Source organism: Dyadobacter sp. HNCC25DJ185, assembly GCF_056895195.1.
This window is the reverse complement of the sequence record NZ_JBXHAR010000014.1, coordinates 115,343-155,948: the sequence shown is the minus strand read 5'-3', so window position 1 is coordinate 155,948 and position 40,606 is coordinate 115,343. Positions and strand designations below refer to the sequence as shown.

Sequence of the window (40,606 nt, the reverse complement as noted above, 5' to 3'; positions counted from 1 at the left end):
CTCTGATAAAGAATTTTAAAGACGGGACTATTAACTTAATGCAATTGATCGACGCCGTTTAAAAACTCTATTGGCCTATGAATAATCTAAATTCATAAGTAAAGAGATTCACGTCATATTCGGATTAGAAATGTAACTCGATAGTAATGAAAGAAACTCTCGAACAAATTGCTCTTAGCTTATCCGTTCGTGAAAGAAAAACAAAATTAAATACATTAAGGCGTCTTATCAAGGAAGGTGATCCAGACATCATGTTATTCGTGCTCAATTTGCTGGAAACTGTCGCGATACCAAACGGATACCCACTAATTATCCAAGCGATGGGAAAGTCACGTAATCCGATCTACATCAAGCCGTTGCTATCTGTCAATTATAAAAATTATAGATTAACAATTGATGCATTAGTAAACTTGGGTGCTTTCGATCAATATGCCTGCTTTTATTTATCAAAAAAGGACATGAAAATAAGGTTGCGCTATGCAGCGAAATTTATGAGACCATACATGATATTGGAACTTTGCGAACTGGGAGTCCTTGATCAAACTCTGAAAGCGAAGTGGTTTTATGGCCCGTTGATTAAAGCTAAGGCTGCCAGAGATAATTTTTACAAGCGCGTCTGGGGCTAACTTGTTAACCCTCTTGTTTCCCCTTTAGGACATCCTCTTGAATGAATCACTATCAAACAATTCGATTATCCCGGATTGGTCCATAATCAGGCTTCCCACCTTTTCAAATGCAATGCCAGGTTCAATTTGATATGAATTTTCAAACCGCTGACCTATTATCTTGGTTTTAAAGCATTTGAACGAGATCCTGGGTGATAGCATCTGATCCTCAACCAATTTCAGCAAGTGTGTGGATACAATGAACAATGAGTCCGGGTATAGGGAGAAGCCGTCCAGTACTTTTTGGGAACAGTAAAGAGAATCGTCCTGATTGGTACCTCTGAACAATTCATCGATCATAATGAAGCATTTGTTGCCTTCGTGAAGCGCCTGGACCATTTGTCTGATAAGCATCACTTCATAGTAAAAGTGGCTGAAGCCTAGGCCCAGATCGTCGGAAAGGTGAATCGACGTAAATAACCTGTCGAAAAAGGACATTCGTATATTTTTCGCAGGGACCGGCCAGCCCAGGTGAGCAAGATAAACGATAATGCCGCAGGTTTTCAAAAACGTGGTTTTTCCACTCGTATTGGCACCGGTAAGAATGCATACCGGGTTAGACTTTTGCAAATTGAAGCAATTCGAAACAGGATTGGCAATCAGCGGATGCCGAATTGAATCGGCGTGGAATTCGCCGATGCTTGGATCAATCAGAGGAAATGTGAGATCACTAACGGCAGCTGTTTTTACAATGGAAAGATAGGCGTCTAAACTGTAAAAGAAATCGAGCAGCTGTCTCAGGCTATCCTTATGCTGAACCCTGAAAAAGTAATCGAGATAAAAGACTGCGCGATTGGACAGGTTCTTGCTATCTTTTTTCAAATGGTTCTTGATTGTACCCCGAGAGAAAAATTTGCGTATCGCGGTTACTTCCGAGGCAATCTCTTTCGGGATTTTAATGTGTTCGACAGCGCTAAGCATTTGATGTGTTGCTCCGACCAACCGCAAGACTGCCATAAGACCGCTTTGAATGCGATAAAACTCTTCCGGATTTCTGAGTGAGAAAATGAAGGTATCAATCCAATGCTTAAAGATATCCTGCGACATGGAATGGGCCACATTTAACGCATAGTAGCTTTCCGCAGCCATGATGTAGGTTCTTGGGATATCTATTTCCCAGCGTTCAGGTTCCGAAGCCATCGCTTTCAGCATATCCTGAAATGCCAGCAACCCCGTTATTGTGTCCTTTGGTTTAGAGATCAGCGTTTTCAGGTAATCCCTGCCGCCGTGGGTTTTCGTTTTATCAAAATAATCGAGGATGCTGGCAGAACTGCCATGCCCCGCGAGAATTTGCAACTCCAACAATGTTCGTTGATCAACCGGCAGCATTCATGAAGGCGTTGGTATATCCTCAAATGTATGAAGCGGCGCTAAAGATTGGGCGTTAAATAAAGTTAAACAGTACGCCTTTTTGGGAAGGCGAGCCAGATGAAGTAAGCCGTCAGTACTACAATTGCAACTTGCATGGAATAATCCAGCAGTAAGTCGGACGAAGCCCAGGTATCCGAGGGCGTCATGTAGCACGGCATACCCAGCCTCCACCAGAAGGAGGGGTGAAGTACACAAAGCAGGTTGAAGACAAAAAGGAGGATAACCTGCTGACGGCTTCGCCAGTTGATAACCTCAAAAACGAGCGGGATCAGAAACAGAAAGATATAATTGCTGTATGCGCTCTGTTGCACGACCATCATCGTGGCATACAGGACAACCCAGACCCTGGAAAGCATAACCCGGAAATCGGCGTTCCTTAACCGCCATGCGGCCAGGCAGGACAATCCAACGGAGCTCACGAGGCCAATCCAGTTCCAGAATTTTTCGCCGACGCCAATGTGATTGAAAAACAAAGGATTGAGAACGGATGGTAGGTTTGGCGCCCTGAGGGTTTTGGCCTCATCCAGGGGCTGCATAAATTCCCAGCCGACAATCGGGTATAAAATAGCAAGAGAAATGATTCCAATAATTGCTATGGGTATGAGAAAACGGATTTTTTCCTTTTCAAGAATAAATAGTGGTACGAAAATGAGGATGAAGATCGCTTTCGTCATTAATAACCCGATTGCAAGAACAATTGCATACCATTCAACGCGCAAAGTCCGCTCTCTTAATAAATAAGCCAGGATCATGAACAGCCACATCCATATATCTTCTTGCGCACCAATTACGCAAAGCACCAGCGACCCGGGTAACAGCAGATATATAATAGCCTTAACCAGAAATGTTCCCCGCGATTGAAAAGACCGGAAAAAATGATAGGATACCAGCAGTGCGATTCCATCCATGACCGTCATTGTCAGCACGATCATTTTGGGATCATACCATAATTTGAGCCATATACCGAGAAAATAAGCATATAATGGAGAATATGGAGACCAAAAATCACGGTAGACCACCTGACCTTGTGAGGCTTTGCTGGCTTCATCCCAAAAGCCATTTACATCCGACGTGGGTTCCTGACCTGCAATGAGGTAGATGGCAATAAATGGAAGCAAACGCAGGGCCATCCAGCTTACTGAAAGAACGGCAGCCACAGACTTGTCTTCCAGCCATTTTGAAATTGTTTTTTGAAATAAAACAATCATCGCTGTACACAATAAGCAAAGCAGACTGATGCCCATTTTGGCCAGAACAATGCTCATGCTGGTCTCAGGTTTTCGGAAAGGGATACTTTCCGGTATGTTTCTCTTAATATCCAGGCAAAGCAGAGTACGTTCAGTATTTCGAGCAGGTACTCAAAAAGAAAAGACGGGTTGGCAAACATGTCAAACGATGCGTACGCAGGCTGCTTGATATAAACCCAAACAAAGGGTTGTACCACCGTGAGCCAGTTGAGCGCCAGGAGAACCACTATGTGCAGCGTTTTACGGATATCGATTATTTCAAAAAGCGCAGCCATCAAATAAGCGATCACATAAGCGCCCATTGCGCTGGCTTGGAAAATCATCATGCAGACAAAGCAGGCAATAAAAAGGCCCGGCAAAGTTTGATTGATATGTTTGTGGCGCCCTTTGAATGCAATGTATGCGGGAACAAACACTGTAAAAAGAAGGCCTACCCAGTTAATCATCGTTGACTTTTTAACGTCAATCTTAAAAAACAACTCTACGAACGGCCGACTGACGGAAAAAAGGTTGGGCGTCATTAATTGCTCTGTATGCTGGATGGGCATTAGAAAGAGATCACCGATTTGCCAATATAGGAAGCCGATCGCGGGTAACCCCACAGCCGCCATAACAAGAAGCATTTTCAATGGTTTTTTAACGCTTATCAGAAATGCGGGCAATAAAAAAATGAAGGTAACCTTGATCGTCAGCAGAGCAAGCGCATAAAGCAGCCCGGCACCGACTTCGTAATCCACTGTTTTTTTAAGTGTATAACGCCATATCAGCAATGCCGCACCCCAGAACCATACTTCCTCCTGTCCGTCGACCAGGATGTACATAAAACCTGCGGGAAGTAACAGGTAAATCATCGCCAGCTGAAGTGCACGTGCGGACCGGTTCTTGTAGGTTTGATAGGTAAACCATAGAATCATGCTTTCCATTAAAACCATGAAAAGAACAATTGCCCGGGAATTATGCCAGAGCCAGATAGGCAGGCTGATGATATAGGCATATAGCGGCGCATGGTACGACCAGAAGTCACGATATACGAACCCTCCTGCTTTGGCTGCTTCGGCTTTATAAAAAAAGAAAGGGATATCTCCTCTTGGATCTTCATTAACGATAAGGAAAATCCCGATCCATGGAATGAGGCGAAGTAAGACAAAACCAAGCCCGAAGATCAGCTTTTCATTTTCCCGCTGCCATTTGGAAAAAAGTTCGGTCTTGCTGATTGTCCAGACAATTCCCAGCGTTAATCCAAGGTTAATGAACAGCTTAATATAAAAGATAGTGAGTATGGGCATGGACAATCTGTCGTAATCAGGGCGCAAACTTAAGACAAGTTTTCTTGAAAATGAGCAGCAAAACCCAAAGTTTTAATTGGTTAGAAGAAAGTATGCTTGCATACCTTTTGTCAAAATTATATTTTTGGTATACATCGTCAACGATAATTAACGCTATTTATGTCATCTTCCACACAATTGGCAGGAATGGATTTCAATCTCAGCGAGGAACACCAGTCGGTGCGGGAAGCTGCACGCGATTTTGCACAAAACCAACTTTTGCCCAAAGTGATTGAGCGGGATAGCGCTCAAAAATTTGATGCCGATCTTACCAGAAAGATGGGCGAACAGGGATTTATGGGAATGATGGTGTCCCCGGAATATGGCGGAGGCGGCATGGATACGCTTGCTTATGCGATTGCCATGGAAGAAATTTCCAAAATTGACGCTTCTGCAGGCGTCATTATGTCGGTTAACAATTCCCTTGTTTGTTGGGGGTTGGAAATGTACGGTAGTGAAGAACTAAAACAAAAGTACCTGACCAGACTTACTACCGGGGAAATGATCGGGGCTTTCTGCTTGTCAGAACCTGAAGCGGGTTCAGATGCTACTTCCCAGCATTCGACAGCCGTCGACAAGGGCGACTATTATTTATTAAACGGTACAAAAAACTGGATTACCAGCGGTAATACTTCATCGGTTTGCCTGGTTATCGCTCAGACCAACCCTGAAAAGAGGCACAAGGGGATCAATGCATTTATGGTGGAGAAAGGATGGGCGGGATTTGTTGTTGGGAAGAAGGAGGACAAAATGGGTATCAGGGCTTCCGACACGCATACCCTGATGTTTACGGATGTGAAAGTACCTAAGGAAAACAGGATTGGAGAAGATGGTTTTGGCTTCAAGTTCGCGATGAGTACATTAAATGGCGGACGGATCGGAATTGCGGCGCAGGCCCTGGGTATTGCGGCCGGCGCATTCGAGCTATCCTTAAAATATTCCAAAGAGAGAAAAACATTTGGCAAGCCCATCAGCGAACACCAGGCTATCCAGTTCAAGCTTTCGGAAATGGCTACAAAAATTGAAGCAGCCCGGCTTCTGGTATACAAAGCGGCGAGGTTAAAAGATGAAAGTAAAGACTATATCCAGGCTGCCGCGATGGCCAAATTGTATGCATCTGATGTTGCGATGTGGGTTACAACAGAAGCCGTTCAGATTCACGGAGGCTATGGTTATGTGAAGGAATACCACGTTGAGCGGCTGATGAGGGATGCAAAAATTACCCAGATTTATGAGGGTACCTCGGAAATACAAAAACTCGTAATAGCACGGGAACTTCTAAAATGACCTGCTTTTTATCAATAGAATCTATTTTATTCTAAATCTAGGATTAAAATGATATGAAAATATCACTTTTTTTCATTTTTTTGTCAATCTATTCTTGTATTAGTTTTGTACAATTTATTAGATTTGTACAAAAATAGAAACATAGGTCTAGCGGACCCTTAAATATATCAGTTATGGAAGATTATAATAAGATTATCGAGTCGCTGGGGGTGAAATTTGTGAAGGCCCGTCATATCAGGATTTTACAACCCATTACCATCAAGAATTTTTACGACGTTCAGAATTCACTTACAATTCTCTATGATGGTGAAGTTTCCTTCGGAGCTGAGGAATCGCATAAGGTTGAGGAAGGGGATATGCTTTTTATTCCGGGCGGAAAGCATGCAACAGTGACTTACGGAAACACGCAAACTGCAAAAACCGTATCCAATGAGGAGTTCATGACCAATCGCGACAACTATATAGATGCCGGTCATGATCCGGCATTAATTGGAAAATTGCCTAACTCGTTTGGCCTGATATCATTTGAAGCCAAAGTTTTTGATACTGTTAACTTTTTCACTTCCCTTGACGTTCCTCCATTCCTGATTAAAAGAGACGATCAGATTGCCGCGACAATCAATCAGATCCTGACTGAAGATATGCTGGATACGCCTGGGAAAGGACGGATCATTAAGATCAAAACTGAGGAGGTTGTTATCGAGATCATACGTTACATCTTAAAAAACAAACTGTTTGTTGAACAGCTTGTTACCAATAGCACTTATTTCAAAGACCCTCGTCTGATCGACATATTTGCTTATATCAAAGATAACCTGGGTGGCGATCTGTCCAATAAGGTCCTGGCGAACGTGGCGAATGTTTCAGAAGATTATGTGGGACAGTATTTCAAAATGCTGACAGGCATCAACCCGCAGGATTATATCGAATATCAACGTATGGAGAAGGCAGTTGACTTGCTGCGTACATCTAAGAAAAGTATCCGTGCAATCGGCTCTGACGTTGGTTATAAGGATACCGCTTATTTCTGTCGCCGCTTCAAAATGATGTTCGGGATTCCCGCAGGCAAAATGCGTCGTCGCGAGTCATTGATGAATGTGTAAAAATTCTGATTTGAAATATAAGGAGAGCTCGCAAGGGTTCTCTTTTTTGCTTCAGAGCGGTTTTATTGGTTTGGGGTAAATTGCACTGCCACGACCCTCCACGTCCCTCCCGCTCTTACGCATACCGTCATATACGATACTTCACCGCGGTAACTGTTATTTTCAATTCTGGCGCTTACATCCCATTGACCTGTTGTGACCGCCACATCACCGTAGTTGCGCGTGCTTGAGCCACTGAGCATGCCGGATTCAACTGTAATGTGGCCTTGGGAGACAGCCTGTTGTAGAAAGACTCCGTTAATTGACTTTCCTTGAAAACCGACCAACATAAAATCGCTGGAGATAAGATTTGCAAGACTGTTTATGTCTTCTTCTAATAACGCCCTGAAAAAGAGATTGGAGCAGTCCGTCCCGTCAACAGGCTGGGTAAGGCTGCCCTGAGCAGCTGAAAAACCGAGGGAGCCGATCAGGCATATAAAAGAGAGGATAAACTTCATAAGAGATAGGTTAAGAACCAGGGCTAAATTATTGAATCATTTTTATCTCATAAAATTATATACTTAGATTCGCCTTACGATTGAAATCAATATCCTCTTTCCAAAATGATCCGGATTAGTCCAAAGACCTCGTTCGCAATACTTGTATCGGCTTTAATATCCTGCTCTTCGCCTCCGGATAAAATCGGTAGCCTTGATCTAAAAAAATGGCGCTCAGACCGTGGCGGATGTAACGAAGTGCGTACTGGGCTTCAAAAGGATTTTAAAGCCGTTCAGGATCAGTTAAAAGGTAAGTTTGCAGATGAGGTTGGGGAATTGCTGGGCCGCCCCGACATTCACCAATTGGGCGAGCGAAACCTGAAATATTATGTTTACTTCCTGGAAAAAGGGCCCCAATGCGATGACATGAAATCCAAATCGGATGCGGCGAAGGTTATATTAAAGTTTAATGCAGTGGGGCTGCTTTCTGAGATTACCTATCAGGACCGACCTTTGTCCAACATGTGAACATGCTGTTTGCCGTTAGCGGTTATTGTTATTCAACTCATGAACCTTCAAGATTTCGAACAAAATGTACCCGCTACGATCCGGCGAAGAGGAAAGCAGGTTTATGAAAAGGGAAACGTTCTGCATGTGGAAGAGAACCACCCTGGATTATGGACCGCCGAAGTTGACGGGACCGAGGTTTATTCAATTGAGGTGATGGTGGAGGAGGATGGAGAAATAACCAGCCTGTTTTGCGATTGTCCATTTGAGGGCAATGTTTGCAAGCACGGCGTCGCGGTTATTTTTGCGTTGATTGAACAATTAAGCGCACCCAGAAAAAAGTCCTCGGAAAAGGCTAAAAAGCTGACATTTTCGGAACTTATTAACCGGGCGAGCAAAACGGAATTACAGGCGTTCCTTGAAGAGTACTCAAAGATTAACAAGGATTTCCGTGGGCATTTTGAACTTCACTTTGCATATAAAGACGATAAGGCCAACATTGAGCATAGCTATATCGATCTGGTCAAAAAGACAATCCGGACTTATTCTAACCGCGGTTTTTTCGACTATCATTCCACGAAAGCATTGGCTAAAGAAATGGATTTGATTCAGGCCAGATCACGTGAATTGAAAGAGAATTGCTTTAGTTTTCTCAACGCAGAACTGGTAAAGAAGAATTATTTCGAATATGGTGATTTTGGCTACGATCTTTTCGAAATATACAGTAGGCTAGCTGTTTTTTTGGGAAGGGAACAGGATTTTTTAAGCTTCGCCGAAGCCCAAATTTCGAATGAACAGAGGAAGTCGACCGGCTCATACCAACTGGAGTATTTTATCAGAAAGAAAATTCAATTCTTTCAGGAAACCGGCGATTTCCAGCGTGCGGATGAGATCGCTCTCCAAAATATGGATATCGCCGGAATTAGGCAAATTGTAGTTGATCGGGCAATCCTGAACCGCGACTTTGCTTCAGCCAAAAAATGGGTTAAAGAGGGGATTGAGATTTCGGAAAAAGAGCGCCGTCCCGGAACAGCTTCCCAATGGAAGCGCGTACTTCTGAAAATCGCTGAATTGGAGCATGATCTGAATACCGTAAGACAGTACACATTATATTTCGCCTTCGACGGTAGTTTCAATGCAGACTATTACCGGCAATGGAAAAAGACATTCAGTTCTCAGGAGTGGGGACAAGAATACGCAGGCCTGATCATTCGAATAACCAATGGGATAAATAAAGATGCCGAAAAACACAAGGGTCAGAATTGGTGGTCTAAGGAATACAATTTACTGCTTGTCCTTGGTCCGATTTACGTGGAAGAGAAACAGTGGGACCAATTATTTGACTTGCTGAAAGCTTATCCAGCATTGCATTTGCTTTTACACTATATGCAATACCTGGCGACTGGTTATGGGCCTCAAATGACCGATTTGATTGTTCCCGCCCTGATACATTCAGGCGAAAAGGCAAATGGCAGGTCACACTACGCACAGCTGGTTTCGGAAATGAGAAAGGTATTGAAGACAATTCCGGAGAGCCGAAGCAAAATTCTCGAAGCTGTTGAGTTACTCAAATTAAAATATCCCCGCAGACCTGCTATGATCGATGAATTCAGAAAGTTAAAGTAGCCTTCGGATTTAGCAATAGAACTTCTTGATTTTAATAAGCTGCTCTACGGGTTCAGGCACCAAATAACGTATAGAAATACCTTTCTTAAGCTGGGCCCTCAAAAAGGTAGCAGAAATGTCAAGCAGTGGTGCTTCCACGAATTTTACAGCAGCGTGACTCGCAAATGCATGTGGTTTGGAATTTGGGCGGGGGTAAACATACAGCCCGGTATATTCAAGGATCTTTTCATAGTTTTTCCAATTCGGAAATTGGGCCAGATTATCTTCTCCCATAATCAGTCTGAACTCATGTTGCGGAAATTTCTCCTGCATTCTGACTATTGTGTCGATCGTGAAGGAGGGTCTCGGCATATGGAATTCCACATCCGTTACTTTCAGAAGCGGATTATCAGATATGGCCCGCTGCACGAGATCGTATCTGTCAAACTCATGCAACAAACTGCTGTTCTTTTTAAAAGGATTTTGGGGACTAACGACGAACCATACCTGTTCAAGGTCAGTGGTTGTCGCCATTGTATGGGCAATGATCAGATGTCCAATATGTATGGGATTAAACGATCCAAAAAAAAGGCCGATTTTCATAAGATCAGGAGGTGATGAAGTTCATCACGATTTCTTCGGCCTTGCTGAGTGTGACGTCGAGGTCGTCATTCACCAGCGTAATATCAAATTTATCTTCGAAGCTTAATTCATAGCGCACTTTTCCAAGTCGCGTTTCAAGAGACTGCGCTGTTTCGGTACCACGTTCGCTCAGTCTCCTGATTATTTCTTCTTCTGAGGAAACTTTAACAAAAATGGCTAATGCTTTTTCGCGATAGATTTCTTTTAGTTTTAAACCTCCTTTGACGTCGACATCGAAGAGGACATGCCTGCCTTCTGCCCAGAGCCGTTCAATTTCTGTTTTGAGGGTGCCATAATAATTTCCGGCATACACCTCTTCCCATTCAGCAAATTCGTTATTGGCAATGCGTTCTCGGAAATCCTTTTTTGCCAGGAAATAATAATCTTTTCCGTCGATCTCATGTTCCCGGCGTTCCCGCGTTGAAGCAGACACAGAGAATGCCAGGAGATCGGGAAATTTCTTTAATAAATGTCTTACTATGGTCGTTTTTCCGGAACCGGAGGGGGCAGAGAATATGATAAGCTTACCTTTCACACGAACAGATTAACTGTTGATTTTTGATATAATCTTATCCAAAATACTTTGGGGGCAGGGTTTTTTCTCGATTTTCAGATTAAGTGAATCCTTAATGCATTTTTCTAATCGATATGCTTCGATACAGGGAATGCATTTGTCCATGTTTTCGCGGAAGTGGTCCTTTTCCGCCTCGCTCGCCTCGTCGTCCAGAATAGCCTGGATAATCTTCATACACTGGGCATGGTGCTCACAAGTATGCTTCATGATAGGTTGTTGCGCTCCTTCCGTTACAGAAGGCGTCGAAATTGATGCATTCATTACTTAAAATGAAAATAAGAATAGTGGAAATAAGTACAGTTGTACCCTATAACCGAATAGGTTGCAAAAAAAGTTTCACAACCTATGAATCATATCCCATGGAACTCGCATAACTCTTGAGTTTTTCTTTCAATAAGTTACGTGCACGGTGTAACCGCGACCTTACAGTACCAATTGGTATGTCCAGAATTTTGGCCATTTCCTCATAGGTAAATCCTTCAATATCGCAAAGAATGATGACGGTACGGAAGTCAACAGGCAATGCATTCAACGCATTGGCAACCTCGTCGCCGATCAATTCCTGAACCGCATCGGCACGCAAGTCAACCGTATAAGTAGTGTCAGAAGCTTCTTCGGAATTATAAGTTGTTTCTACTTCCTGATAATCGACTTTAGAAGGTTCTTTGCTTTTTTTACGATAATCGTTGATGAAGCTGTTTTTAAGGATCCTGAAAAGCCAGGCCTTTGCATTTGTTCCCTGCTCAAAGGAAGAAATAAACCGGAAAGCTTTTAAGTACGTGTCTTGAACCAGATCATTTGCATCGTCTTCGTCCATGGTAAGGCGAAAGGCGAAGTTATACATGGAGTCAATGTGTGGCATGAACTCACGGTTAAATACCTCATAACGAAGATCATCCGTGTATTCATTAGTCGTGAGCGTTTCTGACATGGCAACTAACATAGGAATGCTGAATTTACAAAGATTAACAACAGCTCCAAATGGTACAAATTAAAAATTGATGAATGGCTCTTTGAAGCTATTTGGCAGCCATTGCGTCAGGAAAAAATTAAAATTAGCCTACCTCCTGAACTGTGTTACGGGCTGAAGCATCAAGGTAATTTTAGTGTATCAACATCAAATTCCGAGCCAAAAATTGGTTTCGGTCAAAATGTCATACTAACGTTTGGAAAATAGTTCCAGCAGGACAATCAGCAGTGTAGTGAATAAGGTACTTGCCCCGATGCGGGTCAAGGTATAGAGGATCATTCCAAAATGATTTATTTCCATCAAAAACAGCATGGAATGATGTATAAGGATTAATGGAAATATGTAGGCCAGGAATGCGCCCAGCCCCTGCGCCCTGATGCCGACCTCGGCCCGCTCAGCTCCCCTGGATTTCATTTGGTAATGGATGAGAAAGGGGCGCAGGTAAGCGATGAGGACTGTCGCAGAGGCATGCATGCCAAAAGTATTGGAAAAAACATCGACCGTGAAGCCAATTCCAAAAGCAATGAGCAAAAGGTACATCCTGTCTATATCCGCAGGAAGTAACAGGATGCCCGCGACATAAATGAAACAAAAAGCATAGTTGAAAAGGACAATATTCCGCATGAAGAAAATCTGCAAAAACAGGTAGAGCAGGATCATCAGGGAGTATTGTATTGCTTCGCGTAAACTCATCGGGTTTCTATGGTACGGGATTTAAGATTTTCCTGCTCCACAAGTTGTTGATTTTGTACCACATAAACGTAGGAGAGATTTCGGAAATCCGTCGCAAGATGCAGGGTAATGTTATAAAAAGTCTGGTTGGGGTGGACGGTAACACTTTCGACTTTTCCAACCATAATACCCGGAGGAAATACAGAGTTCTGGTCGGAGGTTACCGCCGAGTCGCCTTTGAAGATCTTGGTATACTTGGACACGTCAATCAGATCGATAAAATTGGGATCCTTTCCCGACCATTTGGCATATCCGATTTCCTTACTTCTAATCAATTTCGTGGACACCATAAACTGGGAATGTAGTATGGATGTGATCACAGAATAATTTGCAGAGCAAAACCGGACCTTCCCCACAACACCGGTAGCCGAAATAACACCCATTCCAGGTTTAATCCCGTCTGAAGTCCCCTTGTCGATGGTAAGGACATTGTTAGCCTTGTTCGTTTCATTGTCCACTACTTTCGCAACAGTATAGGTAAAGCGAGATGCAAAAGCCGAGTCAGGTACATAGCCAGCAGGGGAATCAACAGGTTTCTTTTGGTTTAGTGTCGTTACAAGTGCATGCAGACGCGCGTTTTCGGCTGCCAGGTCGGAATTGATTTCGTCCAGCTTGGTGTACTCCCTGGCTGAATTAGAAAACGCGAGTGTTTTAGCGACGTAGTAATTGGAAGTATTGAAATAAGTAGCGCCCCAATATGTATTACTGCGCACAATAAGCCATACACTGAGCACTTCCAGCAGTACAAAAACCAGAAAGAAACGATTCCGGACAACGAAATCAACTAATTGGAGCATGGGCTACAATGTTCATGCGCAGTTACACCAATCAAAATATAATTTTTTCGGGCGCCTGGCACCATTGATGAACTGTGAACGATCCTACTATGAAATCAGTACCGGCTTATATAGTTCAAGATTTTTGAGAACCTCGCCTGTACCTTTTACAACCGCCTTTAATGGATCATCGGCAATGTGAACGGGTAGTTTTGTTTTCTGGGCAATGCGCCTGTCTAATCCATGGATGAGCGCTCCGCCGCCGGTAAGGTAAATACCGTTCTTGAAAATATCGGCCGAAAGCTCCGGAGGGGAGATTTCCAATGCCTTCATCACACCCTCTTCAATTTTTGAAATAGACTTGTCAAGAGAGTACGCTATCTCACTATACGTCACACGAATTTCTTTTGGAATACCGGTCATCAAGTCGCGGCCCCGGATTTGGTAGTCGTCAAGCGGCACCTCAAGTTCGGGAGAAGCAGAGCCGATAGCCATCTTAATCAGCTCAGCAGAACGCTCGCCAATCAATAAATTATGTTCACGGCGCATATAATCCACGATATCTCTTGTAAAAACGTCACCTGCAATCCTCACAGACTGCTCGCAGACAATACCTGAGAGCGCTATAACGGCAATTTCGGTAGTACCACCGCCAATATCTACGATCATGACGCCATTTGGCTGGGTGATATCAATGCCAATACCAATTGCGGCCGCAATCGGTTCATGTACCATATATACCTCTTTTGCACCCGCGTGCTCGCAGGAATCCTTCACTGCACGTTTTTCTACCTCGGTGATTCCGGAAGGGATACATACTACCATGCGGTGCGAAGGCGTAAAAAAGCGGCTGCCGGTATCGATCATTTTGATCATGCCGCGGATCATCATTTCAGCGGCTGTAAAGTCAGCAATTACTCCGTCTTTTAATGGTCGTATCGTCTTAATATTCTCGTTTGTCTTCTCGTGCATTTGCATCGCCGTGTGGCCTATGGCTAAAACTTTGCCAGTGGTTTTGTCCATGGCAATGATCGAAGGCTCGTCAACAACTACTGTATCTTTATGAATGATCAGGGTATTTGCAGTACCCAAATCAATTGCTATATCGCTAGTCAAAAAATCAAACAATCCCATATAATTTGTTAAAATTTGCGCTCCCTTTGATTTCAGGTTGGCAAAATTACAGATTATTACCCACAAACAAAGGCATTTAAAAAATTTCGGCTTATGGCTGCGCAGAGGCCTAAAAGGCTGTTGGAGCGCCCGAAAAGAGCGGAATTTCTAAAACCTGTGTACCTTTGTTTTACTATGGGAATCAGAGCGCTTTTGAGCCAGCCGCTGGCTCGGTACATTGTAGAACGGCAAAAAGAATGGATCGCGAACAGCCTGGAAGTGCAGGAGAAATGGAGGGTTGAGCTGATAGAAAGAGCTAAAAATACAGAGTTTGGGAAAGACCATTTTTTCAGGGACATCCATACTTATGCCGACTTCCGGGAGGCCATTCCCGTGAGCGATTACGAAGACCTGAAAGGCTACATTTCAAAAATAAAAGAGGGCCGCAACGATATACTCTGGCCGGGGAAGCCACTCTATTTTGCCAAGACTTCGGGCACAACCTCGGGAACCAAGTATATCCCGATTTCGGAAGATTCTATCTCCAACCACATCAACTCGGCACGCAATGCCATTTTGACGTATATCGACGAAACTAAAAAGTCGGCCTTTTTAGATAAAAAACTCATTTTTCTGTCTGGTAGCCCCGAACTGACAGAGACTGGCGGGGTACTGACAGGGCGCCTGTCAGGTATTTCCAATCACCACGTACCCGGTTACCTCCGCTCCAACCAAATGCCGAGCTACGAAACCAATTGCATCGAAGACTGGGAAACGAAGCTGGAAAAGATCATTGATGAAACGCTTAACCAGCCTATGTCGCTTATTTCGGGGATTCCACCCTGGGTCCAGATGTATTTTGACAGAATTACGGAACGTACGGGAAAGAAAATCAAGGACGTTTTCCCGGAGTTCTCCCTTTTCATCTATGGCGGGGTGAACTTTGAGCCATACAAAGCCAAGCTTTTCGAATCTATTGGCAAACGCATCGATTCCATTGAGTTATATCCCGCCTCTGAGGGGTTTTTTGCATATCAGGATTCTCAGGATGACGAAGGCCTTCTGCTGCTTTTGGACACTGGGATATTCTACGAATTTATTCCGGCGGAGCATTTTTTTGATGAAAACCCAAAAAGGTTATCTATAGGTGAGGTGGAGTTGGGGCAGAATTATGCGGTTATTGTCAACAACAATGCCGGATTGTGGGGCTATTCGCTAGGAGATACCGTGAAGTTTGTTTCCACAAATCCTTATAAAATACTGGTAACAGGGCGCATTAAGCACTTTATCTCTGCTTTTGGCGAACACGTGATTGGCGAGGAAATAGAAAAAGCGTTAAGATATGCGATGGAGCGTCATCCGGAAGTGGAGGTCGTTGAATTTACAGTTGCCCCAATGGTAAACTCAGCCGACGGCGGACTTCCCTATCACGAATGGTTGGTGGAATTTGCCACATTGCCTTACAATCCCGGGCAGTTTACGGCAGACATAGACAGAAGATTGACAGAACTGAATATTTACTACCTTGATCTTATAGAAGGAAATATCCTGCGTCAATTGCAAATAGTGCCGCTACGCAGGAATTCTTTTATTGATTACATGCGGGCAAGCGGAAAATTAGGCGGGCAAAATAAAGTACCGAGGTTATCGAATGATCGTAAAATCGCGGACGAACTAGTCAAAATGAACCGGCACTGAGTCGGAACCTAACTAAGATGAAAAAGAATATAGCGATTTTAGGGTCAACGGGTTCCATTGGGACACAAGCTCTTGAAGTGATAGATGCAAACCCGGAAGTTTTCTCGGTGTCTGTTCTGACAGCCGGCGATAATGCTGATCTGCTGATCGAGCAGGCCGTCAAATTTCTTCCCAAGGAAGTGGTGATTTGCAATAAAAGTCATTTTGAAAAAGTACGATCTGCGCTTTCGTCTTTACCAATAAGAGTTCATCAAGGGGCCGAGGCCTTGGCTTCGGTTGTGGAAACGGCTTCTGTTGACACTGTTTTGACCGCTATGGTTGGTTATGCTGGCCTTTTGCCGACCATTCATGCGATTAAGGCAGGAAAGAATATCGCCCTAGCGAATAAGGAGACATTGGTTGTAGCCGGCGAGCTGATTACCGCCCTCGCAAAAGAGTATCATGTCGAGATTTATCCCGTTGATTCCGAACACTCTGCCATCTTTCAATGTCTGGTAGGTGAGGAAAACAATCCAATCGAGAAAATAATCCTTACTGCTTCCGGCGGACCTTTTCGTGGAAAGGACAGGGCGTTCCTGGCGGAGGTAACTAAGCAACAAGCCCTGAAGCATCCCAATTGGAGCATGGGTGCCAAGATTACTATTGATTCGGCAACCTTGATGAATAAAGGACTGGAAGTGATCGAAGCAAAATGGCTCTTTGATCTAAGTGCTTCGCAAATTGAGGTGATTGTACATCCGCAGAGCATTGTTCACTCCCTGGTACAGTTTGAAGACGGAAGCCTGAAAGCCCAAATGGGCCTGCCGGACATGAAACTTCCCATACAGTATGCTTTACACTATCCTTTTCGCCTGAAATCTACATTTCCCCGGTTCAATTTTACAGATTACCCTTCACTAACCTTCGAAAAGCCGGATCTTGACACCTTCCGAAACCTGGCGATTGCTTATGAAGTTCTGAAAAAGGGAGGCAATTCAGCCTGTATCGTGAATGCTGCCAATGAAATTGCCGTTGCGGCATTCCTTCGCGATAAGATTGGATTTTTGGATATTTCGGACGTTATTGTCGAGAGCCTCGCCAAAATCGCATATGTCGGGAATCCTTCATATTTCGATTATGTTGACACCGATGAGGCCACGAGGCAGTTTGCTTCGGAATTGATCCAGGTAAAAGTATAATGAAAACCACCTTTCTTAAATACTTGTCGGTTGCCCTTGCCAGTACGCTTAAGTTTTTCGGAGGACCGATTACAGGAGTTATTCTCAAACTGACTTGGATAGAAACCGCCATCTGCTCCGCCATTGGCATGATGTTCACAGTATTGCTTTTGACGTATATAGGTGGCGGGATTCAGGCGCTGGTTAAAAAATACAGGAAGTCCAAGCCGAAGAAATTCACCAGGACCAATCGGCTTGCAGTGAACATTTGGAAAAAGTTTGGCATCATTGGGATCGCATTTTTGACGCCTCCATTGTTCACTCCTATCTTTGGGCCGATTCTGGCGGTCGCTTTTAAAGTACCGCGGCCCGCAATTTTCTTATGGATGTCAATTAGTGCGATTATGTGGGGGCTAGGAATTTCCTACATCGCGCACAAAGTGCATTTTATCCAGGATTGGATCAAATAGCCGGGCAAATTACCTGCTTACTTCTTTTTTCGGGGCGATCGTTTTCTTCATAAAATCGCCCTGAGAGAAATATTTCTCGATCAGGCAATACATCAAAATAAAAAAATAGCGGCTCCCCATTTCCTTGATTTTGAGTTTAGAAACCCCGTATTTCCGATTCGTCCAGCTATTGGGAACGACCGCGTAGTTGTAGCCCCGCACCATTGCTTTCAGAGGCAGTTCGATGGTAAGATTAAAGTGCGGGGCAAGAAAGGGTTTTATGCCTTCAATAGTTTCGCGTTTGTAAAGCTTGAATGCATTGGTGGTATCATTGTATTTGATCCCCATTAAAATACGTACAATCAAGTTGGCTATTCGGTTGATGAGTTTTTTAAGCGCCGGGTAGTCGATCACTTTCCCGCCCTTTTCCCATCTGGACCCGAAAACGCAGTCATAATCGCCTTCCAGCATTTTGAAATAATACTTGACAAGATCTTCCGGATCGTCGGACATATCAGCCATAAATACGGCAACACAGTCCCCTTTGAACCTTTCGAGACCATATCTTACTGCGTACCCAAATCCATTTGGTCCGGGATTGGTATAATAAACCAGCGTAGGAATTTGTAGTGAAAGCTCATCCAATACCCGCAATGTACCATCCTTTGAATTATCATTGGTAACACAAATTTCGTGCGGGATATTGTACTTATTTAATGTGCTATGGAGTGATAATAATGTGTCTGAAATTGATTCTTCCTCGTTATAGGCTGGTATGACGACGCTTAACTTCATATAGTGTAAATGTTGAAACAGTACAAATTAAAGATTATTAATTTGAACGGCCAATTTTTTCAAAAGCAGCCAAGCGTTGATTGTAGGCATCAATGGTTTTTTCTATAATGTCATGATATCGAAAATCCAGCCATTGATCTACATTTTGAAACATTTCTTTCCTGTTTAGCAGGAACTTCTGGTTGGCATGTGAATGCACATTACTTAATCCTGCGCTATGTTTTCGGTATACCCCCATGGTGTCGGATAGGTATCGAATTTTTCCTTTGGCTGCAAGCTGGATCATAACAGCCCAATCCCCGGCAGCTGCTTTTGCGTGCCAGTCTGCAAAATCCTGAGTCAGAAAGTGATTACGGTACATCCAGCTGGCCGTTGCCATAAACCAGTTGTCTTCCAGGATATCAGCAATGGTTGAAATCGCTTTCTGTTCAGGTTTATTGAAGGTATGTTCTTCTGAGCCATCCTCGTAGGTAACCAGCATATTGTGATGACAGATTGCGAAATCGGGGTTTTGATCCAGAAAGTCAACCTGTTTCTGGAGCTTCAGGGGATCGGTCCAATAGTCGTCGCCTTCGCACATGGCGACATATTCGCCCCTGCAGGCTTTCAATAACTGCAGAACATTATTCCTTCCCGCAAATTCGCGAGGCTCCTTCGGACCCTGATTTTCTTTATGCAGAAATGCCCTGATCTTCCCGGGATTGTTATCGGAGTATTGCTGAATGATTATCGGCGACGAGTCTGTAGAAGCGTCGTCGCCGATTACAATTTCGAATGGGAAATTTGTCTGCTGCATCAATGCCCCCTCCAGCATTTGGGCAATGTATTTTTCATGATTATAAGTGGGGACGCAGACAGAAACCTTCATTAATTTAACTAAAGACTTCTTTTAATTGCGCCACACTTGGAAAATCAGGAGTTACCAGCTCTGTCTCCGGTTTATAAATATAAGCCATCGGGTAGCCTCTTTCAATAAAAGTAGGCTCGTCCAGGTTGTTATAGCGTAACTGCACAGACCAACGGATGTTGCGTGTAATGTTGTTGCCTGACTGATGTATCAGGAAAGCGGAGAAAATAAGGACATCCCCAACCTGAAACTCAGTCTGAATAAAATCTTCTTCCTTAATGGCAGACGTAATTCCTCCCTGATAGCCAGAGGTTGAGGATTGTTGTAAACCGATTTTATGGCTGCCCGGAATCACCTGCAATGCTCCTATATCAGCACCAGCATCCACCATTGGGAACCAGATCACGGCACTGTCCAACGAGCCCTGTCCTGTCCGCCAGTCCTGGTGAGCATCTAATTTCCAGTGCTTGCTGCCGTCTTTCGATAAGAAACGGCTATTGAATTGCATTGCTGCACGGGCTCCGATGATTGGATTGGAAAGGCCAACTTCTTTAAGCAAGTTCTCAATCTTCGGATCCAGACCCAGCCTATGCAGTGAAAATGTATGCTGGACCGTTTTGCCGGTATTTACAAACGAATTAAAATCCTTTTCGAAAAAGTCGAACATGGCATTTTCAAAAGCGTCACGGTCATCAATATCCACGGATTTTCCGGTAACACGTTTGATCTGTACGTTGAAGATTTCCCTTGCGTCGCGGTATATCGTGTGGACGACCTCCTTATCAAGAAAACCTCTCAAAAGAACATATCCGTCATTATTAAATTGTTCCTGAAGTGTACTCATTTTAAGATCAATTTTTGATGTTTATTCTCAAAATTACAGCCCTTCCAAAATGAAAAGCATGATATAAATCAGCGTTTTTCAGGATATTAATCTTCCCAAACAGCGTATGCAAACCCCGCAGCGCCAAATCCATTACCATTATAAAGCAGATACTTCTTACCATTATGTTGGTAAAAGTTAGCATAATCGATCATTTGGTAGTCAAAATCTTCCGGATTTTCAGATTTAGCGATGCCCACCAAATGGTCCTTCCGTTGCCAATTGGTCCCGTCGGTAGATTCCGCATAACCCAGGCGGTAGCTCTGATTCCGGTCTGTACGATAGTCCCTGGTATGGCGGTAAGAATAATACATTTTATAGATACCATCTTCCCTGAAAACACTTGGACGGCCTACAGCATGGAGAAAATCGTCAAAATCAAGCGTTGGAATATCGCTGATCTCCCAATGGATACCGTCTTTGGAAGTAGCAGACTGTCCGCGATAATAAGGTTCGGGATAGCCATGAATGTATTCACATTTTTGTCCGGAAATATACCACATCCGCCAGGTCCCGTCGTCATCAATCAATACCGAAGGCTGCGCTGCCCAGATCGGGTTCTGGATGCTGCGGTCCATGATCGGGCCCGTAAACATTTTTTTGAATGACAATCCGCCATCGTGACTTACAGCCAGCCCCATTGAAAGCCGGTAGGAATTCCAGGTACGGTTCCAGCCGGTATAATAGAGCCAGATATCACCATTAGGCCTGTCGACAAACCAGGAAGGCATTGCACCGGTCTCGTCATATTCTCCCGGCCCGCCCAGTTCTAAAATAGGCTTGTCGTGTATGTAAAGGATTTTTTTTGGATCGTCGTAATCCACATCCAGAAATGTCGGGCGCGATTGACCTTTTTCGTCCCTCGAAGAAAAATAGATCCTAAGGAAGTCTTTGTGTTTGTAAGCGAACGGTACCTGTGCGTGAGAAAGGCTGTGGGACAGGCTTCCGTCAGGTTTATATATTACTCCTTTTTTAACCCACATGAATCATTGAAATTAATCGTTGGACAAGCTTGAATTAGTCGACCGCCTTTTCGGCACGCAGGCGCCAGTTATCGACAAAATCTTTCCCAGGGATCGGCAGGTCAATGTCTACCTCCGGCGCTTTGGCAGTAACCCGATACTCCATCACGTAAAATGCATTTCCGAAAACATAATGCAGTTTAAAGTTTTCAATATTGGCCGGAACATCTTCCAGCGGCACTTCGGCACGGAACAATGGATTTGCTTTTAATAAAGTAGCATAGGTAGGCGTATTTCGCAACCACGGAGCAACACTTTCGTCACCTACCACTACTTTTCCTCCCGGGCGAACCACGCGGGTCAGTTCATCAAATGCCCTTTTTCTCTCTGAAAATGTATTGATTCCACCGAAATGAAATACGGCATCGAAAGTATCATCAGCAAAAGGAAGATAGGAACCGTTGCCAAGAAAATAGTGGACATTCACATCTTCTGCGGCCAATTTTTCCTGTGCTCTTTTAAGCATATTGGGGGACAGATCGGACAATACCGCAGTGCCGCCAGGCCTTACCCTATCTAAAATCAATGCGGAATCTTTACCGGTACCGGCACCCACTTCTAAGGCGGTCATACCTGGTTTTAGCTCCATTAAATCAATAAAGAATTGTCTTGTAGTAGCTTCGTCGGAGTGGTTAAGGGTTTCAAAAACCCAGGAAACGCCTCTATCGTATCTCAAAAACGCCTGATCATAAAGATATTGCTCGCGGGCGTCTTCGGGTAGTAATTCTTTGGGGTACAGCATATTAACAATGCCTGTATCACCAATTTCATAAATGGTACCGTCCTGGCTAGTGAGTGTATTGCCGTCTGAGGCCAATGTTAGCGGGGTTCCAGTAAGTGGACAAACCAACGATTCTAAAAACTCCTTTTGATCCATTTTGTGCTATAATGATTGATTCATATCTGGTCAAAATTACCCTTTTTCTTTGGAACAATATCCAATGGATCATGTCTTCTTAGCAAAAGGAGCGCGAAATTGTGTTTACAGGATCATCCGGGAAGCGATTCTATTTATTGTTACCTTTGGAGGATTTGAATCGTCAAATGATTGTCAGAGTAAGATTTAGTTTGTTATGTCTCAGCTTCAGGAAAAAATAAAGGCACTAGCCAAAGAGCAGTCCGCAGATATTATTGCCCACCGTCGTCATCTTCACAGCAATCCGGAATTGTCTTTTGAGGAATTCAAAACCGCAAAGTACGTAGCTGCCGAGCTGACTGCGATTGGGTTAACACCAGAGGAAGGAATCGCGGGGACGGGAGTGGTAGCATTAATTGAAGGCCGCAATCCGGGCACAAGGATTGTCGGCTTGCGGGCAGATATGGACGCTTTGCCGATTCTCGAAGCAAATGACGTTCCTTATAAATCCACGGTTCCGGGTGTGATGCATGCCTGTGGACATGATGTTCATACTTCTTCGTTACTGGGAACAGCACGTATCCTGCATCAGTTGAGGGATGAATTTGAGGGAACAGTGAAGTTGGTTTTTCAACCAGCAGAAGAAAAAGCGCCCGGCGGCGCCTCGCTGATGATCCGTGAGGGAGTATTGGAGAACCCCCGGCCGGCGAGTATGGTCGGCCAGCACGTTGCTCCGAATATTCCGGTGGGTAAAATTGGTTTTCGGGAGGGAATGTACATGGCGAGCACCGACGAGCTGTACCTGACTGTTAAAGGAAAAGGTGGACATGCGGCAGCGCCCCATCAGCTGGTGGATCCTGTACTGATGGCGTCGCATATTATTGTCGCATTGCAGCAGATCATCAGCCGGAACCGAAATCCTGCCAACCCTGCTGTGTTGTCTTTCGGGCGATTTATCGCGGACGGTGTTACCAATGTGATTCCCAATGAAGTCACAATCCAGGGAACCTGGCGTTGCATGGACGAGGAATGGCGGGAAGATGGTTTGAAAAGAATGAAGAAAATGGCCGAAAGCATTGCGGAAGCCATGGGCGGCAGTTGTGAATTTGATATTTTAAAAGGATATCCGTACCTCAAAAACCATCCTGAACTGACCAGACGTGTCAGGACGGCCGCCACAGGCTATGTAGGGGCTGAAAATGTCGTTGACCTTGATTTGTGGATGGCAGGAGAAGATTTTGCGTTTTACTCACAGGTTGTAGATTCCTGTTTCTACCGCCTTGGAACGCGCAATGAAGCCCGGGGAATTATTTCCGGGGTCCACACGCCGACATTCGATATTGATGAAAGTGCATTGGAAATTTCAACCGGACTCATGAGCTGGCTGGCGATTTCCGAACTTACTGTTTAGGAATATATCTTTTGAAGTAGCTGCTCACTTTCAAATTGATCACACCAAGGATGGCTTCCTTAAAGATCCCTCGGGACATTTTGGATGCTCCCTTGGTCCGGTCGGTGAAAATAATAGGTACCTCCACGATCTTAAAGCCATACTTCCAGGAATTGAACTTCATTTCGATCTGGAAAGCATACCCGATGAACCTGATATTATCCAGATTGATCGTTTTCAAAACATGGCTGGTGTAGCAAATAAAGCCAGCAGTAGGGTCCATGATCTGCATACCGGTAACCATGCGAACATAATAACCTGCAAAATAGGACATCAAAACCCTATTAATCGGCCAGTTAACAACATTTACCCCGGTAATGTAACGCGACCCGATTGCAACATCATTGCCGTCTGTGGCACATGCATGGTATAAACGGATCAGGTCTTCGGGAGGATGGGAAAAATCGGCGTCCATTTCAAAAATGTACTCGTAACCTCTTTCCAAAGCCCATTTAAAGCCATGAATATAGGCAGTACCCAGCCCCAGTTTTCCTTTTCTCTCAACAAGATGCAAGCAGCCTTCAAATTCTGCTGCAAGCTGTTTAACAACCGAAGCAGTCCCATCCGGAGATCCGTCATCTATAATTAAGAGGTCAAACGGATGATTCAGGCTGAATACTTTTCGAATGATTGCTTCAACATTTTCAATCTCGTTGTAGGTGGGGATAACTACAATACAATTATTCACAAGTAAGGGTTGGTTAAAGTTAAATGTGTGACGTAGAAGAGTGTGACTTTTTCAAAACTTAATATTATTATTTTTCTCCCTTTTCTCAATTTTCTGGTTTACTTTTTCGTAAATGCGCGTCATTAGCTGAGGATGAGTCATATAATAGGAATAGCTCTCCCGATAGGCGAGGGTATCTACTTTATATTTCTTCCAGATATCGCTTTTAAGTTTGTTAAAAATCATCAACGACGAATCGAGCGATCTTAGCTGGAGGCGGTTCACCCTTGATTCCGCCAGGTGAATATCTGTCAGGATAGTTGCCATTTGCTCTTCTGACATCGTATTTTTTGGAGGCTTTTCTTCTTTCTCACAACTGGTAAGATGCAGTTGAAGAATCAGAAAAAGAATTACCACATACCGGAAATTCAGGGTCGAAGGCCGCATAACTTTCAAAATGCATATCTTTGTTTATGCGCATTTGATAACAAAGGTTGCAAATTTTTCGCAAAACTTATGTTTGAACAGTTTTTAGGAAAGTTGAGAAAGTACGAAATCAGGATGCGGAAGGCGGTAACGAGTGAGCGTCACGGCAACTTTCATTCTGTTTTCAAAGGGTCAGGTCTTGAATTTGACGATTTGCGGCTTTATCAATATGGTGATGATGTGAGGGCAATCGATTGGAACACTTCTGCAAAGGGTCATGGCACTTTCGTGAAGATTTTCAAGGAGGATAAGGAACAAACAGCATTTTTTATGTTGGATGTCAGTGCGTCCCAGCAAATTGGCGAGGTTCGGAGACTAAAAATTGATATAGCAAAGGAAATCTGCGGCGTACTTACGTTATCTGCAATCCAGGAAGCAACCAGGGTCGGTTTGCTCTGTTTTTCTGACCGTAATGAGCGCTATATCCGTCCTTCCGATGGAATGAAGCATGGTTATGGGCTCATCTCGGAATTATATAAGCTTATTCCCGAATCTATAAAGACAAACATTGCCGAGGCGATCTTAGTCACATTGAATGTTCTCAAACGTCGCAGCCTCATTTTTTTAATCTCGGATTTTATAGACAGCAATTATCAGCATAACCTGAAAGCACTCGCCCGCAAGCATGACCTTATTGTAATCCATTTGTACGATTCAAGAGAAGTCAATTTGCCAGGATTGGGAATTATCCCGCTTTACGACGCGGAAAAGCAAAGTTCGGTTTGGGTCAATACATCTTCGAAACAATACCGTGTGGAAATGGCAAACCGGTTTGGTAACCGAAGCTCAGAACTGAAAAGGCTTTGTCACCAAAACCGTGCGGACTATATCGCCATTAATACACAGGAAGATTATGTTCCGGCACTTATCCATTTGTTTAAAGTCAGGCGTTATACCAAAAGCTCCGTAGCCCAGCCCTGATATGGATATGATGAAGTCTGTTTATGCTCAAACGAGACGAATTACCGGGGTAGCCTTTTTGTTACTCTTTTTCTCAAATCCAATATTCGGACAGCGTATTAAGCCTTTGGGAGTATTTCTCACGGATAGCATTGAGGTGGGTAAGCCGGTGTATTTTGCGCTGAGCGTTCGTCATAATCCCGAAACGGAAGTCTTTTTTCCTGACTCTTCCTTTAATTTTTCCCCCTTTGAGTTGATATCCCAGAAAACATTTGTGTCCAGCACTGATAACAGGGGAAGCCTGGACAGTGCAGTCTATCATTTGGTTTCCTTTGATGTTTCACCGGTCCAGTCATTAAGCTTACCGGTTTATATATTTGAAAAAAGGGACTGCACTGCGGTTTTTACAGCAAAAGATTCCGTGTTCCTGACACGGGATGAAGTAATGAAGCTAGATCAAAAGCCTGTTCTGGAAGCGGAAACGAGATTGCTCCCCTTGAGCCGTCAGTTTAATTTTTCGGTACTGATCGGCTCCTTTGCGTTAATTATCGGAGTGGCAGGTAGTATCTATTGGGTTTTTGGACAGGATATTTATAAACAGTGGCAGCTGATCAAATTACAAAGAAGGCATTTGGAATACCTTCGCTCCTTTAACCGCTTAATGCGTACTGCCAGAGAAAAAAACAATATCAAAGACGCGGAGAAGGCGATCATTGTCTGGAAGAATTACCTCGAACGACTAGAAAAAAAGCCTTTCGCGACTTACACAACCAGAGAAATCATGGATAACATGCCAGACGATGAACTGGCAGATGCGTTGAAAAACATGGATGGAATTGTGTATGGACAAGGTAAATCCAAAAATATGGATGTTTACCTCGAAGTATTGAAAACCGGTGCTACCAGGATTTACAGGAATAAGAGAAGGTTTATACTGGACAGCCCGGTAGTTTAATAGGAGTTATGGATAATTGGTTTTCCTTAAAATGGTTTGGTTATGAGACGATCAGGTCTTACGATTGGGCATATCCCTACCTCTTGTATCTGCTGCCTTTTGTCCCGGTCCTTTTTTGGCTGCGACAAGTGTTTCATCGAAAGCATAAGCAGAGGCTTGCTATCACATATAGCCCTGTAAGCGGGCCTGTCAACTGGGTCACACTCTTAAGGTTTGTGCAGCCGCTGTGCGTTGGCTTTGCGATCTGTTTAATTGTTGTCGCGCTTGCGAGGCCTCAGATTATCTCCGAACGGAGAGATCAATATTCCGAAGGTATTGATATCATGCTTCTATTGGACATTTCGGACTCCATGATGGAGAGGGACCTGGTACCCAATAGGCTTGCTGCCGCGAAAAGAGTTGCCCGGAAGTTTATTCAGGGACGTTTGCAGGACCGTATCGGCCTTATCATTTTTGCCGGGGAGGCTGTGTCACTTTGCCCGCTCACCACCGACTATGAATTACTATACGGCTTCCTGGATGAGATTAACCCCAAAATGATACCCACTGCGGGGACGGCAATCGGGAGTGCATTGGCTGTAGCTGTAAACCGGATGAGGGATACACAAGGAGAAAGTAAAGTCGCGATCCTGATTAGCGATGGCGACAATACTTCCGGTAACCTCGGTCCGACCACAGCGGCGCAACTTGCCAATGCGTTTGGGATGAAAGTATATACGATCTCGGTGGGTAAGCCAAAACCAGGGATTCGTCCTGACAGTACAGGTTCAACCGCATTAATGGATGAGGTTGAACTGCAAAATATTGCAGGTTTGGGTAATGGAAAGTATTTTCGTGCTACGGATAATTCGGCCCTTGAGACCGTTTTCGGTCAAATAGACCAATTGGAAAAAGTAAAATCAAGAGATGTCTTATCCCGCGATGTCAAAGACTTTTACAGGATTTACCTTTATTGGGCTGTAGTATTTCTGCTGGCCGCAATAGGAACAAAAAGCACGTTTATGGCAAATATCCTTGAAGATTAATGCTGAAACCCTATTATAATATTGAAGTAATCGAAGCCGGGCTGGACGAAGTGGGCCGGGGATGCCTTGCTGGGCCGGTGGTTGCTGCGGCTGTCATTCTGCCAAGAGATTACAAGCACTCATTTCTCAATGATTCCAAGCAACTTACCAAGACACAGCGGCTGGACCTGGAAAGAGAAATTATTCGCGAAGCGCTTTCCTGGGCCGTGGCTGAAGTCGATAACTTTGAAATTGACCGGATCAATATCTTAAAAGCAAGTTTTCTGGCCATGCACCGCGCGGTGGACAAGCTTAGGATGAAACCGGAGCACCTGTTGGTGGACGGAAACCGATTTACCCCCTATCCGATGATTCCGCATACCTGCATTATCAAAGGAGATGCGCATTATTTATCTATTGCTGCAGCTTCTGTTTTAGCAAAAAACTACCGGGATGAGCTCATGTCGAATCTGTCGGCACAGTTTCCCCATTATGGATGGGAGCATAATGTGGGATATCCTACGATCCATCATCGCAAAGCCATAGGTATTCACGGCCCGTGCCATTACCACAGAATGACTTTCAGGTTATTAAAAGAGGAGGATGGTCAGTCGATTGAAGAAGAGACCGAAGATTTGGGTTTTTTATAGATGGGTACCGTGCTGCAAGGTTCGCCAAACATCAGGCTTTGCACCACCGGCTTCAATAACCGACTGATTTCTACGTACGCTGAAACAGGTACATCCACCTTACTGCATCCTTTTACGACTACGCGTTTTCCACGATATTCCTCAATCTTGATCTGTTGAATGGCATCTGTAAAGAGCTTGTCTTCTAGTTGGCGCATATCGCCAAAAACGAAGCTGTTGGCAAATGGCTCAAGATGAACGGCTAATAGCATGTAAGCCCAGGTAGGAACAATAGCATCTTCCGAACAGATGATTGATACGTTTTTCCCCTCGTATTGCGACCAGTCATGTGATTTGAGGAATTCACGGAAATCCTTTTCACGTAAGATCATCCCCTGCCATAGATTGTCTTTAATGTCATAGGTTACACGTTCGCCCGGGTGGTATAAATCTTCAAGGTCCAATGAAATAATACCGCTGCTTGCGACCCGATTGACAATTTCCTCAGTTTCCATTTAAAATTGATTTACAAAAGAGCTAACACAAAACAGAAAGACTTTGTTTATGACAGCTGAAAGAAATGCCCTCTTTATACAATGGCACCCGTCTTTTTGCGTGCAGGTGACATAAAATCCTTTAAATAGTAAGGTTCAAAAGTAGCGACGTCTTCAAAATGCTGTTCATCAAAAGCCTTCACGGCAAGTTCGCCGATAGTCCGGGCGGACGGCTGGATCTCCTGCGACAAGAAAACGGCATGAGGATGATCTTCAAAAAGTGGGCGACATTTGGCTGAGCCATCCCCAAAAAATACGACTTTATGGTTACTCAAAAGATCTTGAAAGGATGTATCATCCAGAATAATGGCGGCCGTTTGTTTTACTAGATTATTCCGATCATCAAATACTGAACAATAGACTTCCATTCGACGTGCATCGATCATCGGACATAATAAGTGCCCTTTAAAGAAGGAGCAGATTTGTAATGACATGGCTTCTAAAGTATTAATAGCGATCAGCGGTTTTTCGAGCGCGTAACAAAGCCCCTTCGCCGTTGAAACACCAACGCGAAGCCCTGTATACGAGCCGGGTCCTTTGGCGACCGCGATTGCGTCTAAGTCGGACAGAACATAACCGGCATTTTCCACGCTGTTTTTGATCAAGGTAGTGAGCATGGAAGAAGAGGACCTGTCGGTATTCAGATCATAGCCTGCAATAAATCGGCGATCGTGCAGGGCAACGGAGCATCCTCTTATGGAAGTATCAATACTTAATATGAGCATAAAAGCAAAAGCCCGTCTTTTTGGACGGGCTGGAAATTTATTTCTTTTTCAGGATTTCATTGTAGCGTGCCGGCTCTTTGAATAAGGCCAGCGCTGCTTTTACTTCAGGGTCTTCATTAAACGAAGCTTCCCGCATTCCTTTTTCAAGGTAGTAATGTTTGATAATTTCTTCTTCAAGAACCTGCTTGATCTCAGGTTTGAAGATCTGCAGATCATTATCCTTGCTGTGCGAAAGCTTTGATTTTAGTGCTTTTAGCTGATCTTCAATTACTTCCAGCGATTTTTCTTTTTTTGCAGAAGCTTCCAGATCATTCAGGTCGCGCTCCACTTGAGTGGTATAATCGTACTCTTTATCCCCCAACCATTTTACAAAAGCAGCGTAATCAGCATCGGTCAGATGAAATTCTTTGGCAGGTTTGATGGTCGGGTGCTCAAAGTGGAATCTGACAGCGTAATCGAAGAAAAGTCTATTGCGGCCAAGAGAAGTAGCGAGCGGGGAATAGGTCTCTTTTTCTGTAAGTATGTCGGGTAGGATACCTCCTCCGTCAAAAACTGAGCGGCCATTTTTGGTCTTGAATTCGGTCATTAATGAATCCGCAATTTTCCCAACACTACCATCGTCGTTACGGTGGCTGTAATCGATTGCCTGGATACACCTGCCGCTTGGAATATAATATTTAGCGGTGGTAATTTTCATTTTGGTATTAAACGAAAGGTCACGGGTAGTTTGCACAAGGCCTTTTCCATAAGTACGTTGCCCGATGAGCACGCCTCTGTCATAGTCCTGGATAACTCCGGAAACAATTTCCGCTGCGGATGCGCTACGGTTATTGGTCAAAACGACAACCGGAATTTCCGTGTCCAGTGCCGGGTTATAAGCCGTGTAGGTTTTATTCCACTCGCTCACTTTTCCCTTTGTAGAGACGATTTCCTCTCCTTTCGCAATAAAGATATTCGAAATCTCAATAGCCATATTCAGCAAGCCGCCCGGGTTATCCCGAAGATCCAATACGACCGATTTCATCCCTTTTCCTTTTAACTCCTGAAAAGCATTGCGCACCTCCCTGGAAGCAGTTGCCGTAAAATCTTTAAGATCAATGTAGCCGACACTCTCATTGAGCATACCATAATAAGGCACATTGGTAACCTTGACAATATCCCGGTTCAACGTGATTTCAAGGGGTTTGGTAATTCCGTAGCGTTTTACGGTCAGGGCAACACTGGTTTGAGTTTGGCCTTTCAATAATTTTCCAGTATCGAAGTCTTCTCTGGTAGAAAGATCGATGCCATTGATTTTTGTGATCTCGTCTCCAAGTTGTAACCCCGCTTTTTGTGCAGGGGTATCTTCATAAACCATCATCACCGTATGTTTCCCATCCGCGGAGTTGATCATCGCGCCGATGCCATTATACTTTCCGGTGGTCATCGTCATGTAATCCTCAATATCATCCTCGGCGTAGTAGACGGTGTAAGGGTCCAGCGAGCGAAGCATTTGATCTATGCTGGTCTTAATCAACAGGTTCGGATTGATTTCGTCCACATAATATGCGTTCAGTTCCTTAAAAAGCGTAGCATAGATGTCGAGGTTACGTGCAATTTCAAACAGCCTGTCGTCCTGCCTGAACGAAAAGAAAACGAGACCGCCAATAACCGGGACAGCCAGCAAGATGGAGCGAAGGTACTTTTTCATCTGGGACTAGGAATTAGATTGATTTTTGGGATGTGCAGAAGGCAATTTCTCGAGCCTTTTGATCGACTGCTTCATGGCCTTTTCAATAACGTCGTATGAAGTTATTTCTTTTGCAAGATATAAAAAAGCGATATAGGAAGGTCTTGATTCCAGATCGATGGAAAGCAAGGATGCTTTGTGAAGACGGTACGCCTCTTTGCTGCGCCTACGTATCAGGTTCCGGTCTACAGCTTTTTTGAACTGCTTTTTGGCAACAGAAAAAAGGGCTTGAGGAAATAGGGGAGGAGACTGTAATTCGTAAACATACAGGACTCTAAAAGGAAAAAGGTAGAAAGTATGCACCTCTGTGCTACCTCTTTTGAAAAGCCTTCCGATGATTCGGGGGCTGCACAAGCGTTCATTTTTACCAAAAGTTTGTTTCAAGTTCTTGTAGAAAAAAACGTCTGATAAGTTTGAGGTTATCAAACTTATCAGACTATGAAAAGACTAGGCGTTCCCGACTATCGTCCCTACTCAAACTTTCAAACCTGGACTATTGCTTGTGGCGTTTTTCGTCCGAAACAGTCAGTTTCCAACGGCCTTTTTTGCGACGGCCTGCAACTACTTTACGTCCGTTAGCAGTTGACATTCTTTCACGGAAACCGTGCTTATTTCTCCTCTTGCGATTCGATGGTTGAAAGGTACGTTTCATCTCAGTATCAAATTATTGCGATATAAATCTCTTCTAGCCTCAATTTTGGCTTGCAAAGGTAGACAAAAAATCAAAATATGAAAAATATTGTAAAGTTTTTTGCTGGCATCTTTCCCAATCCTTCCATTTGAATCATATTCTGAACGAAAATCAGCGTTCCATGAAGGTCGGCGCTATGTGCAACGAGACCCGGTGCTGACGCTAGTGGAACCCAACAAAATGACAGTAGTCGCGAATATAAACTCAGGAAGTGGTTGTCTCTCTGGCCTCAGCGGGGAGCTAGCTTTGACCATCCAGATGGAGGGTTACTTCTAGCTAAACAAATCGGTTTTCAGAGAATGAACAAGATCGTGTCACTTTTGATGTCGCTACCGCAGTAATCTATCTGGTAACATTCCATGGTAAAATATAAACCCATTTAAGGAAAGAATTCTTGGGCGGCGCTTTTTGAAAAGCAAGCATCGAGATGAGGAGTGTGAAGCCTAAAATACAATTTGTCGGGTTAATCAATTATCTTTCGCTGGTTTATTGTGTTTATCGGAAACTACAACGACTCGTTTTTTAGCCAGAATATGTTGAAAAAGTTAGTTAAAAAATCCTTATGGGTAGTCATGATCTTTTTAATGGCAGGAATGCCAGTTGTACGAACAGTCGATACTGGTTTGGGCCTACATCAGCTAGCGGCTCACAAAGCTGCGCTTGCTGGGGATTTTTGGTTTCCCAACCCCTGGAAATACAGAGTATTGTCAGTTTGGCTTGTTGAAGGAACCTATCAGCTGTATACCAAAACATTTGACAAACTAATCCCTATAGATGGCTTGATGCAATATACCAGCCCGATCAGGAATGACCGGTTCACTATCACTTCTAACTTAAACAGGTTTAGCAGTAACGGCGCCGAAGTGTCCGTTCCCCAATATTTTTTCAATAAGTACAAAATGGGGAGTAACGAATGGGAAGTTATTAAAGAATACCATAGATATTTTATCGTATTTATGCTCTTACGGTTCTTGATCGATTTAGGAATATTGTATGTGGCATATCGGTTTTATCAATTATTCATTCAGAACTTTTGGATGGTATTGTTTGGGGTAATATTTCTGGCGAACGGTATGAACAACGCATTCAGAGATACTGCATTCGGATTCGATACCTACATAGATCTCCTACTTTTTATCACAAGCGGGTGGATTATCTTGAAGAACTATTCACCTTTCTGGCTTTTCCTCATAATGACAATTGGTATATTAAACCGGGAAACATCATTGCTCATTCCTGTTTTATTTGCAACAGTCAATTTTGTTAGGGATGGTTATCAAATCACATTACGGAATTTCAGTTATTCCGCGGGCATTGGCTTGATAGGTATAGCCGGTTTTGTGGGCTTGCGCTGGTATTACGGTTACGAACCCTACATGTTACAGTCGGGATTGTATCGGGTAGTTGAGAATTTTACAAATTACTCCATTATTAGTGGACAATTTGCAATCATGCTTATCCTTCCGTTTCTAAGTCTGTTTTTTTTGAGGTCGGCACCGGTTTTGCTACGCACAATTTGGCTAACCATTATACCTGTCTGGTTTGGTATCCACTACTGGTCATTTCCAGTATTAGAATCAAGGTATTTTCTTGTACCCTTCGCATTGGCAATAATCCCGGTTGTACTTTTTGGAATAGAAAAGACTTATTTGGATAAACAAAGAATCAGCGCTATTTGATTTCGATTGGGCAAGTAGCTCCATGGATTCGTTTTTTTATTTTCCGCATCACACACAATTTCCTGAAGTTATTTACCATAATTCTGCGGCTCTCGACTTACGGGCGGTGAAGCTACGGTAATATCTGCCAAGGCCAGATACAGATGCTTATTTCATTGTTGTTACGGGGACGTTTTTGAAAAAGTGCCGAAACAATGTATGGTTAAACTTTTCAGAAATGAACATATTCATGTGTATGGAGAATTCGGAGAGCACCTTAAAATGTAAATATGTTTAATAAAGCCAGTGTACTGTAAGTAAATTATTCGGAAGTCGTTATCTGTTATTGGTTCACTTTCGACAGGTATTTTTTTTAATTTTCTCAACAATTGAAACAATAGATGATTTCGTCCAAAGTGTTAATAGAGTTCCTCAAAAATGGTGAGGGAAGAAATTTGAAAGGCCTTAATCAGCTTAAAACCACTTATAGGCCGGTCATCTGTCCGTTTAGCGAGATCCTTGAACAAGTTCCAGTGCAGTCAAAAGTATTTGACCTTGGATGTGGTTCGGGGTCGCTTCTATCCCTTATCAATCATTTTCGGAACCCCGTCAAATTGGGCGGCATTGAAATTAGCAATGTACTTGTTGAGAATGCAAGGTTGCTTTTGTCTTCCGCTCCTATTCCCGTTTCTATTTCTACCTACGATGGGATCAATATTCCATCTGAAATTGGTGATTACGATGTAGTCACCATGATTGATGTTTTCCACCATATTCCCCCTCAAATTCAAGTAGATTTTTTTCGCCAGCTATATAGGAAAATGAAGAAAAACAGTTTACTTATTTTCAAAGATATTGATGCGGCAAGTATTTTTGTTTACGCTAATAAATTACACGATATGTTGCTGGCTGGGGAAATTGGAAACGAGTGGTCGGCGGAAAAGCTTAAATCAAAATTAGAAGAGTCGGGTTTCGAATGTTCGCATATCACTTACAGACATATGCTCGTCTATCCGCATTATATGATTTTGGCAAAGAAGGCATAACCCTACACATAAATCAAGAAACAAAGCCTAAAAAGACAGATTGTGAACTGCGATGGTGTTAAAGTAATGGGGTGCTTTCTTCCGGAATATGTTGAGGTCGGTCAGCTGGATGAAGCTGGGCAGGAGATAAATTACGAAGACAAAGTGAATATTGCACCAGCGATACTGAATTACGTTGGTTCAGCGGTGTAGACATGCGGCTGATCTGATTGAGAGCATTAGCACCCTATAATTTGTGAAATCCTCAGCGGCAATCGCTGTGAAGAAGGTTTTGCCGTAAGGCTTTTCATCTAGAGTCATTCTCATTGATATGCCATTCTGACGATCAATGGACGTTAATCCAAATTTTATGAATGAACGCGATAAAGAAGATCTTTCCAGAGCAAATAGGCGTGTTTAGCACAAGTGAGAAAATAGCCCGGCTGTCCAAAGTTTTGATTTTGAGCCCTGATGCCATTTAATTGTTGTACCATACGAAAAAAGGCCACTGAAAAGTGGCCTTTTTGATGTAGCGGGAGCTGGACTCGAACCAGCGACCTTTGGGTTATGAGCCCAACGAGCTACCAACTGCTCCATCCCGCGGTGTTGTTGAAACGGAGTGCAAACATAGTGCGATAGTTGTTAAAAAACAACCAACCATCAATTTTTTTTTGAGTAATTGAGTAGCTGGCGAGCTATTGAACTCATTATCAATAGCAATATCCTGACTATAAAACCGTACTTTTGCAAAATAATTGGAAATAAAGGCTTTCGAAATGTACGTAGTGTTCAATTTCCGGGTAGCTTGATTGGCTGGAATTATTGAAAGAAAGAAAATATGGAAGAGCAAACAGAAACTGTTACACCACTTCGCAACCACCGTGCGGGCTTCGTAAGCATCATTGGCAAACCAAATGTTGGTAAGTCCACATTAATGAATGTGCTGGTTGGTGAGAAAATGTCGATCATTACCTCAAAAGCCCAGACTACCCGACATAGAATTTTGGGAATACTAAATGGAAAGCATGAGGATATTCCCTTCCAGCTTGTTTACTCAGACACGCCTGGGGTAATCAAGCCGGCCTATAAACTCCACGATTCGATGATGACTTTTGTGAAGGGATCTTTGGAGGATGCGGATGTTGTTTTATTTGTGGCTGAGGTAGGGGAAAAGGCAGCACAGCATGAAGTACTGCCCTTACTAAATCGTACGGAAGCCCCAATCTTGCTGGTCATTAACAAGATCGATCTTTCCAATGATGAGGAAGTGAAAGCGAAAATGGCTGAATGGGAAAATGAAATCCACCCCGCGGCTATTATTCCCATATCCGCTTTGGAACAGGCTAATATTGCAACGCTTTTCGACGCAGTGATCACCCGGCTGCCTTTTCATCCGCCCTACTTTGATGAAGATGAACTAACCGATAAACCCGAGCGTTTCTTTGCTTCTGAAATAATTCGCGAGAAAATTTTCCTGAACTACCGCCAGGAGATTCCTTACAGCTCGGAAGTGATGATTACAGAATTTAAAGAACGTGACGACATGATCGTCATCCGGGCGGAAATTCTGGTTGAACGAAAAAGCCAGAAAGGGATCATTATTGGTGAAAAGGGAGAAATGCTCAAGAAAGTAGGCACACAGGCGAGGCAGGACCTGGAAGAATTCTTCGGCAAAAAGGTTTTCCTTGAACAGCATGTAAAAGTTGAACCCGATTGGAGAAGTAAAGAAAATAAATTACGACAGTTGGGATATCAAGAATAGAATAATCTAAAAATAATGAACGAAAAGAGGCTGTAATTAGTCGCTTGGACCACAATTAAAGCAGCAAAAATGGCAAATATAGTTTCAATCGTCGGTCGCCCTAATGTCGGCAAATCCACGTTATTTAACCGACTGACAGAGAGCCGCAAGGCAATTATGGATAACCAGAGTGGTGTTACCCGCGACAGGCATTATGGTTATGGAGAATGGACAGACCAGTATTTTACAATAATAGATACAGGGGGTTATGTAGTAGGTTCTGATGATATTTTTGAAGGTGCAATCCGCGACCAGGTGGAGCTGGCCATTGAAGAGTCAACTGTAGTTTTATTTATGGTGGATACCATGACAGGCCTCACTGACCTTGATAAGGATTTTGCAAATGTTCTCCGACGATTTGATAAGCCCGTATATCTGGTAGCGAACAAAGCAGAAACCACAGAACGCTATCAGTCGGCAGCGGAGTTTTATGAGTTGGGCCTGGGGGATGAGATCTTTGCGATTTCTGCTCAAACAGGTTTTGGCACAGGCGAGCTATTGGATAAAGTGGTTGAGCATTTTGAGACGTCTGGTATTGAAAATCCGGAAGAGGGAATTCCCCGTATTGCCATTATGGGCCGTCCGAATGTTGGTAAGTCGTCATTCCTGAATGTATTGACAGGAACTGACAGAAGTATCGTGACCGATATCGCCGGTACGACGCGGGATGCGATCCACACCCATTATAATGCATTCGGGATGGAATTTATCCTCACAGATACTGCCGGAATCCGACGCAAATCAAAAGTGAAGGAGGATATTGAATTTTACTCGACTTTGCGTTCGGTAAAGGCAATGGAGGAATCAGATGTTTGCATTGTCCTTTTAGATGCCACTTTGGGATTGGAGGGCCAAGATATGAACATCATAGGCCAGGCAGATAAGGCCAAAAAAGGTATTGTGATCATGGTCAATAAGTGGGATCTCGTCGAAAAGGATTCTAAAACAGCCGATACATATAAAAAATCGCTCCTCGAGAAGTTGGCGCCAATGAATTATATGCCAATCATCTTTGCTTCCGTAGTGGAGAAACAGCGCATTCACCAGGTGATGGAGAAGGCCATGGAAGTTTATCAAAATAAAACCAAAAAGATCACTACCTCGCGTTTCAACGAGGTAATGCAGGCTGAAATTGAGAAGTACCCGCCGCCGGCACACCGGGGAAAGTACATCAATATCAAATATATGATCCAACTTCCGACTCCTTCTCCGACGTTCGTATTTTTCAGCAGCAACCCGAAACATGTTAAGGAACCATATTTGAGATACCTGGAAAACCGTATCAGGGAAAATTTTGATTTTTCGGGCGTTCCCATCACAATCTTCTTTAGAGAGAAATAGAAGATACTTAAACGTACATTACAAATGCCGGGGGTATGCCTCCGGCATTTTTTATTTGTCGGCTCCCAGGCACGTTTCAGTCTCCAAAAGCAGCAGTTCGTCTTTTTTGTGTTCCCTGGCTGCAACCTTTTATATTAACTTCGCATCTGTTAACCGATTCATAATTGCCGTTCAAAACAGAGGTGTGAAAAAATTTCATAATTTTTGTTAAAAACAAGGTACTATGTATTGCAAGATACCTATTAAAACATATATATTTGTAGAGTCAATTAGTTACAGCGAGTTAGCCCCGGTTTATTCTGAACGACTGAAAAACATAAGCCATGAAAAAGATTCAAATTCTCCTCTTAATATTAACGCTTTTCAGCCTTCAGGCCGGAGCAACAGGTTATGCCCACAATATGTTTGTAGCCCACAGAAAGCTGCAGGCAGGTAAAGATGTCGTGATTGAAAAAGCGGTTGTTAAAAAGGCCAAGCCATCGATAAAAGTAAAACAGGCACCCGTTTTTGTAAATGCAAAACTGACAAGCGACGTGTCTGATGCGGCAACTCTTGATCAAAGAGTTGTGAATGAGGGCCCCGCTTCGTTTTTTAACAACAGCAAAGACGAGGAAAACGATGAATCGATGGTCACCAAATTGGTAACGATCGTGCGTTGTGTCATTTATGCTTTTATTGGAGCACCACAACTGAGTCATTCGTAACCAATACTTCTATCTATATTGAAAAAGCTGCAAGGTTCATTCTTGCAGCTTTTATTTTGTTACCCTACCGTATTAGTCAATGTTCCTATCGGTTCGATGGTAATATGGATGATGTCATCTTTTTGAAGAGTGAAATCGGACGGGGGGATGATTCCTGTACCGGTCATCAGATAACAGCCATGTGGAAACGCCATTTCCCTGAAAAGGTAAGACAGCAATTCTTCGGGCTTACGCTTCATTTGGGATAACGTAACTTGCCCGTTAAATACTTCCTCACCTGTACGGAGAATAGACAGGTCAATAATAGTATCTTCACCCAAGGGATACTCAGGGACATATAGACAGGGGCCGAGGGCGGCACTGCCCGTGTATGATTTTGCCTGGGGCAGGTACAGAGGGTTTTCGCCTTCAATGCTGCGAGAGCTCATGTCGTTACCAATGGTGTATCCAATCAATACGCCGGATGAAGATGCGAAAAGCGTTAATTCAGGTTCGGGAACATCCCAGGTAGAATCCCTCCGAATGCGCACTGTTCCGTGGTTTCCAACAACTCTCCATGCTGTTGATTTGAAGAAAAGCTCGGGGCGCTCGGCTTCATATACCCTGTCGTAAAAATTTCCCCCGCCAGCTTTTTCAGATTCTTCCATACGCGCCGTGCGGCTTCTGAAGTAAGTTACCCCCGAAGCCCATACTTCCTGCGATCCGATAGGCGGCAGAATATCGGGCATTGGAATATCATCCGTGAACGTGAGCGGGATTAAGTTTTCAATTTGTATCTCAAGCCACTCGTAAAGATTGTCGCGGTTCACTGCAAGATCCCAGTCATTCTCATGTAAACGGTAAAAAATGTCGTCATTTTCAAGAAGAATGCCTTTTTCAGTTTTATATAACTTCATTGGATGCTGGTATTGGTTAAATTTCAATAAGGCTGTGCCTGCTGCTCTTTACTCTAAAATAATACGGTTGCGGTCTTGATTTGGACTATCGGACAGGTCTTGGTAATAAGGTAATAATCTAACTTCCCCGCCATGAATTATATCTTTTCCTTTAAAAACGCTGCGGTATAGTTATTCTCAAGTTTAACCATCTCCTCCGGCGTGCCGGCGAACGTGAGGTAACCTCCTTTTTCACCGCCTTCCGGTCCGAGATCAAGAATCCAGTCAGCGCTTTTGATTACTTCCATGTTGTGCTCAATGATAATCACACTATCCCCTTGGTCCACGAGTGCATTGATGGCTTTCAACAACTTCTTAATGTCATGAAAATGCAGGCCCGTTGTAGGTTCATCAAATATGAAAAGCATCTTCCCCTTATTGGTTGAGCCCTTACCCAGGAATGAGGCTAGTTTCACACGTTGTGCTTCCCCGCCCGAAAGCGTGTTCGACGATTGCCCAAGCCCTACGTATCCCAAGCCTACTTCCTGCAAAGGCATGAGCCTGTCTGAGAGCTTAGGCTCGGCCTCCTTGAAAAATTCAATAGCTTCATCCACAGTCATATCCAGGATTTCTGCAACATCTTTGTCCTGATACTTCACTTCCTGAATTTCTTGTTTAAACCGTTTTCCATTGCACCCTTCGCAGGTTAGATAGATATCGGCCATGAATTGCATCTCAATTTTGACCTGGCCTTCGCCCTGACAAATCTCGCAACGTCCGCCATCTACGTTAAATGAAAAATGGGATGGCTTGTAACCCCGTGCTTTTGAAAGAGGCAGATCAGCCATCATCTGACGGATATAGTCGTAAGCTTTAATGTAAGTAACCGGATTGGACCTGGAAGATTTTCCGATGGGATTCTGGTCAATCATTTCCACGGCCTCGATTCTGTCTGTACTGCCTGAAAGTTCGTCAAAACGACCTACTTCCTCGCTAAATTCACCCTTGAGACGCATTAAGGCAGGATACAATATTTTACGGATCAGAGTCGATTTACCCGAACCACTGACCCCTGTCACAACCGTCAGATTATTAAGTGGGATTTTGACATCCAGGTCTTTAAGGTTATTTTCTCTAGCACCTTTGATTTCCAGATGGTGAAGTGATTTTCGTCTGATTTTTGGAACTTCAATAGCATCATTCCCTAAAAGAAAATCAAGCGTATGCGATTTGGCCTCCAGTTCTTCATGCCTATCTATGCCATTTTCACGCAAACTGACAATATCTTCTTGGTTTCCCTGGAAGACAACGT

Annotated in this window: 43 protein-coding genes and 1 tRNA gene (1 of these 44 only partly in view); 18 read left to right on the top strand and 26 right to left on the bottom strand. The window is 43.6% G+C overall.

What is annotated here, in order from left to right:
- Positions 1–146 precede the first annotated feature (146 nt).
- Entirely contained in the window at positions 147–626 is a 480-nt protein-coding gene (locus AC1XUF_RS30205; protein WP_483345600.1) for a hypothetical protein, read from the top strand.
- 24 nt (positions 627–650) lie between these two features.
- Here AC1XUF_RS30205 and AC1XUF_RS30200 read toward each other — a convergent pair whose 3' ends face one another.
- From AC1XUF_RS30200 to AC1XUF_RS30190, 3 genes are all read right to left on the bottom strand, one after another.
- Positions 651–1,994, bottom strand: a complete 1,344-nt coding sequence (locus tag AC1XUF_RS30200; protein ID WP_483345599.1) for a MutS-related protein — start codon at positions 1,992–1,994, stop codon at positions 651–653.
- Between the two features lie 65 nt (positions 1,995–2,059).
- Positions 2,060–3,301, bottom strand: coding sequence for a hypothetical protein (locus tag AC1XUF_RS30195; RefSeq protein ID WP_483345598.1), 1,242 nt, complete (start codon positions 3,299–3,301; stop codon positions 2,060–2,062).
- Positions 3,298–4,569 (bottom strand): hypothetical protein, encoded by a 1,272-nt coding sequence (locus tag AC1XUF_RS30190; RefSeq protein WP_483345597.1) that lies wholly within the window; start codon positions 4,567–4,569, stop codon positions 3,298–3,300. The genes AC1XUF_RS30195 and AC1XUF_RS30190 overlap by 4 nt, the downstream gene beginning before the upstream one ends.
- A gap of 186 nt (positions 4,570–4,755) precedes the next feature.
- Here AC1XUF_RS30190 and AC1XUF_RS30185 point away from each other — a divergent pair, with 186 nt between their 5' ends.
- Positions 4,756–5,895 carry an acyl-CoA dehydrogenase gene (locus AC1XUF_RS30185; protein WP_483345604.1) on the top strand — a complete coding sequence of 380 codons (1,140 nt, stop codon included), beginning with the start codon at positions 4,756–4,758 and terminating at the stop codon, positions 5,893–5,895.
- A 173-nt stretch (positions 5,896–6,068) separates the two neighbouring features.
- Positions 6,069–6,998: a helix-turn-helix domain-containing protein gene (locus AC1XUF_RS30180; protein ID WP_167276985.1), complete on the top strand. Its 930-nt coding sequence runs from the start codon at positions 6,069–6,071 to the stop codon at positions 6,996–6,998.
- 62 nt (positions 6,999–7,060) lie between these two features.
- Here AC1XUF_RS30180 and AC1XUF_RS30175 read toward each other — a convergent pair whose 3' ends face one another.
- The gene (locus AC1XUF_RS30175) at positions 7,061–7,495 is read right to left on the bottom strand and encodes a nuclear transport factor 2 family protein (RefSeq protein WP_483345596.1); all 435 of its coding nucleotides are present in this window, start codon (positions 7,493–7,495) and stop codon (positions 7,061–7,063) included.
- A 105-nt stretch (positions 7,496–7,600) separates the two neighbouring features.
- Here AC1XUF_RS30175 and AC1XUF_RS30170 point away from each other — a divergent pair, with 105 nt between their 5' ends.
- Both AC1XUF_RS30170 and AC1XUF_RS30165 read left to right on the top strand, forming a co-directional pair.
- Positions 7,601–8,002 carry a hypothetical protein gene (locus AC1XUF_RS30170; protein ID WP_483345595.1) on the top strand — a complete coding sequence of 134 codons (402 nt, stop codon included), beginning with the start codon at positions 7,601–7,603 and terminating at the stop codon, positions 8,000–8,002.
- Between the two features lie 39 nt (positions 8,003–8,041).
- Positions 8,042–9,607: an SWIM zinc finger family protein gene (locus AC1XUF_RS30165; protein ID WP_483345594.1), complete on the top strand. Its 1,566-nt coding sequence runs from the start codon at positions 8,042–8,044 to the stop codon at positions 9,605–9,607.
- 9 nt (positions 9,608–9,616) lie between these two features.
- Here the strand turns inward: AC1XUF_RS30165 and nadD are convergent, their stop codons facing one another.
- From nadD to AC1XUF_RS30130, 7 genes are all read right to left on the bottom strand, one after another.
- Positions 9,617–10,189 carry a nicotinate (nicotinamide) nucleotide adenylyltransferase gene (nadD, locus tag AC1XUF_RS30160; RefSeq protein WP_483345593.1) on the bottom strand — a complete coding sequence of 191 codons (573 nt, stop codon included), beginning with the start codon at positions 10,187–10,189 and terminating at the stop codon, positions 9,617–9,619.
- A 4-nt stretch (positions 10,190–10,193) separates the two neighbouring features.
- Positions 10,194–10,763 (bottom strand): guanylate kinase, encoded by a 570-nt coding sequence (gmk, locus tag AC1XUF_RS30155; protein ID WP_483345592.1) that lies wholly within the window; start codon positions 10,761–10,763, stop codon positions 10,194–10,196.
- A gap of 9 nt (positions 10,764–10,772) precedes the next feature.
- Positions 10,773–11,063, bottom strand: a complete 291-nt coding sequence (locus AC1XUF_RS30150) for a phosphohydrolase (RefSeq protein WP_483345591.1) — start codon at positions 11,061–11,063, stop codon at positions 10,773–10,775.
- Between the two features lie 82 nt (positions 11,064–11,145).
- Positions 11,146–11,745 carry a sigma-70 family RNA polymerase sigma factor gene (locus AC1XUF_RS30145; RefSeq protein WP_035360656.1) on the bottom strand — a complete coding sequence of 200 codons (600 nt, stop codon included), beginning with the start codon at positions 11,743–11,745 and terminating at the stop codon, positions 11,146–11,148.
- A gap of 216 nt (positions 11,746–11,961) precedes the next feature.
- The gene (locus AC1XUF_RS30140) at positions 11,962–12,465 is read right to left on the bottom strand and encodes a hypothetical protein (RefSeq protein ID WP_483345590.1); all 504 of its coding nucleotides are present in this window, start codon (positions 12,463–12,465) and stop codon (positions 11,962–11,964) included.
- Positions 12,462–13,301 (bottom strand): rod shape-determining protein MreC, encoded by an 840-nt coding sequence (mreC, locus tag AC1XUF_RS30135; RefSeq protein ID WP_483345589.1) that lies wholly within the window; start codon positions 13,299–13,301, stop codon positions 12,462–12,464. Before mreC ends, AC1XUF_RS30140 begins: the two co-directional genes overlap by 4 nt.
- Positions 13,302–13,388: 87 nt before the next feature.
- Entirely contained in the window at positions 13,389–14,414 is a 1,026-nt protein-coding gene (locus AC1XUF_RS30130) for a rod shape-determining protein (RefSeq protein WP_015813280.1), read from the bottom strand.
- A gap of 174 nt (positions 14,415–14,588) precedes the next feature.
- Between AC1XUF_RS30130 and AC1XUF_RS30125 the strand changes: the two genes are divergently transcribed.
- Genes AC1XUF_RS30125 through AC1XUF_RS30115 form a run of 3 tightly spaced genes read left to right on the top strand, consistent with a single transcriptional unit; the run spans position 14,589 to position 17,718 of the window.
- The gene (locus AC1XUF_RS30125) at positions 14,589–16,091 is read left to right on the top strand and encodes a GH3 auxin-responsive promoter family protein (protein WP_483345588.1); all 1,503 of its coding nucleotides are present in this window, start codon (positions 14,589–14,591) and stop codon (positions 16,089–16,091) included.
- A gap of 17 nt (positions 16,092–16,108) precedes the next feature.
- Complete coding sequence (locus tag AC1XUF_RS30120) at positions 16,109–17,269, top strand: 1-deoxy-D-xylulose-5-phosphate reductoisomerase (protein ID WP_483345587.1); 1,161 nt, start codon at positions 16,109–16,111, stop codon at positions 17,267–17,269.
- Positions 17,269–17,718, top strand: coding sequence for a hypothetical protein (locus tag AC1XUF_RS30115; protein WP_483345586.1), 450 nt, complete (start codon positions 17,269–17,271; stop codon positions 17,716–17,718). Before AC1XUF_RS30120 ends, AC1XUF_RS30115 begins: the two co-directional genes overlap by 1 nt.
- Before the next feature lie 9 nt (positions 17,719–17,727).
- Here AC1XUF_RS30115 and AC1XUF_RS30110 read toward each other — a convergent pair whose 3' ends face one another.
- The 5 genes from AC1XUF_RS30110 to AC1XUF_RS30090 all read right to left on the bottom strand — a co-directional run bounded on the left by AC1XUF_RS30110 (position 17,728) and on the right by AC1XUF_RS30090 (position 22,121).
- On the bottom strand, positions 17,728–18,492 hold the full coding sequence (locus tag AC1XUF_RS30110) for a glycosyltransferase family 2 protein (RefSeq protein ID WP_483345585.1): 765 nt from the start codon (positions 18,490–18,492) through the stop codon (positions 17,728–17,730).
- Between the two features lie 37 nt (positions 18,493–18,529).
- Positions 18,530–19,360: a glycosyltransferase family 2 protein gene (locus tag AC1XUF_RS30105; protein WP_483345584.1), complete on the bottom strand. Its 831-nt coding sequence runs from the start codon at positions 19,358–19,360 to the stop codon at positions 18,530–18,532.
- 4 nt (positions 19,361–19,364) lie between these two features.
- Positions 19,365–20,183, bottom strand: a complete 819-nt coding sequence (locus tag AC1XUF_RS30100; RefSeq protein ID WP_483345583.1) for a phytanoyl-CoA dioxygenase family protein — start codon at positions 20,181–20,183, stop codon at positions 19,365–19,367.
- A gap of 86 nt (positions 20,184–20,269) precedes the next feature.
- Positions 20,270–21,205 (bottom strand): hypothetical protein, encoded by a 936-nt coding sequence (locus AC1XUF_RS30095; RefSeq protein ID WP_483345582.1) that lies wholly within the window; start codon positions 21,203–21,205, stop codon positions 20,270–20,272.
- A gap of 34 nt (positions 21,206–21,239) precedes the next feature.
- On the bottom strand, positions 21,240–22,121 hold the full coding sequence (locus AC1XUF_RS30090) for a class I SAM-dependent methyltransferase (protein ID WP_483345581.1): 882 nt from the start codon (positions 22,119–22,121) through the stop codon (positions 21,240–21,242).
- Between the two features lie 196 nt (positions 22,122–22,317).
- Here AC1XUF_RS30090 and AC1XUF_RS30085 point away from each other — a divergent pair, with 196 nt between their 5' ends.
- A complete protein-coding gene (locus tag AC1XUF_RS30085; protein WP_483345580.1) occupies positions 22,318–23,511 on the top strand; it encodes a M20 metallopeptidase family protein in 1,194 nt (397 codons plus the stop codon).
- Here the strand turns inward: AC1XUF_RS30085 and AC1XUF_RS30080 are convergent.
- Complete coding sequence (locus tag AC1XUF_RS30080) at positions 23,501–24,238, bottom strand: polyprenol monophosphomannose synthase (RefSeq protein ID WP_483345579.1); 738 nt, start codon at positions 24,236–24,238, stop codon at positions 23,501–23,503. The two genes, AC1XUF_RS30085 and AC1XUF_RS30080, sit on opposite strands and share 11 nt — an antisense overlap.
- 51 nt (positions 24,239–24,289) lie before the next feature.
- The gene (locus AC1XUF_RS30075; RefSeq protein ID WP_483345578.1) at positions 24,290–24,664 is read right to left on the bottom strand and encodes a DUF4296 domain-containing protein; all 375 of its coding nucleotides are present in this window, start codon (positions 24,662–24,664) and stop codon (positions 24,290–24,292) included.
- 69 nt (positions 24,665–24,733) lie between these two features.
- Here AC1XUF_RS30075 and AC1XUF_RS30070 point away from each other — a divergent pair, with 69 nt between their 5' ends.
- Genes AC1XUF_RS30070 through AC1XUF_RS30055 form a run of 4 tightly spaced genes read left to right on the top strand, consistent with a single transcriptional unit; the run spans position 24,734 to position 28,212 of the window.
- Positions 24,734–25,624, top strand: coding sequence for a DUF58 domain-containing protein (locus AC1XUF_RS30070; protein WP_483345577.1), 891 nt, complete (start codon positions 24,734–24,736; stop codon positions 25,622–25,624).
- A gap of 7 nt (positions 25,625–25,631) precedes the next feature.
- Complete coding sequence (locus tag AC1XUF_RS30065; RefSeq protein WP_483345576.1) at positions 25,632–26,558, top strand: hypothetical protein; 927 nt, start codon at positions 25,632–25,634, stop codon at positions 26,556–26,558.
- Between the two features lie 8 nt (positions 26,559–26,566).
- A complete protein-coding gene (locus tag AC1XUF_RS30060) occupies positions 26,567–27,583 on the top strand; it encodes a VWA domain-containing protein (protein WP_483345575.1) in 1,017 nt (338 codons plus the stop codon).
- A complete protein-coding gene (locus AC1XUF_RS30055) occupies positions 27,583–28,212 on the top strand; it encodes a ribonuclease HII (protein WP_483345574.1) in 630 nt (209 codons plus the stop codon). Before AC1XUF_RS30060 ends, AC1XUF_RS30055 begins: the two co-directional genes overlap by 1 nt.
- Here the strand turns inward: AC1XUF_RS30055 and AC1XUF_RS30050 are convergent.
- From AC1XUF_RS30050 to rpmH, 5 genes are all read right to left on the bottom strand, one after another.
- A complete protein-coding gene (locus tag AC1XUF_RS30050) occupies positions 28,170–28,706 on the bottom strand; it encodes a DUF2480 family protein (RefSeq protein ID WP_483345573.1) in 537 nt (178 codons plus the stop codon). The two genes, AC1XUF_RS30055 and AC1XUF_RS30050, sit on opposite strands and share 43 nt — an antisense overlap.
- 74 nt (positions 28,707–28,780) lie before the next feature.
- A complete protein-coding gene (gene tsaB / locus AC1XUF_RS30045; RefSeq protein WP_483345572.1) occupies positions 28,781–29,470 on the bottom strand; it encodes a tRNA (adenosine(37)-N6)-threonylcarbamoyltransferase complex dimerization subunit type 1 TsaB in 690 nt (229 codons plus the stop codon).
- Positions 29,471–29,507: 37 nt separating this feature from the next.
- Complete coding sequence (locus tag AC1XUF_RS30040) at positions 29,508–31,160, bottom strand: S41 family peptidase (protein WP_483345571.1); 1,653 nt, start codon at positions 31,158–31,160, stop codon at positions 29,508–29,510.
- A 6-nt stretch (positions 31,161–31,166) separates the two neighbouring features.
- Positions 31,167–31,583, bottom strand: coding sequence for a ribonuclease P protein component (locus AC1XUF_RS30035; protein ID WP_483345570.1), 417 nt, complete (start codon positions 31,581–31,583; stop codon positions 31,167–31,169).
- Positions 31,584–31,692: 109 nt separating this feature from the next.
- Entirely contained in the window at positions 31,693–31,851 is a 159-nt protein-coding gene (gene rpmH / locus AC1XUF_RS30030) for a 50S ribosomal protein L34 (protein WP_015813300.1), read from the bottom strand.
- A 572-nt stretch (positions 31,852–32,423) separates the two neighbouring features.
- On the opposite strand from rpmH, the gene AC1XUF_RS30025 reads away from it, so the two are divergent.
- Positions 32,424–33,569, top strand: coding sequence for a hypothetical protein (locus AC1XUF_RS30025; protein WP_483345569.1), 1,146 nt, complete (start codon positions 32,424–32,426; stop codon positions 33,567–33,569).
- A 380-nt stretch (positions 33,570–33,949) separates the two neighbouring features.
- Complete coding sequence (locus tag AC1XUF_RS30020; protein ID WP_483345568.1) at positions 33,950–34,594, top strand: class I SAM-dependent methyltransferase; 645 nt, start codon at positions 33,950–33,952, stop codon at positions 34,592–34,594.
- A gap of 509 nt (positions 34,595–35,103) precedes the next feature.
- Here AC1XUF_RS30020 and AC1XUF_RS30015 read toward each other — a convergent pair.
- Positions 35,104–35,176, bottom strand: a tRNA-Met gene (locus AC1XUF_RS30015).
- Between the two features lie 235 nt (positions 35,177–35,411).
- Between AC1XUF_RS30015 and era the strand changes: the two genes are divergently transcribed.
- The 3 genes from era to AC1XUF_RS30000 all read left to right on the top strand — a co-directional run bounded on the left by era (position 35,412) and on the right by AC1XUF_RS30000 (position 38,419).
- Complete coding sequence (gene era / locus AC1XUF_RS30010; protein WP_483345567.1) at positions 35,412–36,335, top strand: GTPase Era; 924 nt, start codon at positions 35,412–35,414, stop codon at positions 36,333–36,335.
- Positions 36,336–36,404: 69 nt separating this feature from the next.
- The gene (gene der / locus AC1XUF_RS30005; protein WP_483345566.1) at positions 36,405–37,715 is read left to right on the top strand and encodes a ribosome biogenesis GTPase Der; all 1,311 of its coding nucleotides are present in this window, start codon (positions 36,405–36,407) and stop codon (positions 37,713–37,715) included.
- A gap of 323 nt (positions 37,716–38,038) precedes the next feature.
- On the top strand, positions 38,039–38,419 hold the full coding sequence (locus AC1XUF_RS30000) for a hypothetical protein (protein ID WP_483345565.1): 381 nt from the start codon (positions 38,039–38,041) through the stop codon (positions 38,417–38,419).
- 59 nt (positions 38,420–38,478) lie between these two features.
- On the opposite strand, the gene AC1XUF_RS29995 is transcribed toward AC1XUF_RS30000, so the two are convergent.
- Positions 38,479–39,315 (bottom strand): fumarylacetoacetate hydrolase family protein, encoded by an 837-nt coding sequence (locus tag AC1XUF_RS29995; RefSeq protein ID WP_483345564.1) that lies wholly within the window; start codon positions 39,313–39,315, stop codon positions 38,479–38,481.
- Positions 39,316–39,452: 137 nt separating this feature from the next.
- Positions 39,453–40,606: the 3' portion of an excinuclease ABC subunit UvrA gene (gene uvrA, locus AC1XUF_RS29990; RefSeq protein ID WP_483345563.1), read on the bottom strand. It continues 1,711 nt past the right edge of the window; 1,154 of the gene's 2,865 nt are visible here — the last part of the coding sequence; the start codon falls outside the window, past its right edge; the stop codon is at positions 39,453–39,455.

Excerpts from the sequence above, each read along its gene's own strand:
- AC1XUF_RS30170 (WP_483345595.1), top strand. The coding sequence starts at position 7,601 with ATGATCCGGATTAGTCCAAAGACCTCGTTCGCAATACTTGTATCGGCT.
- AC1XUF_RS30165 (WP_483345594.1), top strand. The coding sequence starts at position 8,042 with ATGAACCTTCAAGATTTCGAACAAAATGTACCCGCTACGATCCGGCGA.
- AC1XUF_RS30145 (WP_035360656.1), bottom strand. The coding sequence starts at position 11,745 with ATGTTAGTTGCCATGTCAGAAACGCTCACGACTAATGAATACACGGAT.
- AC1XUF_RS30060 (WP_483345575.1), top strand. The coding sequence starts at position 26,567 with ATGGATAATTGGTTTTCCTTAAAATGGTTTGGTTATGAGACGATCAGG.
- AC1XUF_RS30090 (WP_483345581.1), bottom strand. The coding sequence starts at position 22,121 with ATGGATCAAAAGGAGTTTTTAGAATCGTTGGTTTGTCCACTTACTGGA.
- der (WP_483345566.1), top strand. The coding sequence starts at position 36,405 with ATGGCAAATATAGTTTCAATCGTCGGTCGCCCTAATGTCGGCAAATCC.
- AC1XUF_RS30100 (WP_483345583.1), bottom strand. The coding sequence starts at position 20,183 with ATGAGTACACTTCAGGAACAATTTAATAATGACGGATATGTTCTTTTG.
- AC1XUF_RS30195 (WP_483345598.1), bottom strand. The coding sequence starts at position 3,301 with ATGAGCATTGTTCTGGCCAAAATGGGCATCAGTCTGCTTTGCTTATTG.
- AC1XUF_RS30120 (WP_483345587.1), top strand. The coding sequence starts at position 16,109 with ATGAAAAAGAATATAGCGATTTTAGGGTCAACGGGTTCCATTGGGACA.
- mreC (WP_483345589.1), bottom strand. The coding sequence starts at position 13,301 with ATGCTCCAATTAGTTGATTTCGTTGTCCGGAATCGTTTCTTTCTGGTT.
- AC1XUF_RS30070 (WP_483345577.1), top strand. The coding sequence starts at position 24,734 with ATGTTTGAACAGTTTTTAGGAAAGTTGAGAAAGTACGAAATCAGGATG.
- rpmH (WP_015813300.1), bottom strand. The coding sequence starts at position 31,851 with ATGAAACGTACCTTTCAACCATCGAATCGCAAGAGGAGAAATAAGCAC.
- AC1XUF_RS30150 (WP_483345591.1), bottom strand. The coding sequence starts at position 11,063 with ATGAATGCATCAATTTCGACGCCTTCTGTAACGGAAGGAGCGCAACAA.
- AC1XUF_RS30020 (WP_483345568.1), top strand. The coding sequence starts at position 33,950 with ATGATTTCGTCCAAAGTGTTAATAGAGTTCCTCAAAAATGGTGAGGGA.
- AC1XUF_RS29995 (WP_483345564.1), bottom strand. The coding sequence starts at position 39,315 with ATGAAGTTATATAAAACTGAAAAAGGCATTCTTCTTGAAAATGACGAC.
- AC1XUF_RS30105 (WP_483345584.1), bottom strand. The coding sequence starts at position 19,360 with ATGAAGGTTTCTGTCTGCGTCCCCACTTATAATCATGAAAAATACATT.
- AC1XUF_RS30175 (WP_483345596.1), bottom strand. The coding sequence starts at position 7,495 with ATGAAGTTTATCCTCTCTTTTATATGCCTGATCGGCTCCCTCGGTTTT.
- AC1XUF_RS30200 (WP_483345599.1), bottom strand. The coding sequence starts at position 1,994 with ATGCTGCCGGTTGATCAACGAACATTGTTGGAGTTGCAAATTCTCGCG.
- AC1XUF_RS30125 (WP_483345588.1), top strand. The coding sequence starts at position 14,589 with ATGGGAATCAGAGCGCTTTTGAGCCAGCCGCTGGCTCGGTACATTGTA.
- AC1XUF_RS30065 (WP_483345576.1), top strand. The coding sequence starts at position 25,632 with ATGATGAAGTCTGTTTATGCTCAAACGAGACGAATTACCGGGGTAGCC.
- AC1XUF_RS30025 (WP_483345569.1), top strand. The coding sequence starts at position 32,424 with ATGTTGAAAAAGTTAGTTAAAAAATCCTTATGGGTAGTCATGATCTTT.
- AC1XUF_RS30110 (WP_483345585.1), bottom strand. The coding sequence starts at position 18,492 with ATGAAGTTAAGCGTCGTCATACCAGCCTATAACGAGGAAGAATCAATT.
- AC1XUF_RS30055 (WP_483345574.1), top strand. The coding sequence starts at position 27,583 with ATGCTGAAACCCTATTATAATATTGAAGTAATCGAAGCCGGGCTGGAC.
- AC1XUF_RS30050 (WP_483345573.1), bottom strand. The coding sequence starts at position 28,706 with ATGGAAACTGAGGAAATTGTCAATCGGGTCGCAAGCAGCGGTATTATT.
- AC1XUF_RS30115 (WP_483345586.1), top strand. The coding sequence starts at position 17,269 with ATGAAAACCACCTTTCTTAAATACTTGTCGGTTGCCCTTGCCAGTACG.
- AC1XUF_RS30205 (WP_483345600.1), top strand. The coding sequence starts at position 147 with ATGAAAGAAACTCTCGAACAAATTGCTCTTAGCTTATCCGTTCGTGAA.
- AC1XUF_RS30180 (WP_167276985.1), top strand. The coding sequence starts at position 6,069 with ATGGAAGATTATAATAAGATTATCGAGTCGCTGGGGGTGAAATTTGTG.
- era (WP_483345567.1), top strand. The coding sequence starts at position 35,412 with ATGGAAGAGCAAACAGAAACTGTTACACCACTTCGCAACCACCGTGCG.
- AC1XUF_RS30040 (WP_483345571.1), bottom strand. The coding sequence starts at position 31,160 with ATGAAAAAGTACCTTCGCTCCATCTTGCTGGCTGTCCCGGTTATTGGC.
- AC1XUF_RS30085 (WP_483345580.1), top strand. The coding sequence starts at position 22,318 with ATGTCTCAGCTTCAGGAAAAAATAAAGGCACTAGCCAAAGAGCAGTCC.
- nadD (WP_483345593.1), bottom strand. The coding sequence starts at position 10,189 with ATGAAAATCGGCCTTTTTTTTGGATCGTTTAATCCCATACATATTGGA.
- tsaB (WP_483345572.1), bottom strand. The coding sequence starts at position 29,470 with ATGCTCATATTAAGTATTGATACTTCCATAAGAGGATGCTCCGTTGCC.
- AC1XUF_RS30190 (WP_483345597.1), bottom strand. The coding sequence starts at position 4,569 with ATGCCCATACTCACTATCTTTTATATTAAGCTGTTCATTAACCTTGGA.
- AC1XUF_RS30140 (WP_483345590.1), bottom strand. The coding sequence starts at position 12,465 with ATGAGTTTACGCGAAGCAATACAATACTCCCTGATGATCCTGCTCTAC.
- AC1XUF_RS30095 (WP_483345582.1), bottom strand. The coding sequence starts at position 21,205 with ATGTGGGTTAAAAAAGGAGTAATATATAAACCTGACGGAAGCCTGTCC.
- AC1XUF_RS30075 (WP_483345578.1), bottom strand. The coding sequence starts at position 24,664 with ATGCGGCCTTCGACCCTGAATTTCCGGTATGTGGTAATTCTTTTTCTG.
- AC1XUF_RS30130 (WP_015813280.1), bottom strand. The coding sequence starts at position 14,414 with ATGGGATTGTTTGATTTTTTGACTAGCGATATAGCAATTGATTTGGGT.
- AC1XUF_RS30185 (WP_483345604.1), top strand. The coding sequence starts at position 4,756 with ATGGATTTCAATCTCAGCGAGGAACACCAGTCGGTGCGGGAAGCTGCA.
- AC1XUF_RS30000 (WP_483345565.1), top strand. The coding sequence starts at position 38,039 with ATGAAAAAGATTCAAATTCTCCTCTTAATATTAACGCTTTTCAGCCTT.